The sequence below is a fragment of the Mycobacterium sp. E2327 genome, from assembly GCF_001672675.1.
In the GTDB taxonomy this organism is placed as follows: Bacteria; Actinomycetota; Actinomycetes; order Mycobacteriales; family Mycobacteriaceae; genus Mycobacterium.
In genome coordinates this window covers 1-57,423 of record NZ_LZKE01000106.1, presented here as the reverse complement: position 1 = coordinate 57,423, position 57,423 = coordinate 1, and the positions used below count along the sequence as shown (strand labels likewise).

Annotated in this window: 55 protein-coding genes, 1 tRNA gene, 3 rRNA genes and 1 pseudogene (1 of these 60 only partly in view); 44 read left to right on the top strand and 16 right to left on the bottom strand. The window is 66.6% G+C overall.

All coding sequences use genetic code 11. The features are described 5' to 3' along the window. Window positions 1-253 carry the 5' portion of a DoxX family protein gene (locus tag A5712_RS12235; protein WP_068104886.1) on the bottom strand. Its footprint begins 125 nt before the window's first position, so 253 of the gene's 378 nt are visible here — the first part of the coding sequence; its start codon is at window positions 251-253; the stop codon falls past the left edge of the window. A 119-nt stretch (window positions 254-372) separates the two neighbouring features. Between A5712_RS12235 and A5712_RS12230 the strand changes: the two genes are divergently transcribed. Further along, complete coding sequence (locus A5712_RS12230) at window positions 373-873, top strand: nitroreductase family deazaflavin-dependent oxidoreductase (protein WP_068104832.1); 501 nt, start codon at window positions 373-375, stop codon at window positions 871-873. Window positions 874-906: 33 nt separating this feature from the next. Here the strand turns inward: A5712_RS12230 and A5712_RS12225 are convergent, their stop codons facing one another. Then, window positions 907-1,098 (bottom strand): hypothetical protein, encoded by a 192-nt coding sequence (locus A5712_RS12225; RefSeq protein WP_068104830.1) that lies wholly within the window; start codon window positions 1,096-1,098, stop codon window positions 907-909. 189 nt (window positions 1,099-1,287) lie between these two features. Then, window positions 1,288-2,058, bottom strand: coding sequence for a cutinase family protein (locus A5712_RS12220; protein ID WP_068104828.1), 771 nt, complete (start codon window positions 2,056-2,058; stop codon window positions 1,288-1,290). A gap of 96 nt (window positions 2,059-2,154) precedes the next feature. Here A5712_RS12220 and A5712_RS32680 point away from each other — a divergent pair, with 96 nt between their 5' ends. The 11 genes from A5712_RS32680 (at window position 2,155) to A5712_RS12175 (ending at window position 11,130) form a co-directional block, all read left to right on the top strand. Continuing rightward, window positions 2,155-2,469 (top strand): DUF732 domain-containing protein, encoded by a 315-nt coding sequence (locus tag A5712_RS32680; protein WP_082973406.1) that lies wholly within the window; start codon window positions 2,155-2,157, stop codon window positions 2,467-2,469. 199 nt (window positions 2,470-2,668) lie between these two features. Continuing rightward, window positions 2,669-3,814, top strand: a complete 1,146-nt coding sequence (locus A5712_RS12215; RefSeq protein WP_068104825.1) for a site-specific integrase — start codon at window positions 2,669-2,671, stop codon at window positions 3,812-3,814. Between the two features lie 197 nt (window positions 3,815-4,011). Next, window positions 4,012-4,191 (top strand): helix-turn-helix domain-containing protein, encoded by a 180-nt coding sequence (locus A5712_RS30210; protein WP_082973405.1) that lies wholly within the window; start codon window positions 4,012-4,014, stop codon window positions 4,189-4,191. A 124-nt stretch (window positions 4,192-4,315) separates the two neighbouring features. Next, window positions 4,316-4,531: a hypothetical protein gene (locus A5712_RS12210; protein ID WP_068104823.1), complete on the top strand. Its 216-nt coding sequence runs from the start codon at window positions 4,316-4,318 to the stop codon at window positions 4,529-4,531. After that, on the top strand, window positions 4,531-6,144 hold the full coding sequence (locus A5712_RS12205) for an AAA family ATPase (protein ID WP_156766530.1): 1,614 nt from the start codon (window positions 4,531-4,533) through the stop codon (window positions 6,142-6,144). The genes A5712_RS12210 and A5712_RS12205 overlap by 1 nt, the downstream gene beginning before the upstream one ends. Before the next feature lie 406 nt (window positions 6,145-6,550). Continuing rightward, window positions 6,551-6,775 carry a hypothetical protein gene (locus A5712_RS12200; protein ID WP_068104818.1) on the top strand — a complete coding sequence of 75 codons (225 nt, stop codon included), beginning with the start codon at window positions 6,551-6,553 and terminating at the stop codon, window positions 6,773-6,775. Continuing rightward, complete coding sequence (locus tag A5712_RS12195) at window positions 6,772-7,326, top strand: hypothetical protein (protein WP_068104816.1); 555 nt, start codon at window positions 6,772-6,774, stop codon at window positions 7,324-7,326. The genes A5712_RS12200 and A5712_RS12195 overlap by 4 nt, the downstream gene beginning before the upstream one ends. Continuing rightward, window positions 7,326-8,003: a hypothetical protein gene (locus A5712_RS12190; protein WP_068104813.1), complete on the top strand. Its 678-nt coding sequence runs from the start codon at window positions 7,326-7,328 to the stop codon at window positions 8,001-8,003. The genes A5712_RS12195 and A5712_RS12190 overlap by 1 nt, the downstream gene beginning before the upstream one ends. Before the next feature lie 124 nt (window positions 8,004-8,127). Beyond that, entirely contained in the window at window positions 8,128-8,973 is an 846-nt protein-coding gene (locus A5712_RS12185) for a phage major capsid protein (RefSeq protein WP_068104880.1), read from the top strand. Between the two features lie 186 nt (window positions 8,974-9,159). Further along, on the top strand, window positions 9,160-9,768 hold the full coding sequence (locus A5712_RS12180; RefSeq protein ID WP_068104811.1) for a hypothetical protein: 609 nt from the start codon (window positions 9,160-9,162) through the stop codon (window positions 9,766-9,768). A 303-nt stretch (window positions 9,769-10,071) separates the two neighbouring features. Next, window positions 10,072-11,130: a cytochrome P450 gene (locus tag A5712_RS12175; RefSeq protein WP_068104807.1), complete on the top strand. Its 1,059-nt coding sequence runs from the start codon at window positions 10,072-10,074 to the stop codon at window positions 11,128-11,130. Between the two features lie 633 nt (window positions 11,131-11,763). On the opposite strand, the gene A5712_RS12170 is transcribed toward A5712_RS12175, so the two are convergent. From A5712_RS12170 to A5712_RS12155, 4 genes are all read right to left on the bottom strand, one after another. Continuing rightward, window positions 11,764-12,003 carry a hypothetical protein gene (locus A5712_RS12170; RefSeq protein WP_156766529.1) on the bottom strand — a complete coding sequence of 80 codons (240 nt, stop codon included), beginning with the start codon at window positions 12,001-12,003 and terminating at the stop codon, window positions 11,764-11,766. Then, window positions 12,003-12,302, bottom strand: coding sequence for a hypothetical protein (locus A5712_RS12165; RefSeq protein WP_068104802.1), 300 nt, complete (start codon window positions 12,300-12,302; stop codon window positions 12,003-12,005). Before A5712_RS12165 ends, A5712_RS12170 begins: the two co-directional genes overlap by 1 nt. A 118-nt stretch (window positions 12,303-12,420) precedes the next feature. Beyond that, window positions 12,421-12,493, bottom strand: a tRNA-Arg gene (locus tag A5712_RS12160). Window positions 12,494-12,567: 74 nt separating this feature from the next. Continuing rightward, complete coding sequence (locus A5712_RS12155) at window positions 12,568-13,536, bottom strand: GlxA family transcriptional regulator (RefSeq protein WP_068104800.1); 969 nt, start codon at window positions 13,534-13,536, stop codon at window positions 12,568-12,570. A 107-nt stretch (window positions 13,537-13,643) separates the two neighbouring features. On the opposite strand from A5712_RS12155, the gene A5712_RS12150 reads away from it, so the two are divergent. From A5712_RS12150 to A5712_RS12035, 24 genes are all read left to right on the top strand, one after another. Beyond that, complete coding sequence (locus tag A5712_RS12150; protein ID WP_068104798.1) at window positions 13,644-14,090, top strand: hypothetical protein; 447 nt, start codon at window positions 13,644-13,646, stop codon at window positions 14,088-14,090. 2 nt (window positions 14,091-14,092) lie between these two features. Further along, a complete protein-coding gene (locus A5712_RS12145) occupies window positions 14,093-15,229 on the top strand; it encodes a DSD1 family PLP-dependent enzyme (RefSeq protein ID WP_068104877.1) in 1,137 nt (378 codons plus the stop codon). Window positions 15,230-15,310: 81 nt separating this feature from the next. Beyond that, complete coding sequence (argS, locus tag A5712_RS12140; RefSeq protein WP_068104797.1) at window positions 15,311-16,963, top strand: arginine--tRNA ligase; 1,653 nt, start codon at window positions 15,311-15,313, stop codon at window positions 16,961-16,963. Further along, the gene (gene lysA / locus A5712_RS12135; RefSeq protein WP_068104796.1) at window positions 16,960-18,378 is read left to right on the top strand and encodes a diaminopimelate decarboxylase; all 1,419 of its coding nucleotides are present in this window, start codon (window positions 16,960-16,962) and stop codon (window positions 18,376-18,378) included. Before argS ends, lysA begins: the two co-directional genes overlap by 4 nt. A 3-nt stretch (window positions 18,379-18,381) precedes the next feature. Then, a complete protein-coding gene (locus A5712_RS12130; RefSeq protein WP_068104792.1) occupies window positions 18,382-19,707 on the top strand; it encodes a homoserine dehydrogenase in 1,326 nt (441 codons plus the stop codon). Next, a complete protein-coding gene (gene thrC, locus A5712_RS12125) occupies window positions 19,704-20,786 on the top strand; it encodes a threonine synthase (RefSeq protein ID WP_068104788.1) in 1,083 nt (360 codons plus the stop codon). Before A5712_RS12130 ends, thrC begins: the two co-directional genes overlap by 4 nt. Before the next feature lie 3 nt (window positions 20,787-20,789). Next, window positions 20,790-21,737, top strand: coding sequence for a homoserine kinase (gene thrB / locus A5712_RS12120; protein WP_156766528.1), 948 nt, complete (start codon window positions 20,790-20,792; stop codon window positions 21,735-21,737). A 260-nt stretch (window positions 21,738-21,997) separates the two neighbouring features. Further along, window positions 21,998-23,836: a transcription termination factor Rho gene (gene rho / locus A5712_RS12115; RefSeq protein ID WP_068104866.1), complete on the top strand. Its 1,839-nt coding sequence runs from the start codon at window positions 21,998-22,000 to the stop codon at window positions 23,834-23,836. Between the two features lie 12 nt (window positions 23,837-23,848). Next, window positions 23,849-25,429: a fatty-acid--CoA ligase FadD1 gene (gene fadD1, locus A5712_RS12110; protein WP_068104785.1), complete on the top strand. Its 1,581-nt coding sequence runs from the start codon at window positions 23,849-23,851 to the stop codon at window positions 25,427-25,429. A gap of 143 nt (window positions 25,430-25,572) precedes the next feature. Further along, the gene (gene rpmE, locus A5712_RS12105; protein WP_067148709.1) at window positions 25,573-25,815 is read left to right on the top strand and encodes a 50S ribosomal protein L31; all 243 of its coding nucleotides are present in this window, start codon (window positions 25,573-25,575) and stop codon (window positions 25,813-25,815) included. Window positions 25,816-25,908: 93 nt separating this feature from the next. Then, entirely contained in the window at window positions 25,909-26,982 is a 1,074-nt protein-coding gene (prfA, locus tag A5712_RS12100) for a peptide chain release factor 1 (RefSeq protein ID WP_068104780.1), read from the top strand. Continuing rightward, window positions 26,979-27,821, top strand: a complete 843-nt coding sequence (gene prmC, locus A5712_RS12095) for a peptide chain release factor N(5)-glutamine methyltransferase (RefSeq protein WP_068104779.1) — start codon at window positions 26,979-26,981, stop codon at window positions 27,819-27,821. The genes prfA and prmC overlap by 4 nt, the downstream gene beginning before the upstream one ends. Beyond that, window positions 27,818-28,471, top strand: a complete 654-nt coding sequence (locus A5712_RS12090) for an L-threonylcarbamoyladenylate synthase (protein ID WP_068104778.1) — start codon at window positions 27,818-27,820, stop codon at window positions 28,469-28,471. The genes prmC and A5712_RS12090 overlap by 4 nt, the downstream gene beginning before the upstream one ends. Window positions 28,472-28,517: 46 nt before the next feature. Further along, window positions 28,518-29,699 (top strand): glycosyltransferase family 4 protein, encoded by a 1,182-nt coding sequence (locus A5712_RS12085; RefSeq protein ID WP_197518001.1) that lies wholly within the window; start codon window positions 28,518-28,520, stop codon window positions 29,697-29,699. Window positions 29,700-29,947: 248 nt separating this feature from the next. Beyond that, window positions 29,948-30,415: an ATP synthase subunit I gene (locus A5712_RS12080; protein WP_068104772.1), complete on the top strand. Its 468-nt coding sequence runs from the start codon at window positions 29,948-29,950 to the stop codon at window positions 30,413-30,415. Then, the gene (gene atpB / locus A5712_RS12075; RefSeq protein ID WP_068104770.1) at window positions 30,408-31,163 is read left to right on the top strand and encodes a F0F1 ATP synthase subunit A; all 756 of its coding nucleotides are present in this window, start codon (window positions 30,408-30,410) and stop codon (window positions 31,161-31,163) included. Before A5712_RS12080 ends, atpB begins: the two co-directional genes overlap by 8 nt. 46 nt (window positions 31,164-31,209) lie before the next feature. Continuing rightward, window positions 31,210-31,455, top strand: a complete 246-nt coding sequence (locus tag A5712_RS12070; protein WP_066928722.1) for a F0F1 ATP synthase subunit C — start codon at window positions 31,210-31,212, stop codon at window positions 31,453-31,455. 9 nt (window positions 31,456-31,464) lie between these two features. Continuing rightward, the gene (locus tag A5712_RS12065; RefSeq protein WP_068104764.1) at window positions 31,465-31,983 is read left to right on the top strand and encodes a F0F1 ATP synthase subunit B; all 519 of its coding nucleotides are present in this window, start codon (window positions 31,465-31,467) and stop codon (window positions 31,981-31,983) included. 5 nt (window positions 31,984-31,988) lie between these two features. Further along, window positions 31,989-33,329 (top strand): F0F1 ATP synthase subunit B/delta, encoded by a 1,341-nt coding sequence (locus A5712_RS12060; RefSeq protein WP_068104763.1) that lies wholly within the window; start codon window positions 31,989-31,991, stop codon window positions 33,327-33,329. Between the two features lie 53 nt (window positions 33,330-33,382). Then, complete coding sequence (gene atpA / locus A5712_RS12055) at window positions 33,383-35,056, top strand: F0F1 ATP synthase subunit alpha (protein WP_068104762.1); 1,674 nt, start codon at window positions 33,383-33,385, stop codon at window positions 35,054-35,056. A 6-nt stretch (window positions 35,057-35,062) separates the two neighbouring features. Continuing rightward, window positions 35,063-35,980, top strand: a complete 918-nt coding sequence (locus A5712_RS12050) for a F0F1 ATP synthase subunit gamma (RefSeq protein ID WP_068104761.1) — start codon at window positions 35,063-35,065, stop codon at window positions 35,978-35,980. 19 nt (window positions 35,981-35,999) lie between these two features. Continuing rightward, window positions 36,000-37,457, top strand: a complete 1,458-nt coding sequence (gene atpD / locus A5712_RS12045; RefSeq protein ID WP_068104760.1) for a F0F1 ATP synthase subunit beta — start codon at window positions 36,000-36,002, stop codon at window positions 37,455-37,457. Window positions 37,458-37,483: 26 nt separating this feature from the next. Then, a complete protein-coding gene (locus A5712_RS12040; protein WP_068104759.1) occupies window positions 37,484-37,849 on the top strand; it encodes a F0F1 ATP synthase subunit epsilon in 366 nt (121 codons plus the stop codon). Window positions 37,850-37,855: 6 nt separating this feature from the next. Then, on the top strand, window positions 37,856-38,299 hold the full coding sequence (locus A5712_RS12035; RefSeq protein ID WP_068104757.1) for a DUF2550 domain-containing protein: 444 nt from the start codon (window positions 37,856-37,858) through the stop codon (window positions 38,297-38,299). 78 nt (window positions 38,300-38,377) lie between these two features. Here the strand turns inward: A5712_RS12035 and A5712_RS12030 are convergent, their stop codons facing one another. Beyond that, entirely contained in the window at window positions 38,378-38,959 is a 582-nt protein-coding gene (locus A5712_RS12030; RefSeq protein WP_068104756.1) for a cob(I)yrinic acid a,c-diamide adenosyltransferase, read from the bottom strand. A gap of 72 nt (window positions 38,960-39,031) precedes the next feature. On the opposite strand from A5712_RS12030, the gene murA reads away from it, so the two are divergent. From murA to rrf, 4 genes are all read left to right on the top strand, one after another. Continuing rightward, entirely contained in the window at window positions 39,032-40,285 is a 1,254-nt protein-coding gene (murA, locus tag A5712_RS12025; protein WP_068104755.1) for a UDP-N-acetylglucosamine 1-carboxyvinyltransferase, read from the top strand. Between the two features lie 379 nt (window positions 40,286-40,664). Beyond that, window positions 40,665-42,184: ribosomal RNA gene (locus tag A5712_RS12020) — 16S ribosomal RNA — on the top strand. A 286-nt stretch (window positions 42,185-42,470) separates the two neighbouring features. Beyond that, window positions 42,471-45,570: ribosomal RNA gene (locus A5712_RS12015) — 23S ribosomal RNA — on the top strand. Window positions 45,571-45,651: 81 nt separating this feature from the next. Beyond that, window positions 45,652-45,764, top strand: a 5S ribosomal RNA gene (rrf, locus tag A5712_RS12010). Together the 16S, 23S and 5S rRNA genes form the textbook arrangement of a ribosomal RNA operon. A gap of 46 nt (window positions 45,765-45,810) precedes the next feature. Here the strand turns inward: rrf and A5712_RS12005 are convergent. The 4 genes from A5712_RS12005 to A5712_RS11990 all read right to left on the bottom strand — a co-directional run bounded on the left by A5712_RS12005 (window position 45,811) and on the right by A5712_RS11990 (window position 49,726). Next, complete coding sequence (locus A5712_RS12005; RefSeq protein WP_068104754.1) at window positions 45,811-46,302, bottom strand: methylated-DNA--[protein]-cysteine S-methyltransferase; 492 nt, start codon at window positions 46,300-46,302, stop codon at window positions 45,811-45,813. Beyond that, window positions 46,299-47,786: a DNA-3-methyladenine glycosylase 2 family protein gene (locus A5712_RS12000; RefSeq protein WP_068104753.1), complete on the bottom strand. Its 1,488-nt coding sequence runs from the start codon at window positions 47,784-47,786 to the stop codon at window positions 46,299-46,301. Before A5712_RS12000 ends, A5712_RS12005 begins: the two co-directional genes overlap by 4 nt. 68 nt (window positions 47,787-47,854) lie before the next feature. Beyond that, a complete protein-coding gene (locus tag A5712_RS11995) occupies window positions 47,855-49,159 on the bottom strand; it encodes an amidohydrolase family protein (RefSeq protein WP_068104751.1) in 1,305 nt (434 codons plus the stop codon). Between the two features lie 12 nt (window positions 49,160-49,171). Next, a complete protein-coding gene (locus A5712_RS11990) occupies window positions 49,172-49,726 on the bottom strand; it encodes a pyridoxamine 5'-phosphate oxidase family protein (RefSeq protein WP_068104749.1) in 555 nt (184 codons plus the stop codon). A gap of 192 nt (window positions 49,727-49,918) precedes the next feature. On the opposite strand from A5712_RS11990, the gene A5712_RS11985 reads away from it, so the two are divergent. Continuing rightward, entirely contained in the window at window positions 49,919-50,572 is a 654-nt protein-coding gene (locus A5712_RS11985) for a TetR/AcrR family transcriptional regulator (protein ID WP_231982112.1), read from the top strand. Here A5712_RS11985 and A5712_RS11980 read toward each other — a convergent pair. Next, window positions 50,529-51,416, bottom strand: a complete 888-nt coding sequence (locus tag A5712_RS11980) for a LysR family transcriptional regulator (protein ID WP_068104865.1) — start codon at window positions 51,414-51,416, stop codon at window positions 50,529-50,531. The two genes, A5712_RS11985 and A5712_RS11980, sit on opposite strands and share 44 nt — an antisense overlap. A gap of 90 nt (window positions 51,417-51,506) precedes the next feature. Between A5712_RS11980 and A5712_RS11975 the strand changes: the two are divergent. Continuing rightward, window positions 51,507-52,709 (top strand): annotated as a pseudogene (locus A5712_RS11975) (MFS transporter); the annotation flags it as partial. Between the two features lie 131 nt (window positions 52,710-52,840). Here the strand turns inward: A5712_RS11975 and A5712_RS11970 are convergent. Together A5712_RS11970 and A5712_RS11965 are read right to left on the bottom strand one after the other, a co-directional pair. Continuing rightward, the gene (locus tag A5712_RS11970) at window positions 52,841-54,238 is read right to left on the bottom strand and encodes an OFA family MFS transporter (RefSeq protein ID WP_156766526.1); all 1,398 of its coding nucleotides are present in this window, start codon (window positions 54,236-54,238) and stop codon (window positions 52,841-52,843) included. Between the two features lie 152 nt (window positions 54,239-54,390). Then, a complete protein-coding gene (locus tag A5712_RS11965) occupies window positions 54,391-56,004 on the bottom strand; it encodes an adenylate/guanylate cyclase domain-containing protein (protein WP_068104743.1) in 1,614 nt (537 codons plus the stop codon). A gap of 45 nt (window positions 56,005-56,049) precedes the next feature. Here A5712_RS11965 and nucS point away from each other — a divergent pair, with 45 nt between their 5' ends. Then, complete coding sequence (gene nucS / locus A5712_RS11960) at window positions 56,050-56,721, top strand: endonuclease NucS (protein ID WP_068104741.1); 672 nt, start codon at window positions 56,050-56,052, stop codon at window positions 56,719-56,721. Beyond that, window positions 56,721-57,014: a hypothetical protein gene (locus A5712_RS30200; protein ID WP_082973403.1), complete on the top strand. Its 294-nt coding sequence runs from the start codon at window positions 56,721-56,723 to the stop codon at window positions 57,012-57,014. The genes nucS and A5712_RS30200 overlap by 1 nt, the downstream gene beginning before the upstream one ends. An 87-nt stretch (window positions 57,015-57,101) precedes the next feature. On the opposite strand, the gene A5712_RS11955 is transcribed toward A5712_RS30200, so the two are convergent. Continuing rightward, window positions 57,102-57,423: VOC family protein (locus A5712_RS11955; protein WP_068104740.1), on the bottom strand; the 322-nt coding region annotated here is incomplete at its 5' end.

Here is a 57,423-nt window from a genome sequence, read left to right as displayed (position 1 = left end):
TCACCACCGCGAGCCCGAGTGCGGCCAGCGGCACCAGGATCGGCGCGATGTGCACCAGAGCCGGCACGATCAGCCCGATCGCGCCGAGGATCTCGGCGACGCCGATGAGCCGGATCGTCGTCGGGCTGTAGTCCTCCGCCCAACCGAAGCCCGAGCCCACCAATTGGTCCTTGGTGCGAACGAGTTTCAGCAGCCCGCTGCCGGCGAACGTGACCGCCAGAACGATCGCGACGATCCACAGCGCCAGGTTCATCCAGACCTCCTCGGGGGAGCGCGATCTCGTGATCATCCAACGACAAGCGGCCCGCGGCAAGGGTGTCACTCATCGGCACCTACTAGAGCCGGCGATGCAATTGCGGCAAGAATGACTCCATGTCCGACCGGTCCTTCGACGCCACCAACCCGTTCCATCGAGCGATGCGCACGTTCGCGGCCACGAAGGTGGGGTCGGCGTTCATGCGCCCGACGGCACACCATCTGGACCGGCTCGTCAGCAAGCTGACCGGTGGCCGAAGCAGCTTCGCCGGGATCGTGACCGGGGTTCCCGCGGTCATTCTCACCACCACCGGCGCCAAGTCCGGTCAACCCCGCACCGTCGCGTTGTACGGAATCCCGCACCCCGACGGCGTCGGCCTCATCGCGTCCAACTGGGGCGGCGAGAAGCACCCGGCCTGGTACTACAACCTCAAGGCCAACCCGAAAGCCACGGTGTCGATCGGCCGCGAAACCTGGCCCGCCACCGCGCGGCTGGCCACGCCGGCCGAGCGCGACGAGATCTGGGCGAAAGGGCTCCGGATGTACCCCGGCTGGCGCAAGTACGAGGCGCGCGCCGGCGACCGCCACATCGAGGCGTTCGTCCTCAGCCGGGATTGACGACCGCCGGCAATTTCGGCCAGCGAATTCTTGTCAGGTCGAGGCGACCAGGCGCTGGATGTGGGGAAGAATCAACCGGCACTCGGCGGCGCTTAGCCGCAAAGTGCCGCGCTCGCCGTCTCTGGTGTCGAACGACAGGGTTAGCGAGCCGCGTTCGATCAGCGGTACTTCGCCAAGATGGCCCTGGTAGGCCGCGAACTTGGGTTCCTCGATCACGACGAGCATGCAGTGCGGTCCTCTCCGGTTGTTCCCCGACGCTCCCGGTGCGAGCCTTTGCTCAGTATCTAACCCTCTCTAACCCTCGCAGATCGCCTATGACGGCCTCCGGCTGGTTTGCCAGCGACGCGTTGATTACGCGCGAAGCAAATTCTGCGGTTGATCATTTTGGCGCTGTGATCGATCCGGGCGCGGTAATCAGTGATTGACGTTAACGCCGCCTGCAGATGGAGACCCGACGACGGTCGTCGGCGTGCCAGGACTCGCGGCCGCGGGCCCGCCGGCAGCTCCGCCAAGAAAACCGCCCGCGAAGGAAGCGCCCTGGTCAATCACTGCCGCGTTGGTCGCGTACGTGTCATGTGCGGCGAAATTCATCCCGTCAGCGCAGATCGGGTCCCCGGGAGCACAAATCTGGATCGTCTTGGCCTGGTAGAGCGGACCGATGACGACCGGCGGCTCGCCAAAGAAATTCATGGCCCGTTCGTTCGGCACCGAGAAGAGCACGACCGATGAGACGTGGTTGGCCACCTCCGGGTCCATCGGTTTCGGCACCGTCGTCGGATCGATCCCGGGCGGTACGGCAGCCGACGTGACGAAGCCCATCACGGCCGCGCCCTGCGAATAACCGCCCAGCACCATCTTGGTGTTGGGGCAGTCGTGCGCCATCGACACGACATGCGCGCCCGCGTCCCTGATGCCGGCCTCACCCGCGTTCGTCCAGTCGTGGGTGGCGGGGTAGTTGACCGCATATTCGTCGAGCGACTTTGCGCCCACGCGGGTGCGCAGGGAGTCGACAAATGCTTGCCCGGTCGGGCCGAGCCCGGCGGGGTCGTCGGTGCCGCGGGCGAACACCACCTGAACGTCCGGACACGGATCGGCGGAGGCGAAAGGGGCGAGCACGGGAGCGCTGATGCCCGACGCCGCAGCTACCGCAGCGACAAGCAAGCGAGGGAGCTGACGCGCGATCATGCCGCGGTGTGCCCACTCGTGCGAGATTTAAACCCTGACTTTCAGGAGCCCGTCTACCACGACCGGTCCCCCGAGCGCTGACTGAGCCGGGATACCATGCACGGTCATGAAGCGCACTGTCGCGCTGCTGGCAGCGGCCCTTTTCCTCATGTTGTTCCGACCGCTCACGCGGACGACAATGACACCGCGTTCCTGAATGCGCTCCACAATCAGGGGATCTCAAGCGCTAGGGGAGACCAGGGCCTGATCAATATGGGTCACAAGATGTGCGCCCTGCTGGCGCAGGGCCGCAGCACGGATTCGATCGTGGGCATGGTCCAGTCGCACGAGCGAAACGGTATGACCGACGACGACGTGAGGTTTTTGGTGCGAACTTCGGCCACGTCATACTGCCCCGAATATGCGCCGTAAGGGATTACCAGTTGAGGCGCCGCTGGTGCCCCCGGCAGGATTCGAAAATGCCGCTGCCTTGGTAGCTCATACCAGCTATCATCAGTAGAAATAATCTCTGACCTGCTGATCAGCTGATCGTAGTTGATGCGCTTTCGTTTGCACAACTATGCACGAATCAACACTCTAATCACAGACAGATAACAGAGCGGAGCAACTTGTGGCGGGCAAAAAGGGGCGACGTGGCTGGGGCTGGATACGCAAATCGGGCACGACCACCTGGCATGCCTCCTACAAGGGTCCCGACGTCCTGCGCCACAACGCGCCGCACACCTTCAGCGCCAAGATGGACGCCGAGGGCTGGCTGGCCAATGAGCGCAGGCTGATCGAGCTGGGCATCTGGACGCCGCCGGCGCAGCGGGAAGCGGAGAAGCTGGCCGGCTCGATCACGGTTGCCGACTACGCGAAGACATGGATCGAGCAACGTCCCCTGAAAGCGCGGACCAAGATCGGATACGAGGCGCTGCTCGAGCGCCGAGTCAAGAATTCGATGCTCGCGCAAGTGCCGCTGAAAAACTTGACACCGGATGCGGTGCGGTCGTGGTACGCGGCCATGGGCACGGAGAAACCCACCGCGCGCAGTCACAGCTACCAGTTCCTGCACGCGGTGTGCGCCACGGCAGTGATCGACGGCCTGCTGCCGTCGAATCCGTGCAATATCCCGCGCGTCATGAACCCGACGACCAAGAAGCAACCTGTGATCCTCGACCCCGATGAAATCGCCGCCCTCGCGGAGGCGATCCCATTGGCCCAATTTCGCGTCCTGGTTCTCATCGCAGCCTGGTGCGGACTGCGGTGGGGTGAAGTATCAGAACTGCGCCGCAAGGACGTCAGCGCCGACCACAGCGTCATTACGGTAGGGCGGGCGGTCACCCACCGCGAAGGCTGTCGGATCGATAGCCCGAAATCAGGCAAGGGCCGCGCGGTTGTCGTCCCGCCACACATGCGTGGCGACCTTGCCGACCATCTGGCGCAACACGTCGCCGAGGGTGCCGACGCACTGCTGTTCGTACCTGTCCGCGGCGGCTGCCACCTGAACGACAAAGCCTTTCGAGACAGTTACTTCATCCCGGCGCTCACGAAGATCGGCCGCGACGGCAAGAAGAAGCCGCGGCCGACCATCCACGACTTGCGTCACTTCGCAGGGACGCAGACAGCACGCGTCGGCAACCTCGTGGAGACGATGGCCCGGCTCGGCCACAGCACGGTCCGCGCCAGTCTGCTTTACCAACAGGCGGTGTCCGGACGTGACGCCGAGGTCGCTGAAGCGCTGTCGCAGCTTGTTGGCCCAAAAACCGAAAGCTGAGATGCGGCTGAGATATTCGCGTCGCCAGTAATCATTTCGGATGCCTCCGGCCGCTCTACGTGCGGTGATAGGCGGAAGCCAGTTAACACCTGTAGACCGCACTACGGTCGAAGACCGCCGAAAACCGTTGCTAGCTAGTCAGCTTTGAGCACAGAAGCATCGTAGTGCGCAGAATAGTAAATAAGATCTGTAGAACTATGAAACCTACTCAATTGGACATCCGCAGCGCCGCAGCCCTGCTCGGCGTCCACCCCTGCACGATTCGCCGTTATATAGCGGCTGGCATCCTACCTGCGCACCGGCTCGGTCCGCGGCTCATCCGGATATCGGCCGATGACGTCGAAAAGCTCACTCGACAGTCGGCAATCGGCGCGTAAACAGTTCCTCCACAACCACTCTCAGGGCGGGCCAGGTCCAACCCCACCTGGATTAGAAGGCTCAATCATGTCGACAATTGAAGATACGGAAAACCCCCCGGCGTTGCACCGAGGGGCTCACCACATGTCCGAAATCGCCACCGCACCACTGGGAACGACCTCGTTAGTAATCGATGATACGGCATTAGACGAACACGACGACGGCTACACCGCAGATGCGTCCTGGCAGAACAACTTCGAGCGGATGGCCCGGTGTGCCGCGCACAAGGGTCGTTTCTATGCGATCGCGGGCTCCAACGTCCGGCGCCGCGCCGACGAGATACGCGCGGGGTGGTCGTGATGGCCGACATTATGGCCGCCCTGGAAGGCAAGAAGACGAAGGCCGACGCCTTCGATGATTGGTTCGATGGTGGCGAAGCCAAGCCGCATCGAATCTCCGGTGGTGCAAGGGCATTCATTCCGACTGACGCTGACCAGCGCTATGCGCTGGGTGCCCTCGAGCGCCTGGCCGGCGAGGTCGCGATGGCACCCATAGGTGAGCGCAACGACAAATGGCTGAACCCGAATGCCTTGCGCGCCTACCGTGTTGCCGACGGCAACGGTTTGGACCGGCAGATCGTTACGGACACCATGATGGAAGCGGGCCGACGGTGCGGTCTACCCGACGCCGAGATCGACCGTACATTGCGGTCCGCGCGCAACGGCGCCGACAAATATGGTCCGGCGCGGCGTGATCCCGGCGAGGGGCAGCAGCAGCTTGGTAACACTACGTTCGACCCGGCTGGACAGCCGTCGGCAGATGAAGCGGCGGAGCAGCGCCAGCTGCGTATCGAATACCGCGCCGAGCAACTTCGGATCGACAGTGAGGCAAAGGCGCTGGTCGCCGCCGAGACTCGCCCGAAGGTCGAGTATCCGCCGGTGCGCTCATTGACCGAGCTACTGGCGCAGCCGTGTCCGCCGACACGATGGCGCATCGAGCAGGTCGCCCCGATCGCCGCGCGCATCATTCTGTCCGCCCAGTACAAGGCCGGCAAAACAACGCTGCGGGACAACATGGTTCGGTGCTTGGCCGACCGCGAGCCGTTCCTGGGGCAGTTCGCGATTAATGACCCGGCCAGTGCGCTCGTGCTGATCGACGACGAACTGTCCGAGCACATGGTGCAGGATTGGCTCGGGAGGCAGGGGATTCGGAACACCAACGCCGTCGCCGACGTGATCACGTTGCGCGGCAAGGTGTCAGCGTTCAACCTGTTCGATGACGACTGCCGCGAGACATGGGCGAAGCGGTTCCGCGACCTCGGCTGCGACTACCTGATCCTGGACTGCCTTCGCCCCATCCTCGACGCGTTCGGCCTGGATGAAAACCGCGACGCCGGACTGTTCCTGGTCCAGTTCGACGCGATGCTCGAGTCGGCTGGCATCCGTGACGCGCTGCTGGTGCATCACATGGGACACAGCGGTGAGCGGTCGCGCGGTGACTCCCGCCTGCTGGACTGGCCCGACGCGAACTGGCGACTACTGCGGGAGGATCCCGAAGACCCCGCATCGGACCGCTATTTCAGTGCGTTCGGCCGCGACGTCGCGGTCCCCGAGGGGCGCCTGAGCTTCGACCCAGCCACGCAACACCTGCGGTATGCACCCGGCTCGCGCGGCGATGCGCAGACCGAAGCCGCGCTGGCGGCGGTGATCGAGGTACTTGTCAATGACGCCCGATCGGGCGGGCCAGGTATGAGTGGCCGGGCGATCGAGGGAGCGCTGATGGGTGTCGACCACACCCAGAAGGCAGTCCGCAGCGCTGTCAAACTGGCCGAGGATCGAGGGCTGATCTCGACGGCGCAGGGGGCGAGAAACGCCACGCTTCGCCGCATTGCGCAACCCTGCTGTGTGTGCTTCCAACCGCTCGCCGCGGGCCAGGTTTTACGGCACGAAGCATGCGTCGAGGAGGCGGCGTGAACCCGTCAGTGCGTCAGTGCGTTGCAGTGCGTTGCCAGTGCGTTGACGCACTCAGCCAGCCAGTGCGTCAGTGCGTCAGTGCGTATATAGATAACGCACTCGCACCGCACGCGCTCGACCCCGAAACAACAGTTCAGTGTGTCAAGCAAAGACCGCAATGCTGCGGTCGCCTCACCGAGACTGGCTCGCCGTGCCGACGCCGCGGCCGCTGTCCGTTCCACCCTCGGCGGCCTCGGCTGACCATCGGCCGGCCGCGCGGTATCTCGAAGATCAACGCCCACAGAACCGAGTGCGTCCGAGGCCATCCGTTCGACGCCGCGAATACCTACCGATGGACCGACACCCGCGGGTATGCCCACCGCAGTTGTCGGGCGTGCAACCGGCTGCGTCGGGCTGGGCAGGCGTCATGACCGGCCAGATCGAACTGGCCGTCGAGTGGGTGGCGACCTACCTCAGCACCGGCCCCAAGACCGAGCGCCAGTGGCGCGAGGACGTCCCACGGCACATCGGCCGTCACTCGATCAACTGCGCCAAGAAGCGCCTCGGCGTCGTTCAATTCCGCCGCAACTGGCGTAACTGGCTGGCGCTGCCGACCGACCCATCCATCCCCACCGAAAAGGAGAACCGATGACTACCACCGACACCCCACCCATTCCTCTGAATCGGGTACGCGCGATCGGCCGCGACCTGCTGCACGCCGCGGCGGGATTCGGCGGCAGGGATGCCATCGACGTCTGGCAGACCGCCACGGCGGTCACCACGATCGCCCCGGACGCGCCGCAATGGCAGATCATCGCGGTCGCGGCCACGCTGGTGCGAAAACTGGCCGGGCGCACCAGCTTCGATGATGTGACTGATGACGAGGTCCAGGCCGCGCAATGGTTGCGTGAGCTCCGGAGCAGCGTCGGGTGTGGCCAGTTCGAGAGAACGATCACCTTTGAGCAGGCCAGGGTGATGACCGCGATTCTCGGCATGGCTGAGGTCGCGACGCCCGGCAGCGAATGCAGCAGGGTCGTCGATCAGGCGATGGCCTGGGAGGAGCGCTTCACGATCATCGACTGCTGGCAGGTCACGTACCTGGCGGTGCAGTTGATCCGAATGATCGCCGACTTCAGCGGCGATCCGCTGCGGCTGCTGTGCGTGGTGATCGACGAGCTCCGGCACCGGAAGGACGAGAACTGATGACCACGACCACCGAAACCCCCGACACCGCACCGGAAACCGGGACCGACGCCGCTGACACCGACGCGGCGGCCGAGGACTACGACACCATCCTGCAGGACCTCGAGGCCGACCGCGACCACTGGCGCAGCCGGGCGGAGATCGCCGAAGCCAACCTCGAGGCCGCGGTGCAGCGTGCGGACACGGCCGAGGCCGCGCTTGCGGCTGCCCAGACCAATCCTGGTGAGCCAGAACCTGATCCGGAGGTAGATGGCGAGGGCAAGCCCGCCAACGAAGCCCAGGAGGAGCCTGAGACACCCGAAACCGACGAACCACGCGGTCGCGATCGGCGGTACCGAGAGCGGTTGCGCGAGACCGAGGCCGAACGCGATGCGCTGGCCGAGACGCTGGCCAACACCCGGCGCGCGATTCTCGACCAGCACATCGCCAGTGCCGGATACAAGCCCGGCGCGTTCAGTGACCTCAATCCCGACGACGTTCTCAGCGACACCGGTCTGATCGATGGCGCAAAGGTGGCAGAGCGCATCGCGGCCCGCGTCAGCGATTTCGGTCTCAGCCCGCAGCCGCGCCGCCCGCAGCCCGACCCCATGGCCGGCGGTGGCGGTGGGTCTGCCGGGAAGTCGGGACGCGAAACCTGGGACGCCGCGTTCACCGGGGACGTCGCCCGAACCAGATAGAATGGCTGCAACCCTGCGGGTCGCGGGGGACACGGGCCAGGCGGTGCCGCCGTGAGACATCCATTCAATTCGTTGCATAGCAACGTGTCTCACGGCTGCTGCCGTGGAAAGGCAAGTGTTCAAAATGAGTGCTCCATTCAACACCACCGGATCGGCCAAGGCCTTCCACCTCGACGTCCAGGGCGTCGAACCCCAAGACGTCATCCCCGAGGCGCTGATCCTGCAGACCAGCACCAAGGCCGGCGACGTCGAGGGCGACGAACCCGCGGTCCGCGTCCCCCGCGTCACGCTGGACGGCGCGCCCGGCTTCGTCCCCGAGGGCGACGCGATCGACGAGTCCGACCCCGACGACAGCGAAACCGTCATCCACACCGGCAAGATCGCCGTGCTGACCAGCGTGTCGCGCGAGCAGTATGGCCAGGGGACAGCTTCGTCCCTGCTCAACGCCGCCGTTCGCCGGTCCATGGTCCGGAAAGCCAACAGCGCCTACTTGGCGCAGGCGGCGCCGGTCGGTCCAGCCGTCACCCCGCCCGCCGGGCTGCTGCACCAGTCCTTCCACGACGGCGGCATCCTGGACGAATCGCTCGACGCTCTGATCGACGCCGTGGCCTACATCGAAGACGACGGCGGTGTGGCCAGCCACATCATCGCCAGCCCGACCGCGTGGGCGGAGCTGCAGAAGTTCAAGACCGCGACCGACTCCAACCAGTCGCTCGTCGGCGCCGGAACCAGCAGCGCGACACGGCAAGTCCTGTCGCTACCGGTGGTCACCGACCGCGATGTGCCGGCCGGTCAGCTGGTCGTGGTCGACAAGAACGCGATCCTGGCAGTCTGGGGTCAGTTGCTCATCGCCACGAGCTCGGACTACCACTTCAACCGGGACAGCATCGCGATCCGCGCGACGTGGCGGTTCGGCCAGCAGATCGCGCACCCCAACCGGGTGGTCGTCCTGGGTATCGGCGGTTCGTAAACCCCGATGCTCGGTCACCGAGGAACAGGTCGCGGCGCGGGCAATGCCAGTCTCTACAACGGCATTCGCCCGCTGCCGCGCCGCGAAGAACTGTTGGGGCCGCAGGGAGCTTTACTCCTTTCATCCCCGCGGCCCCAACACTCGACCACCACGATCGCCGTCGTCGCCCACAACAGTCGATCATCGATGGCGCAGACGCTGGTCGGCACCGTCCGCGCCGACCACCTGGCCATGGACGACGGCCGACTCGGCTGCGAGGGCAATCACCGACGCGCCTGGAACTGGCTGCGCGACAACGCCACCAACAGCAGCGGCTGGTCAGTCGTGCTCGAGGATGACGCCCAACCCACCGAGGGATTCCGGGATCAGCTCGACGCGGCGCTGGCCGTCGCCCCGAGCCCGGTCGTGTCGCTGTACCTCGGTCGCGAGCGGCCGCCATACGCACAGGAGCGCATCGCCCGCGCTGTCGTGCGAGCCGGTGACTCGGCGTCGTGGATCGTCGCGCCGCGGATGTGGTTCGCGGTCGGCGTCGCGGTGCTCAGCGATCTGGTTCCCGATCTCACGCAGTACCTCGAGTGCGACCCGCGCAAGAGCAGGCCGATCGACGAGGCGATCGGGCGCTGGGCAATGAAGCACCGGCGACCCGTCGCCTACACCTGGCCATCACTCGTCGACCACGCCGACGTCGTGCCGGTCATCGGGCAGCGCGCCGACCGGCAAAGCCGTGACCGTGGCCGCCGAGCATGGCTGGTCGGTGGACGCCAGCGATGGACTACGGACACGGTGACGATCTGATGCGCAGCAACGACATTCGATGCCCTGGGCCGCTACCCCTCCCCGGCGCCCCAGCGGCCCACGGTAGTCATTGGTGCCCTGATCCTGCTCGGGTCTGGGGTTTTTCGAAGCGCACGCGCGTAGAGGCTTGAAACGGAAGGAAATACGCATGTTCGGGCCCTGGATCAGAACCCTTATCCCGTGCGGTTGGTGCGGCCTGCGCGTCCCACAGACGACTTCCGGCCGCGGCCGGCGCTGGTGCTCCGATGCTTGCCGGATGCGCTCCTATCGAGCCCACCAGCGAACACGCCGGGGCCGTGCGCAGTGAAGGCGTGGCCGTACGAGCTAGTCTTCACCGACCGCGCCGCCGCCTGGCAGCAGGTCCGCAGGGCCGGACGCTCCGTTCTCCTCGACGCGCACCCGAATTCGCCCACGCAGGGGGAGAAGTTATTGGTGCTCTCGACGGCCGCCGACGTGGCCGCTGCGCTACGGAATCACGACCTGAGGGCCTTCACGGGATGGAGATACGAGGAGCCTGTTGCTTTTCTCGACTCCGCCCGCCGGGTACTGCGCCGCGCGATCACCGCGGGCGCGCCCGCCTGGGTCGAGCAATTCCGCGGCCCAACCGCCGCGTTGATCGACGCCGCCGCCGAGTCGGCCGGCTGCGACGCGATGGAAGTCGCCTGGCCGCTGGCCGGCCACCTGTTCTCGGCGATGAACGATGTGCAGCTTGCGAACTGTCCGGGCGGCGAGCTGCCACTACCCGACCTGATCCGCAGGGCCCGCGCCAACCCCGGCGATGACCTGGTCTCGAGAATCCTGAACGAAGCACCGCAACTCAGCGACAGAGAACTCAGATTGCTGGTCCTGGCCGCATGGCTGGGGGCCCAAGTCGGTATCCCGCAGATTCTCGGCTTCACGCTGTTGCATCTGGCGCGCAACCCGTGGCTGCAGCGGCAGCTGCGCGAAAACCCCGACGAGCGGATCGACCACTTGATTGAGGAAATCGTGCGCTTGGAGCCGACGGCACCGGCACCCCGCCAATACGCAGCGCGTGACACCGAGATCAACGGCCTCGCCGTCCCCAAGGGCACGCAGGTGAGCATCTGCCTGGCCGCCGCCGACCGCGAAGGCGAGGGGCGCAACCACGTGAGCCACCAGTGGTCTAAGTCGCGCAAGCACTTTGGGTTCTCCGGTGGCCGCTGGCTATGCCCTGGGATTCACGTTGCGCGCGGCGCGCTGCGGGTGGCCATCGAGGAATGGCTCCGGACGGTGCCCGAGTTCACCGTCGCGCCCGGCTTCACCCCGCGCCTCTGGGGGGCGGGCGTGGCGTTCGGGAGCTTTGCCCTGCGCGAGTTGCCGCTGCGGTGGAAGGCGGTCTAATCCTGGCCGGCCCCTGATCCACAACGAGATCATCTACAACAACGGCTTTTGGCACACGGCACCAAGCGGATTTTCTTGGAGGAACCCCACAAATCAGGGTATCGGTTTCGTCAGCAAGCTCTAAGAAATCACTCAAACTCTCGAAAAAAACGCGCCTAATGCCAGTGGTTGTCGTATGTGCGTTGATACCCTCAGTCCAACGCGTAACAGGCCCCGGGTCCAACACCCGGGGGCCCTGGACCTGAGGCCTGCGCCTACCTCCACAGTAGACGGCCAAGCTATCAGGTGATCGGGTGCCCCGTACACCGAATGGTGAAACCGGGACACTTCCGTGATCAGGGCAACTCCTTTCCTGCGGCGCGTGGGGCTGCGTTTTTTCGGGCCCCGAACAGAGAGAAAGGACAGGCTCATGCCTGGTCTCGGAACGATCGCCCACACGGGCGACGTTTGCCCTGTAAGCGGTGTTTGGGAGTCGATGGACTACCCCAGCACCACCGCGCCGATCGCGATCGGCAACCGCATGCCCCCGCATAACGGCAAGGCGTGTGGCTGGCAGCTGATCCAGTTCGCCTAGGGCACTTCAACAGAGGGTGGCACCGTCGAAAGGCGGTGCCACCTTTCTGTTTGCGGAACTTAGTTCGTGGCCGACCGCAGCGCCTGAAGCCGCCGCTCGACGAAGAACGAGGCGGTCAACGCGTCGATGCAGCCCTGGCCCGTCGCGATGGTGTACTCGAGCAGCTGCTCGTCGCCGGTCGCGGCGGCTTTTTCGGCGGCCTCGTCGCAGCGCAGCATCAGCGCCTCGAGGCGTTCGGCCTCACTGCGGCTGAAGCCGCCCTGCTCCATGTGGTCTTGGATGGTCCCCCGTGCCGACATCAATTTCCCCGACCTAATGGGCCGGCCAGCTCGTTGGCGAGGAACGCGGCCACCGCCGCAAGGTCGCGCAGCGCCTGTGCGTCGTCGGTCTGGACGGTGACGTCGGCCAGAGGCCGGGCGTGCCCGTCGATCGCGATGTGGACCTCATCGGCGACGGTGCCGCCGTCGAAGATGGAGCGGATGATCTCGCCCATCACCTTCCCGGTGACCACCGTGACGATCGCGCCGGCCCAGCCGGACGCCGGAACGTCGGCCGGGTCGGGCGAATCCTCGCGAATTACAGTCAAGTTGGTGTTCATGCGTGACCTCTCCTTCCTCAGTGGTGGGCAAACCAAGGAAGCGGAACCGAATCACAGCCAGATAACACCCGAGTGTTAGGCTGATCGGAAAAACGCATCTGATCAGCGGGAACGTGGGTGCCCCCGGCAGGATTCGAACCTGCGGCCTTCTGCTCCGGAGGCAGACGCTCTATCCCCTGAGCTACGGGGGCGCAAAACGGGATGCTGCGCCATCGGGCCCAGCCAGAGTAACGCATCGACGTGACGGTGGTGACCCCGCCGGGGCTCAAGAGGCCCTCGCCTGGGCACTCGGGCGCAGCGCCCCGGGTGATCGGCCGGTGTGCTTCTTCACCAGTCGGTGCAGAGTCGCCGGATCCGCCAACCCCACCGCGGCCGCGATCTCCTCGAGCGGCATCCGGGTGGCGCGCAGCAGATGCAGCGAGCGTTCGAGGCGAACCCGCTGCACCAGCTGCAACGGGCTGAGGCCCACGGCGTTTCGCGTCCGGCGCGCCAGCGTTCGGGTGCTCAGGCCGCACAACCGGGCCAGCGAGTCGAGCGTGTGCGATTCGTCCAACCGCGACCGCACGAACCGCTCCAGCGTCGCGACCGCTTCGTCACGCGCCGCCAGGTGCGAGGGGATAAGGAAGCTCGCCTGCGACGTGCGCTGGTCGGCCACAAGGCGATTCGCGAGTTCGTCGGTCAGCGCCGCGCCGCCGAAATGGCGCATCAGCGCGAGCATCAGGTCGATGTGCGCGAAGGCGCTGCCGGCCGTCCAGATCGGCCCGTCGCGAACCACCATTTCATCGATGACCACGTTGGCCGCCGGCGCGACCCGGGCCAGATCGGCCCCGAGCCACCACGTCGTGACGCAGCGCCGTTGATCGAGCAGCCCGGCGCCGGCAAGGACGAACACAGCAGTGCATGACGCCGCGATCTCGGCACCGCCGCCGGCCGACCGCCCCAACCACTCGGCGGCGACGGCCACGTCCGTGCCGCTGAGCCGGGCGGCGATCTCCTCAGGCTGGGCTGCACCCAACCCCGGCACGACGACAACGTCCCGCGCGCCGGTGTCCGCCAGGGGTTGCGCGGCGACGGCCAGGCCACCGCGCAGGGCAACGTGGCTTTCCGGCGAGACGAACCGCAGATCGAACGCGGTTTTGCCGAGGATGCGGTTGGCCGCCGAGACCACGTCGACCGTCACGCCCACGGCGCTCGCGCTCGCGCCGTCGAGCACCAGGACGTCAAAACCGATCATGTGGCGAATTATGCAAGAAAGCTGTCCGTCCCGCCACTGGCGTCCGGGGCGGCGCTAGGGGAGATTACGAAGGCAAGAACTGACGAAAGGACCATGTCATGCCGTTAATGCGCGTAACACTCACGCCCGGCGCGTTCGACGATGCGGGCAAGGAGCGCCTGGTCACGGGCCTCACCGAGGCGGCGTGCCGGGCCGAGTCGGTGCCCGACCAGCCTCAGCACCGGATGCGGGCGCTGGTCCTGCTGGACGAGCTCTCGCCCGGACGCTTCTACTCCGCCGGTGTTCCCGCCGACGCCGCGGTCGCCGGCGTGTTCATCGACTGGCAGGTCAGCACCGGGGTGCTCGACGGTGCCCGCAAGGCGCGCTTCGCCGCCGAGCTTCAGGAGGTGGCCGCATCGGCGGCGCACAGCAACGGCGACAGGATGGTCGTCACGTCGTGCGTCATCCATGAAGTGCCCGAAGGGCAGTGGGCGCAGAACGGCGCGATCCGCCGGCTCCCCGACATCGCGCCAATTGCGGGATTCGAGCATCTGACCGCCGTCGCGTCCGGATGACGATGCGCCCGGCAGAAGCGTTGGCGCAAGCCCTGATTGGCGAGGCCAACTCCCGCTTCCGCTTGCCCACGCCGGCGCTGATTCTGGACGAGGCGGCGCTGGACGCCAACATCCGCCGGATGGCCGAGCGGACGCGCGACCGGGTGGCGCTGCGCCCGCACGCCAAGACGCACAAGTGCGCCTGGATCGCCGCAAAGCAAGTCGCTGCCGGGGCGGTGGGGATCTGCTGCGCCAAAATCGGTGAAGCCGAAGCGCTTTCGGCCGCCGGCGTGCGCGGCATCCTCCTGACCTCCCCGGTCGCCGACCCGGCGATGCCGCAGCGGCTGTGCGACGTGGCGGCGCTCGCCCCTGGTTTCGCCTGCGTGGTGGATCATCCCGATCCGGTGACCGCGCTGAGCGCGCAAGCGTCTCGCCGCGGCATTCGCGTCAACGTCCTGATCGACGTCGACGTGGGGCTCGGGCGCACCGGCGTCTCCGGGCCCGGCCAAGCAGTGGCGCTCGCGGAGCACATTCACCGGTGCGAGGGGCTGACGCTGTCTGGCGTTCAAGGCTACGGCGGGCACTGGCAGCACATCTCTGGCTTCCAAAAGCGTTGCGAAGCAGTCCGTGTCGGCATGGAGCGCCTCGCACGCGTGGTCGACGCGCTGCGAAACGCCGGTTACCCGGTCGGCATCGTCACCGGCGGCGGCACCGGAACCGTCGCGGCCGATCTGGACCTGGGCGTCCTCAACGAATTGCAGCCCGGCTCGTACGTCTTCATGGACGCCCAATACGCCGACGCATTGGGCGTCGACGACGACGGAGCCTTCGAAACCAGCCTCTGGGTTGCGAGCCAAGTCGTGAGCGTCAACGCCGACGCGATCGTCACCGTCGACGCGGGCCTCAAGGCCTTCGCGACGGACGGCCCCATGCCGCGCCCGACCGGCGCGCGGTTCGGCGGCTCGACCTATGGGTTCTTCGGCGACGAACACGGCGCACTCACCCGGCCCGCCGGCGCACCCGTCAGCCTCGGGGAGCGCGTGGAGTTCACCACCCCGCACTGCGACCCGACCGTCGATCGGTATGACGCCTACCACATCGTCCACGGCGACCGGCTCGTCGACATCGTGCCCATCGAGGCCGCCCGCGCCAGCCGATAGCCACCCGCGCCGGCTAACGGCCCCCCTGCCGCCTGCAATAGATTCGGGGCAGGGGGACCCTAGCCAATAGGATGGACGCTCGTGACCCCCGCCGACCTGGCCGAGCTGCTCAAAGTCACCGCCGCCGCGGTGCTTGCCGAGCGCGGGCTGGATGCTGCCGCAATGCCGGCGACGGTCACCGTGGAACGGCCGCGTAACCCCGATCACGGCGACTACGCCAGCAACCTGGCGCTGCAGCTGGGCAAGAAGGTCGGCGCCAACCCACGCGAGCTGGCCGGATGGCTGGCCGAGGCGCTGGCGAAAGCCGACGGCATCGCGGCGGCCGAGGTGGCCGGGCCGGGCTTCATCAACATGCGCCTCGAGGCGTCGGCGCAGGCCGTGGTCGTCACCAACGTCATCGATGCCGGCGACGAGTTCGGGTACTCGGACGACCTGGCCGGACAGAAGATCAACCTGGAGTTCGTCTCGGCCAACCCGACCGGGCCCATCCACATCGGCGGCACCCGCTGGGCCGCGGTCGGCGACGCCCTCGGCCGCCTGCTCACCACTCAGGGCGCCGACGTGGTGCGCGAGTACTACTTCAACGACCACGGCGCCCAGATCGACCGGTTCGCCAACTCGCTGATCGCGGCCGCCAAGGGCGAACCGGTGCCCGCCGACGGCTACGCGGGCAGCTACATCAACGACATCGCCGCGCAGGTCCTGCAGAAGGCACCCGACGCACTGAGCCTGCCCGAGGCCGAAATGCGCGAGACCTTCCGCGAAATCGGCGTCGACCTGATGTTCACCCACATCAAGGAGTCGCTGCACGAGTTCGGCACCGACTTCGACGTCTACACCCACGAAGACTCGATGCACACCAGCGGCCGGGTCGAGCAGGCCATCGCCCGGCTGCGCGGCACTGGCAACGTCTACGAGAAGGACGGCGCAACTTGGTTGCGCACCAGCGCCTTCGGTGACGACAAGGACCGCGTCGTGATCAAGAGCGACGGCAAGCCGGCCTACATCGCCGGTGACATCGCCTACTACCTGGACAAGCGGCAACGCGGCTTCGACCTGTGCATCTACATGCTCGGCGCCGACCACCACGGCTACATCGCGCGGCTCAAGGCCGTGGCCGCCGCGTTCGGCGAAGACCCGGCCACCGTCGAGGTGCTGATCGGGCAAATGGTGAACCTGGTCCGCGACGGCCAGCCGGTCCGGATGAGCAAGCGGGCCGGAACCGTGCTCACGCTGGACGACCTGGTCGAGGCGATCGGCGTCGACGCCGCGCGCTATAGCCTGATCCGCTCGTCGGTGGACACCCCGATCGACATCGACCTGGCGCTGTGGTCGTCGGCGTCGAACGAAAACCCGGTCTACTACGTGCAATACGCGCACGCGCGGCTGTCGGCGCTGGCCCGCAACGCTTCTGAACTCGGCCTCATCCCCGACACCGGCCACCTCGAACTGCTCAGCCACGACAAGGAGGGCACGCTGCTGCGCTCCATCGGCGAATTCCCCCGAGTGGTGAAAACCGCCGCCGCGCTACGGGAACCGCACCGGATCTGCCGCTACCTGGAGGACCTCGCCGGCGACTACCACCGGTTCTACGATTCCTGCCGCGTCCTGCCGCAGGGCGACGAGCAGCCCACCGACCTGCACACCGCGCGGCTGGCGCTATGCCAGGCCGCCCGCCAGGTCATCGCCAACGGCCTGACGATTCTCGGGGTCACCGCACCGGAGCGAATGTGAACGTCCACCCCGCCGGTCCCCGGCATGCCGACGAGACGCGGCACGCGGAAAGCCCGACGCGGCCGCAGTCCCCCGAGGAGCTGCTGCGGCTGGCGCCGAACGTGTGGCCGCGCAACACCACTCGCGACGACACGGGCGCGGCGGTCATCGGAGGAGTGCCGGTGACCCAGCTCGCGCAGGAGTACGGGACCCCGCTATTCGTCGTCGACGAGGACGACTTCCGCTCGCGCTGCCACGATCTGGCGGCGGCGTTCGGCGGCGGACACAACGTGCACTACGCCGCCAAGGCGTTCCTGTGCACCGAAATAGCCCGCTGGATCAACGACGAGGGCCTCTCGCTGGACGTGTGCACCGGCGGGGAGCTGGCCGTCGCGCTGCACGCGGACTTCCCGCCGGAGCGGATCACCTTCCACGGCAACAACAAATCCGTCGCGGAGCTGACCGCCGCGGTCAAAGCCGGTGTGGGACATGTCGTCCTGGACTCGATGATCGAAATCGAGCGCCTCGACGCCATCGCCGGCGAGGCGGGCATCGTCCAGGACGTGCTGGTGCGCCTCACGGTCGGGGTCGAGGCGCACACCCACGAGTTCATCTCCACCGCGCACGAGGACCAGAAGTTCGGCCTGTCGGTGGCCAGCGGTGCGGCGATGGCGGCGGTGCGCCGGGTGTTCGAAACCGACCACCTGCGGCTCGTCGGCTTGCACAGCCACATCGGCTCCCAGATCTTCGACGTCGCCGGCTTCGAGCTCGCCGCGCACCGCGTCATCGGCCTGCTGCACGAGATCGTGGACGAGTTCGGCGTCGAGAAGACGGCCCAGCTGTCGACGGTCGATCTCGGTGGCGGCTTTGGCATCTCGTACCTGGCTCCCGACGATCCGCCGCCGGTGGGCGAGCTGGCCGCCAAGCTGGGCGACATTGTGCGCAGCGAGTCGGCGGCCGTCGGGCTGCCCACCCCCAGGCTGGTGGTCGAGCCGGGGCGCGCCATCGTCGGCCCGGGCACCATCACGCTCTACGAGGTCGGCACCGTCAAGGACGTCGACGTGAGCACCACGGCGCACCGGCGCTACGTCAGCGTCGACGGCGGCATGAGCGACAACATCCGAACCGCGCTCTACGACGCGCAGTACGACGCCCGGCTGGTGTCGCGAGTCAGCGATGCGCCGGCGGAGCTGGCCCGCATCGTCGGAAAGCACTGCGAGACCGGCGATATCGTCGTCCGCGACACCTGGGTCCCCGGGGATCTGCAGCCGGGCGACCTGCTCGGGGTGGCCGCCACCGGCGCCTACTGCTATTCGCTGTCGAGCCGCTACAACATGATCGGCCGGCCCGCGGTGGTGGCCGTGCGCGGCGGGCACGCCCGCCTGGTGCTGCGCCGGGAGACGGTCGACGATCTTTTGAGTCTGGAGGTGAGGTGACCCGTGCCCGGTGACGAAAAGCCCGTCGGCGTAGCGGTACTCGGGTTGGGCAACGTCGGCAGCGAAGTCGTCCGCATCATCGAGGACAGCTCCGCGGACCTCGCGGCCCGTGTCGGCGCCCCGCTGGTGCTGCGCGGCATCGGGGTGCGTCGCGTCGCCGCCGACCGCGGCGTCCCGATCGGACTGCTGACCGACAACATCGAAGAGCTGGTTTCCCGTGACGACGTCGACATCGTCGTCGAGTTGATGGGGCCCGTCGAGCCCGCCCGCAAGGCGATCCTGTCCGCGCTCGAGCACGGCAAGTCCGTCGTCACGGCCAACAAGGCGCTGCTGTCCATCTCCACCGGGGAGCTGGCGCAGGCGGCCGAAAACGCCCACGTCGACCTGTATTTCGAGGCGGCGGTCGCGGGCGCGATCCCCGTCATCCGCCCGCTGACCCAATCGCTGGCCGGCGACACCGTGCTGCGGGTGGCCGGCATCGTCAACGGCACCACGAACTACATCCTGTCCGAGATGGACAGCACCGGCGCCGACTACGACAGCGCCCTGGCCGACGCCAGCGCGCTGGGCTACGCCGAGGCCGACCCCACCGCCGACGTCGAGGGCTACGACGCCGCGGCCAAGGCCGCGATCCTCGCGTCCATCGCCTTCCACACCCGGGTGCACGCCGACGACGTCTACCGCGAGGGCATCACCAAGATCACCCCGGCCGACTTCGCGTCCGCGCGGTCGCTGGGCTGCACCATCAAACTGCTGTCCATCTGCGAGCGCGTCACGGGAGACGACGGCCAGCAACGGGTTTCGGCCCGCGTCTACCCGGCACTGGTGCCGCTGTCGCACCCGCTGGCCACGGTCAGCGGGGCGTTCAACGCGGTGGTGGTCGAGGCCGCGGCCTCGGGACGGCTGATGTTCTACGGGCAGGGGGCCGGCGGCGCGCCCACCGCGTCGGCGGTCACCGGCGACCTGGTGATGGCCGCCCGCAACCGCGTGCTGGGCAGCCGCGGGCCCAAGGAGTCCCGGTACGCCCAACTTCCCATCGCGCCGATGGGCCTCATCTCGACTCGCTACTACGTCAGCATGAACGTCGCCGACGAGCCCGGCGTATTGGCGTCGGTGGCAACGGAATTCGCCAAGCGCGAGGTGAGCATCGCCGAGGTGCGCCAGGAAGGCATGGTCGACGAGGGCGGGCGGCGGGTGGGCGCCCGCGTGGTGGTGGTCACCCACACCGCCACCGACGCCGCGCTCTCCGAAACCGTCGCTGCCCTCGCCGATTTGGACGTCGTGCAGAGCGTGACCAGCGTGCTGCGACTGGAAGGAAACGGCCTGTGAGCATCCCCCGTACGGCCACCCACCAACCGTGGCCGGGAGTGATCGCGGCGTACCGCGACCGGTTGCCGGTCGGCGACGACTGGACCCCGGTCACCCTCCTCGAGGGTGGCACCCCCCTGATCGCGGCGGCCCGGCTCTCGGAAAAGACCGGCTGCACGGTCCATCTCAAGGTCGAAGGCCTCAATCCGACCGGCTCCTTCAAAGACCGGGGCATGACGATGGCCGTCACCGACGCCCTGGCCCGCGGCCAGCAGGCCGTGCTGTGCGCGTCGACCGGCAACACCTCGGCCTCCGCGGCGGCGTACGCCGCGCGCGCCGGCATCACCTGCGCGGTGCTGATACCGCAGGGCAAGATCGCCATGGGCAAGCTGGCGCAGGCGGTCATGCACGGCGCCAAGATCATCCAGATCGACGGCAACTTCGACGACTGCCTGGAACTGGCCCGCAAGATGGCCGCGGACTTCCCGACGATCTCATTGGTGAACTCGGTGAACCCCGTTCGCATCGAGGGCCAGAAGACGGCGGCGTTCGAGATCGTCGACGCGCTGGGCGCCGCGCCGGACGTGCACGCGCTTCCGGTCGGCAACGCGGGCAACATCACCGCGTACTGGAAGGGCTACACCGAGTATCACCGCGAGGGCGTGATCGACAGCCTGCCGCGCATGCTGGGCGCCCAGGCCGCCGGCGCCGCGCCCCTGGTGCTCGGCGAGCCGGTCAGCCACCCGGAGACCATCGCCACCGCGATCCGCATCGGCGCCCCGGCGTCGTGGACGGCCGCCGTCAACGCGCAGCAGCAATCCAACGGCCGCTTCCTGGCCGTCACGGACGAGGAGATCCTGGCGGCCTACCACCTCGTGGCCGCCTCCGAGGGCGTCTTCGTCGAGCCCGCGTCCGCCGCCAGCATCGCGGGGCTGCTCAAGGCCGTCGACGACGGTTGGGTGGCGCGCGGCTCGACCGTCGTGTGCACGGTGACCGGCAACGGCCTCAAGGATCCCGACACGGCGCTGAAGGACATGCCGACCGTGTCCCCGTTGCCGGTCGATCCCGTCCTCGTCGTCGAACAGCTGGGTCTCGCGTAAGAAATGACCGCCCGAATGCTGCCCGCCGGGCTGGTGGCGAGCTCTGTGGTGTCGGCGTCCAGCGCCAACCTCGGCCCCGGCTTCGACAGCGTCGGCCTGGCGCTGGACCTGCGCGACGAGATCGTCGTGGAGACAACCGATTCCGGCCTGGAGGTGGTGGTCGAGGGGGAGGGCGCCGACCAGGTGCCGCTGGACGCCGATCATCTTGTCGTGCGCGCCGTCCGGCGCGGGCTGGACGCCGCGGGCGTCGGCGCGCCCGGCCTCGTGGTGCGCTGCCGCAACGCCATCCCGCACTCCCGCGGCCTGGGCTCGTCGGCCGCCGCCGTCGTCGGGGGCCTGGCGGCGGTGAACGGGCTTGTGGCGCAGACCAATTCGACCCCGCTGAGCGTCGACGAATTGATCCAGCTGTGCTCGGAGTTCGAGGGTCACCCGGACAACGCTGCGGCCGCGGTGCTGGGCGGCGCGGTGGTCTCCTGGACCGACGACACCGGTGAGCGGCCCCGGTACTCGGCGGTGTCGCTGCGGCTGCACCCGGACATCCACCTGTTCTGCGCGATTCCCGAGGAACGCTCGCTGACCGCCGAGACCCGGGTGCTGCTGCCCACCCGGGTCAGCCACGACGAGGCCAGCTTCAACGTCAGCCGGGCCGCGCTGCTGGTGGTCGCGCTGACCGAGCGCCCCGACCTGCTGATGCCGGCCACCGAAGACCTGCTCCATCAGCCCCAGCGCGCCCCCGCGATGCCGGGCTCGGCGGAATATTTGCGGCTGCTGCGACGTCATAGGGTGGCAGCGACGCTTTCTGGGGCTGGTCCCTCGCTGATCGCACTGAGCACAGAGCCGGAGTTACCCCGGGAAGCGCTGGAGTACGGGGCCGCACACGGATTTGCCGTCACCAAGATGACCGCGGGCGAAGGAGTTCGCTGGAGCCCGGGCGTCACCGTCGCCGGTTAATCCACGGCGTGGCCGGAGGGTTTGCTTGCTTCCGACAGTGATGCAGGTTATCCTCGGAGCCGTCCAGCAATCGCAGCATCTGCATCTGCAACTGCCTTGCCGCTAGGACAACACCAATTCTTCTCGTGAACGAGGTTCGCCGTCTTCTCCGCCGATCCGGGCGATCACCGTTGCAGAGTCGATGATTGGGCGCACTCGGCGAATTGGCTGAATGCAACGAACCCCCGTATGACCTGATCAGCGGGGAAGAAAGGAACTCCGTGACAGATACGGACCTATTCACGGCTGGCGAAAACACCGATAGCAACCACGCTTCGGACGCCGTGACCACAGACACACCCGACGTCAAAACCAACGCCTCGGCCGGCTCCCTGTCCACCATGGTGCTGCCCGAGCTGCGCGCGCTGGCCAACCAGGCCGGCGTCAAGGGGACGTCCGGAATGCGCAAGAACGAACTCATCGCCGCGATAAAGGAAATCAGGGGACAGGCCAACGGCACTTCGGCCCCCGCCGCCCCCGATACCGCCCCGGCGGACAGCGGCAAATCCGACCAACCCGACACGACCGCCACCGAGGCGCCGGCCGAAACGCCGGCCGCCCAAGGGGAACAGAACGGTTCCACCGGCGAGGCGCCGCGCCGCGAACGACGCGGTGCCAGCCGCGAAGCGGGATCACCGTCCGAGGACGCGGATACCCAAAAGGGCGGCGCCAACCGCGAAGCCGACAAGCGTCAGGACCGCCAGCAGGACACCAAGACCGACGAGCGCGGCGGCGACCAGGGCGGCGATCAACAGGGCCAGGGCGGCCAGCAGAATCGCGGCGGGTCGAACCAGCAGGACGACGACGGCGAGGGCCGTCAGGGCCGGCGGGGACGCCGGTTCCGCGACCGCGACCGCAGGCGCCGCGGCGAACGGTCCGGCGACGGGGCCGACACCGAACTCCGCGAGGACGATGTCGTCCAGCCCGTCGCCGGAATCCTTGACGTGCTCGACAATTACGCGTTCGTGCGCACCTCCGGCTACCTGGCCGGCCCGCACGACGTCTACGTCTCGATGAACATGGTGCGCAAGAACGGCCTGCGCCGCGGCGACGCGGTGACCGGCGCGGTTCGGGTGCCCCGCGACGGCGAGCAGCCCAACCAGCGGCAGAAGTTCAACCCGCTGGTGCGCCTGGACAGCGTCAACGGCGGCTCGGTTGAAGAGGCCAAGAAGCGGCCCGATTTCTCCAAGCTGACGCCGTTGTACCCCAACCAGCGGCTGCGCCTGGAAACCACGCCGGACCGGCTGACCACGCGGGTCATCGACCTGATCATGCCGATCGGCAAGGGCCAGCGGGCGCTGATCGTGTCGCCGCCCAAGGCGGGTAAGACGACGATCCTGCAGGACATCGCCAACGCGATCACCAAGAACAACCCGGAATGCCACCTCATGGTCGTCCTCGTCGACGAGCGGCCCGAGGAGGTCACCGACATGACGCGCTCGGTCAAGGGCGAGGTCATCGCCTCGACGTTCGACCGGCCGCCGTCGGACCACACCTCGGTCGCCGAGCTGGCCATCGAACGCGCCAAGCGGCTCGTCGAGCAGGGCAAGGACGTGGTGGTGCTGCTGGACTCCATCACCCGCCTGGGCCGCGCCTACAACAACGCGTCGCCCGCCTCCGGCCGGATCCTGTCCGGTGGTGTCGACTCCACCGCGCTGTATCCGCCGAAGCGCTTCCTCGGCGCCGCGCGCAACATCGAGGAAGGCGGGTCGCTGACCATCATCGCCACCGCGATGGTCGAGACCGGGTCCACCGGTGACACGGTCATCTTCGAGGAGTTCAAGGGCACCGGTAACGCCGAGCTCAAGCTGGACCGCAAGATCTCCGAACGCCGGGTCTTCCCCGCGGTCGACGTGAACCCCTCCGGCACCCGCAAGGACGAGCTGCTGCTCTCGCCCGACGAGTTCGCGATCGTGCACAAGCTGCGCCGCGTGCTATCGGGTCTGGACCCCCACCAGGCCATCGACCTGCTGATGTCCCAGCTGCGCAAGACCAAGAACAATTACGAGTTCCTGGTGCAGGTGTCCAAGACGACCCCCGGGTCGATGGACAACGACTAACTCAGCAGTGCCGTGGCGGAGACGCTGCAGCAACTGCTTCGAGAGCGCCTGGACCAAGACACGCCGGCGCTGAAGTACGGCGAGCGCATCTGGACCTGGCGCGAGCACCTGGCCGACGCCACCACCACCGCGGCCGCCGTCATCGGGGTCGCCGACCCGGACCGTCCGCTGCACGTGGGTGCGCTGCTGGGTAACACCCCCGACATGCTCACCGCCATGGCGTCCGCGGCGCTCGGCGGCTACGTGCTGTGCGGCATCAACGACACCCGCCGCGGCGCCGCGCTGGCCCGCGACATCGCCCGCGCCGACTGCCAGATCCTGCTCACCGACCCGGCGCACCGGGGGCTGCTGGACGGCCTCGACCTGCCCGGTGTCCGGGTCTTCGACGTGTCCGCCGAGCCATGGCGCGCGCTGCTGGGCGGCGCCGGACCGCTGACGCCGCACCGCGAGGTCGCGCCGACCGACACCTTCATGATGCTGTTCACCTCCGGCACCAGCGGCGACCCGAAGGCCGTGCGGGTCACCCACCTCGTCGTGCTGTTCGCCGGGGCAACGCTGGTCGAGCGGTTCGAGCTCGACGCCTCCGACGTCTGCTACCTGTCGATGCCGCTGTTCCACGCCAACGCCCTGTATGCCGGGTGGAGCGTGGCGGTGACCACCGGCGCGGCCATGGCCCCCGCGACGTTCTCGGCATCCGGGCTGCTGGGAGACCTGCGCCGGTATGGGGCCACCTTCATGAACTACGTCGGCAAGCCGCTGGCCTTCGTGCTGGCCACGCCGGGGCGACCCGACGACCACGACAACCCGCTGCGGGTCGCGGTCGGCAACGAGGCGAGCGACCGGGACATCGCCGAGTTCAGCAGGCGATTCGACTGCACGGTGTGGGACGGCTTCGGCTCCACCGAGGGCGCGATCGTCATCACCCGCGAGGACGGCTGCCCGCCCGGGTCGCTGGGCCGCGGCTTCCCCGGCGTCGCCGTCTACAACCCCGACACCTTGGCCGAGTGCCCGCCCGCCACCTTCCGCGACGGCGCCCTGACCAACCCCGACGAGGCGATCGGGGAGCTGGTCAACACCACCGGCGCCGGGCTGTTCGCCGGCTACTACAACGACTCCGAGGCCACCGGCGCGCGGCTGCGACACGGCATGTTCTGGTCCGGCGACCTCGCCTACAAAGACGCCGACGGCTGGCTCTACTTCGCCGGGCGCAGCGGCGACTGGTTGCGCGTCGACGGGGAAAACATGACCACGGCGCCCATCGAGCGGATCTTGGAGCGGTTGGCACCGGTCAGCCACGCCGCGGTGTACGCGGTGCCCGACGACCACTCGGGTGACCAGGTGATGGCGGCCATCGTGCTCGCCGACGGCGCGGAGCTGACGCCCGAGGAATTCGGCCGGTTCCTGGCCGATCAGCCCGACCTGTCGCCCAAGGCGTGGCCCCGCTACGTCTGGCTCGCCGACCGGTTGCCGACCACGGCGACCAACAAGATCCTCAAACGCGAGCTCAGCGCGCTGGGCCCGGCACCCCGCGGCGGCGTGGTGTGGACCCGCGACGCAAAAAGCCGCGTCTACCGCGACACGTCGCGGCCCTGAGCAGCCGGGAATGCGGGCGACCAGCTCGCTGTTTGGGGAGATGTAGGTTGACCTGGCATAATCGAGGGTCGACTAACCCAGGACCAGATCAGGTTCTTGGAGTTCGCGCCCGGTCCGGGCGGCAAACGATCGAAGAGGACATCATGAAAGCTGACATTCATCCGGCGTACGGCGAGACCACCGTGCACTGTGGGTGTGGGAACACGTTCACCACGCGCAGCACCAAGCCCGGCGGCAACATCGTCGTCGAGGTCTGCTCACAGTGCCACCCGTTCTATACCGGCAAGCAAAAGATCCTCGACAGCGGCGGCCGCGTCGCCCGCTTCGAGAAGCGCTACGGCAAGCGCAAGGCCGCGGCCGACTCGGCCGAGTCGACCGACAAATAGCTGGCTTACCGACGCCCGAACTGTGCGAGTCTGCACAGGCCGGGCGTCGGTTTGTGTTCGGGGTACTCGGTCGCGGTTAGGAAGGAGGCCAGCGTGACGAAGCCGGTGCAGACCATCGACGTGCTGCTCGCCGAACACGCCGAGCTCGAAAAGCGGCTGGCCGACCCCGAGTTGCACAGCAACCCGGACGAGGCGCGCAAAGCGGGACGCCGATTCGCCCGACTGGCGCCGATCGTCGGCACTTACCGCAAGCTGGAGGCGGCGCGCGGCGACCTCGAGGCCGCGCGCGAGCTGGCCGTCGACGACGAGTCGTTCGCCGACGAGGTGACCGAGCTGGAGTCCCGGGTGGCCGAACTGGACAGCCAGCTCACCGACATGCTGGCGCCCCGCGACCCGCATGACGCCGACGACATCGTGCTCGAGGTCAAATCCGGTGAGGGCGGCGAGGAATCGGCGCTGTTCGCCGCCGACCTGGCCCGGATGTACATCCGCTACGCCGAGCGGCACGGCTGGACGGTCACGGTGCTGGACGAAACCACCTCGGATCTGGGTGGCTACAAGGACGCGACGCTGGCCATCGCGAGCAAGGGCGACGCGGCCGACGGCGTGTGGTCGCGGATGAAGTTCGAGGGCGGGGTGCACCGGGTGCAACGGGTTCCGGTGACGGAATCCCAAGGGCGCGTGCACACGTCGGCCGCGGGCGTGCTGGTCTATCCCGAGCCCGAGGAAGTCGGCGAGGTGCAGATCGACGAGTCCGACTTGCGCATCGACGTCTACCGCTCGTCCGGCAAGGGCGGGCAGGGCGTCAACACCACCGACTCCGCGGTGCGGATCACGCACCTGCCCACCGGAATCGTGGTCACCTGTCAAAACGAACGGTCGCAGCTGCAGAACAAGGCCCGCGCCATGCAGGTGCTGGCGGCCCGGCTGCAGGCCCTCGCCGAGGAAAAGGCGCTGGCCGACGCGTCGGCCGATCGGGCCAGCCAGGTCCGCACCGTGGACCGCAGCGAACGGATCCGCACCTACAACTTCCCGGAGAACCGGATCACCGATCATCGAATCGGTTTCAAGGCACACAATCTCGACCAGGTGCTCGACGGTGACCTCGACGCGTTGTTCGACGCGCTGAGCGCGGCCGACAAGCAATCGAGGCTGCAACAGGCATGACGGCCCTGCGTACCGCGATCGACTCGGCGACGGCGCAACTGGCCGAAGCCGGAATCGATTCCGCTCGCTACGACGCCGAGGAGTTGGCCGCCCACCTGACCGGCACCGAACGCGGACGGCTGACCCTGCTCGAGTCGCCGGGCGACGAGTTCTTCGGCCGCTACCGCGAGATCGTGGCCGCGCGCTCGCAGCGCGTGCCGTTGCAGCATCTCACCGGGACGGCGGCGTTCGGGCCGGTGACGCTGCACGTCGGCCCCGGCGTGTTCATCCCGCGCCCGGAGACCGAGTCCATGCTGGAATGGGCCACCACGCAACCGCTTCCGGCGCGGCCCGTGATCGTCGACCTGTGCACCGGCTCCGGCGCCCTGGCCGTGGCGCTGGCCCGCCACCGCCCCGCCGCGCGGGTGATCGGCATCGACGACTCCGAGGCGGCCCTCACGTACGCGCGCCGCAACGCGGCGGGCACCGCCGTGGAACTCGTGCGCGCCGACGTGACCGCCCCCGGGCTGCTCTCCGAGCTGGACGGGCTCGTCGACCTGGTGGTGTGCAACCCGCCCTACGTTCCCGATGACCACGCGGTGGAAGCCGAAGTGGCCCAACATGATCCGCCGCACGCGGTGTTTGGCGGCCCGGACGGGATGGCGGTCATCGCCGCCGTCGTCCGACTCGCCGCACGCGGGCTGCGCCCGGGCGGCCTGTTTGCCGTCGAGCACGACGACACCACGTCGGCGCGAACAGTCGAATTGATCGGGGCCACAGGGCTTTTCGAGGATATCGAGGCCCGCCGGGATCTGGCCGGGCGGCCGAGGTTCGTGACGGCGCGAAGGGGGCCCCGTTGACCACCGTGTTCGACTGCGGCGATCCCGACCAGCGTTCGGTCGGAATCGCGTCGGCGGCGGGTGCGGTCAAGAACGGCCGGCTCGTCGTGTTGCCGACCGACACCGTGTACGGGATCGGCGCCGACGCCTTCGACAGCACCGCGGTGGCCGCGCTGCTCGCGGCCAAGGGCCGGGGCCGGGACATGCCGGTGGGCGTGCTCGTCGGCTCCTGGCACACCATCGAGGGCCTGGTCTACACGATGCCCGACGGGGCGCGCGACCTGATCCGCGCCTTCTGGCCGGGCGCGCTGAGCCTGGTGGTGACGCAGGCGCCATCGTTGCATTGGGACCTCGGCGATGCCCGCGGCACCGTGATGCTGCGGATGCCGCTGCACCCGGTCGCCATCGAGTTGCTGCGCGAGGTGGGGCCGATGGCGGTGTCCAGCGCCAACGTCTCCGGCCGCCCGCCCGCGGTCGACGCCGGCGAGGCTCGCGACCAGCTCGGCGATGTGGTGGACGTCTACCTCGACGCGGGGCGCTCGCACCAGCAGGCTGCCTCCACGATCGTCGACCTGACGGGGGACACCCCGCGCATCCTGCGGGCGGGCCCGGTCAGCGCCGAGCGGATCGCCGAAGTCCTCGGCATGGACCCCGCCGAACTGATCGCCTAACGCGAGCGCCATCAATCTCGTCTCACCCCGGTGCAGTACGGTTTCGTTGGTGTCCAGCCTTGCCGGTGGTCTGCTCGCCCTGTCCGATCGCGGCACCGGCGTCCCGCTGCGCGAGCTGGCGGTGGTGGGGCTGACCGCCGCGATCGTCACGTACTTCGCGACGGGGCCGGTGCGCGTCCTGGCCACCCGGCTGGGCGCGGTCGCCTATCCGCGGGAACGCGACGTGCACGTGACCCCCACCCCGCGCATGGGCGGGCTGGCGATGTTCCTCGGCGTGATCTCGGCCGTCTTCCTGGCCTGGCAGCTGCCGGCGCTCACCCGCGGCTTCGTCTACTCCACCGGCATGCCCGCCGTCCTGGTGGCCGCCGCGGTGATCGTCGGCATCGGCCTGATCGACGACCGCTGGGGCCTGGACGCCCTGACCAAGTTCGCCGGCCAGATCACCGCGGCCAGCGTGCTGGTCACCATGGGCGTCGCTTGGAGCGTGCTGTACATCCCGATCGGCGGCGTCGGCACGATCGTGCTGGACCAGGCGTCGTCGATCCTGCTCACCCTGGCGCTGACGGTCTCGGTCGTCAACGCGATGAACTTCGTCGACGGGCTCGACGGGCTGGCCGCCGGGCTGGGGCTCATCATGGCGATGGCGATCTGCCTGTTCTCGGTCGGCCTGCTGCGCGACCACGGCGGCGATGTGCTGTTCTATCCGCCCGCGGTCATCTCGGTGGTGCTGGCGGGCGCCTGCCTGGGCTTCCTGCCGCACAACTTCCACCGGGCCAGGATCTTCATGGGCGATTCCGGCTCGATGCTGATCGGCCTGATGATCTCCGCCGCCGCGACGACCGCGGCGGGCCCCGTTTCGCAGAACGCCTACGGCGCCCGTGACGTGTTTGCTCTGCTGTCACCGTTCTTGCTGGTGGCGGCGGTGATTTTCGTGCCGATGCTCGACCTGTTGCTGGCGATCGTGCGTCGCACCCGCGCGGGCCGCAGCGCATTCAGCCCGGACAAGATGCACCTGCATCACCGGTTGCTGCAGATTGGCCATTCGCATCGCCGGGTGGTGCTGCTCATCTATTTATGGGTAGGCATTGTCGCGTTCGGCGCCGCCAGCACAATCTTTTTCAACCCGCGCGACACCGGCGCGGTGATGCTGGGGGCGATCGTGGTCGCCGGAGTGGCGACGGCGATCCCGCTCCTGCGCCGCCGCGACGACTACTCGGACTTGGACTAGACGAGGGCTACGACACCCAGTAGTAGTGGTGCTCGTCGTATGGTACGGTGCAGGTAGAACCCCAAAAAGAGACCTTGAGGGTTGCCGGCCAGCCGGCCCTTCGGACGCTTGTCCGAGCGCGCCGACTCACGACCGACATAGGGAGCTACCCCTTGGGTGATTCCAGCGTGACGTGCGATACGCTCGGCGGGCCACCGATCGGTCGGTCGAGGGTTCCCCGCTTTACTACCTGGGATTGAGGTGCTGCAGTGACGACACCAGCGCAGGACGCGCCGTTGGTGTTCCCCTCTGTTGCTTTCCGTCCGGTTCGGCTGTTGGCGATCAGCGTCGCGGTCACCGCGCTCGCGATGCTCGCCGCGGGATTGTCGGGTCGCCTCATGCTCGGCGTGTTCTTCGGTGTGGGGTTGCTACTGGGTTTGCTCAACGCATTGTTGGTCCGGCGTTCGGTCGCGTCGATCACCGCGAAAGAGCATCCACTGAAAAGCTCGATGGCACTCAATTCGGCGACCCGACTGGCGATTATCACCGTCATCGCGTTGGTGATTGCCTACGTTTTCCGGCCCAACGGCTTGGGCGCGATGTTCGGCCTGGCGCTCTTCCAGGTGCTCCTGGTCGTGTCGACCGCCGTGCCGGTCTACAAGAAGCTGCGCACGGGGGAGCCGGCCGCATCCCTGGGCCCGGACGGCCCGGACGGAAGGAGCACCAGCGATGACTGAGACGATCCTGGCCGGTTCCCAGATCGAGGTCGGCGAGCACACCACCGCGACGTGGCTGGGCCTGACCGTCAACACCGACACCGTGCTGTCGACCGCGATAGCCGGCGTGATCGTGATCGCCCTGGCGTTCTTCCTGCGCGCCAAGATCACCTCGAGCGGCGTTCCCAGTGGGGTGCAACTGTTTTGGGAGGCGCTCACCATCCAGATGCGCAACCAGATCGAGAGCGCCATCGGGATGCGGATCGCGCCGTTCGTGCTGCCGCTGGCCGTCACCATCTTCATCTTCATCCTGATCTCCAACTGGCTGTCGGTGCTGCCGCTGCAGTACACGGACAAGTCCGGCCACACCACCGAATTGCTCAAGTCGGCCGCGGCGGACATCAATTACGTTCTGGCGCTGGCCCTTTTCGTGTTCGTCTGCTACCACATCGCCGGCATCTGGCGCCGGGGCATCGTCGGTCACCCGCTCAAGGTGGTGAAGGGACACGTGGCGTTCCTGGCGCCGATCAACCTGGTCGAAGAATTGGCGAAGCCGATCTCGTTGTCGCTCCGACTCTTTGGGAACATCTTCGCGGGCGGCATCCTGGTGGCGCTGATCGCGCTCTTCCCGCCCTACATCATGTGGTTGCCCAACGCGATCTGGAAGTCGTTCGACCTGTTCGTCGGGGCGATCCAGGCCTTCATCTTCTCGATCCTGACGATCTTGTACTTCAGCCAGGCCATGGAGCTGGAGGATCACCATGACTAGCCCAGCCAGATAAGCCAACAGATAGAGCTGGATAAAGGAGGAAAGAATGGACCCCACTATCGCTGCCGGTGCCCTCATCGGCGGGGGGATCATCATGGGCGGCGGCGCGATCGGAGCCGGTATCGGTGACGGTATCGCCGGTAACGCGTTGGTTTCGGGTATCGCCCGGCAACCCGAGGCGCAGGGCCGGCTGTTCACGCCGTTCTTCATCACCGTCGGTCTGGTTGAGGCGGCCTACTTCATCAACCTGGCGTTCATGGCGTTGTTCGTATTCGCCACGCCCGTCACGTAGTTCGCTGTGATGGGTGACCCGAACCCCATGGTGCTCGCCGCCGGCCAGGTGGTTGCCGAGGGAGGCAAGGGGGGCAGCAACTTCCTTGTCCCCAACGGCACGTTCTTCTTCGTGCTCGCCATCTTCCTCATCGTGCTCGGCGTCATCGGCACCTTCGTGGTGCCGCCGATCCTCAAGGTGCTGCGCGAACGCGACGCCATGGTTGCCAAGACCGTTGCCGACAACAAGAAGTCGGCGGAGCAGTTCGAAGCCGCCCAGGCCGATTACGAAGAAGCCATGAAGGAGGCCCGCGTGCAGGCGTCGGCCTTCCGCGACAACGCCCGCGCCGAAGGCCGCAAGGTCATCGAGGATGCGCGGGCCCGCGCCGAGCAAGAGGTGATGGCGACGGTGCAGCTGGCCTCCGAGCAACTCAAACGGGAACGGGACGCCGTGGAGTTGGATCTGCGCGCCAACGTCGGAACCATGTCGGCGACCCTGGCCAGCCGGATCCTCGGCGTCGACGTCACCACCTCCGCCGCGACAAGGTAAGGCTGATGTCGACTTTTTTCGGACAGTTGCTCGGGTTCGCGCTCATCGTCGCGCTGGTGTGGCGGTACGCCGTGCCGCCGGTGCGCAGGATGATGGCCGCCCGGCAGGATTTGGTGCGCCAGCAGTTGGCCGATTCGGCCGCGGCAGCCGAACGGCTGACCGAGTCGACCACCGCCCACAGCAAGGCGGTTGAGGCGGCCAAGGAAGAGGCCGAGCGGGTGGTCGAGGAGGCCCGCGCGGACGCGGAACGCATCACGGAGCAGTTGCAGGCGCAGGCCGGGGTCGAGGCCGAACGCATCGCGGCGCAGGGTGCGCGCCAGGCCGAGCTGCTGCGGGCGCAGCTGACCCGTCAGCTTCGCCTCGAGCTCGGGTACGAATCCGTGCGCCAGGCAGGGGAGTTGGTGCGCAGTTTCGTCGCCGACCCCGACCAGCAGTCGGCGACCGTCGACCGGTTCCTGGACGATCTCGAAGCCATGGCCCCCGCCCCCGCGGAGGTGGCGTACCCGCTGATGACGAAGATGCGCTCCGCCAGCCGCGAGGCGCTGGGCAACCTGTCGGATCGCTTCGGCACCATCGCCAAAAACCTTGACAACAATGCGCTTTCCAAGCTTTCCGCCGAGCTGGTGTCGGTGGCCAAGATGCTGGACCGCGAAATCGTCGTCACCCGGTACCTCACCGACCCCGCCGAAGACGCGGCGCCCCGGGTCCGGCTGATCGAGCGCCTGGTGTCCGGCAAGGTCAGCGACGCCACGCTCGACGTGCTGCGGGCGGCCGTTTCCGAGCGTTGGTCGGCCAACTCCGATCTGATCGACGCCATCGAGCACATCTCGCGACAGGCGCTGCTGGAGGTCGCCGAACGCGAGGACCGCGTCAGCGACGTCGAAGAGCAGCTGTTCCGGTTCGCGCGCATCCTCGACGCGCAGCCGCGACTGTCCATCCTGTTGGGCGACTACGCGTCTCCCGCCGAAGGACGAGTTGAGTTGCTGCGCAAGGTGCTTGCCAGCGCCAGCGGCAGGGTCAACCCGGTCGCGCGGGCGCTGCTGAGCCAGACGGTCGAGCTGCTGAGGGGCGAACCGGCCGAGGAGGCCATGAAGTTCTTGGCGCAGGTCGCGGTGGCGCGCCGGGGCGAAATAGTCGCGCAGGTCGGCGCGGCGGCCGAGCTCACCGACGCCCAACGCACCCGTGTCACCGAGGTCCTCAGCCGCATCTACGACCACCCGGTGTCGGTGCAGCTGCAGATCGATCCCGAATTGCTGGGCGGCCTGTTGATCGCCGTGGCCGACGAGGTGATCGACGGGACGCTCTCGTCTCGGCTGGCCGCGGCGAAGGCCCAGTTGCCCGACTGACCACACCATCACAACAGCATGCGAACGAAGATCAAGTAGGAAGACGAAAAGCCATGGCAGACTTGACAATCTCGGCTGACGACATCCAAAGCGCCATCGAGGAATACGTAGGCTCTTTCACCGCCGACACCGCGCGCGAAGAGGTCGGTACCGTCGTCGACGCCGGTGACGGCATCGCGCACGTCGAAGGTTTGCCCTCCGTGATGACCCAGGAGCTGCTCGAGTTCCCGGGCGGGGTCCTCGGCGTCGCGCTCAACCTGGACGAGCACAGCATCGGTGCGGTCATCCTGGGTGACTTCGAGAAAATCGAAGAGGGACAACAGGTCAAGCGCACCGGCGAGGTGTTGTCGGTGCCGGTCGGCGACGCGTTCCTGGGCCGAGTCGTCAACCCGCTGGGCCAGCCGATCGACGGGCGCGGCGACATCGACACCGACATCCGGCGCGCCCTGGAGATCCAGGCTCCGTCGGTGGTGCAGCGCCAGGGCGTGAAAGAGCCTCTGCAGACCGGGATCAAGGCCATCGACGCGATGACCCCGATCGGCCGCGGCCAGCGCCAGCTGATCATCGGCGACCGCAAGACCGGCAAGACCGCGGTCTGCATCGACACCATCCTCAACCAGCGCCAGAACTGGGAGTCGGGCGACGAGCGCAAGCAGGTGCGCTGCGTGTACGTGGCCATCGGGCAGAAGGGCACCACGATCGCGGCCGTCCGCCGCGCGCTCGAAGAGGGCGGCGCGATGGACTACACCACCATCGTCGCGGCTCCCGCATCGGACTCCGCCGGCTTCAAATGGCTTGCGCCCTACACGGGTTCGGCGATCGCCCAGCACTGGATGTACGACGGCAAGCACGTGCTGATCGTCTTCGACGACCTGAGCAAGCAGGCCGAGGCGTACCGCGCGATCTCGCTGCTGCTGCGCCGCCCGCCGGGCCGCGAGGCCTACCCGGGCGACGTCTTCTACCTGCACTCGCGGTTGCTGGAGCGCTGCGCCAAGCTGTCCGACGACCTCGGTGGCGGTTCGCTGACGGGCCTGCCGATCATCGAGACCAAGGCCAACGACATCTCGGCCTACATCCCCACCAACGTCATCTCGATCACCGACGGGCAGTGCTTCTTAGAGTCCGACCTGTTCAACCAGGGTGTCCGGCCCGCGATCAACGTCGGTGTCTCGGTGTCCCGCGTTGGTGGCGCGGCGCAGATCAAGGCCATGAAAGAGGTGGCCGGCTCGCTGCGTCTGGACCTGTCGCAGTACCGCGAACTGGAGTCCTTCGCCGCGTTTGCGTCCGACCTGGACGCCACGTCCAAGGCGCAGCTGGAGCGCGGCGAGCGGTTGGTCGAGCTGCTCAAGCAGCGGCAGTACCAGCCCATGCCGGTCGAGGAGCAGGTGGTCTCGATCTTCCTGGGCACCGGCGGCCACCTGGACTCGGTGCCCGTCGAGGACGTCAGGCGGTTCGAAACCGAGTTGCTGGACCACATGCGGGCATCCGAGGAGAAGTTCCTGGCCGGCATCCGGGACAGCCAGAAGCTCTCGGAAGAGGGCGAGAACGAGCTGACCGAGATCATCAAGAAGTTCAAGAAGGGCTTCGCGGCCTCCGACGGCGGATCGGTGGTGCCTGATGAGCACGTCGAGGCGCTAGACGAGGAAGACCTCGAAAAGGAGTCGGTGCAAGTCAAGAAGGAAAAGCCGAAGAAGGAATCCAAGGACTCCAAGAAGGACAAGAAGTAGCTAACAATGGCGGCCACACTTCGCGAATTGCGCGGCCGGATCCGATCGGCCGGGTCGATCAAAAAGATCACCAAGGCACAGGAGATGATCGCGACCTCGCGCATCGGTAAGGCGCAGGCGCGGCTGGAATCCGCGCGCCCCTACGCATTCCAGATCACCGCGACGCTGACCACCCTGTCCGCCGAAGCGGCGCTGGACCATCCCCTGCTGGTGGAGCGGGAAAACCCGACACGGGCCGGCGTCCTGGTGGTGTCCTCCGACCGTGGCCTGTGCGGCGCGTACAACTCCAGCGTCTTTCGTCGCTCCGAGGAGTTGTTCTCCCTGCTGCGGGAGGAGGGAAAGACGCCGGTTCTGTACACGGTGGGCCGCAAGGCGCAGAACTACTTCAAATTCCGCAACTGGGACATCACCGAGTCGTGGGCGGGTTTCTCCGAGCAACCCCAGTACGAAAACGCCGCGGAGATCGCCACCACCCTGGTCGACACCTTCATGAAGGGCACCGGTGACGACGAGGATCAGCTGTCCGACGACGACCGGGGCGTTGACGAACTGCACATCGTCTACTCGGAGTTCAAGTCGATGATGTCGCAAACGGCGGTGGCGCACCGCATCGCACCACTGGTGGTGGAGTACGTCGAGGAAGAAGAGGAACTGCACACCCTCTACTCCTTCGAGCCGGACGCGACGACGCTGTTCGAGGCGCTGCTGCCGCGGTACCTTACCACCCGCGTGTACGCGGCGCTGCTGGAAGCGGCGGCGTCGGAGCTGGCGTCACGCCAACGTGCGATGAAGTCGGCCACCGACAACGCCGACGACCTCATCAAAGAACTGACGCTGATGGCGAACCGCGAGCGGCAGGCCCAGATCACCCAGGAGATCAGCGAAATCGTCGGCGGCGCAAACGCGCTCGCGGACGCTAAGTAGCACACGAGGAAGAAGAGACATGACTGCTACTGACGAGAAGACCAAAGACTCGAAAGACACCGACACCAGCGGCCGCGTCGTGCGCGTCACCGGTCCGGTCGTCGACGTCGAGTTCCCGCGCGGCTCCGTGCCCGACCTGTTCAACGCGCTGCACGCCGACATCACCTTCGAGGAGCTCAAGAAGACGCTCACGCTCGAGGTCGCACAGCACCTGGGCGACAACCTAGTTCGCACGATCTCCCTGCAGCCCACCGATGGCCTGGTGCGCGGCGTGGAGGTCACCGACACCGGCAACTCGATTTCGGTGCCGGTGGGTGAGGGCGTCAAGGGCCACGTCTTCAACGCCCTGGGCGACTGCCTGGACAAGCCGGGCTACGGCGAGGAATTCGACCACTGGTCGATCCACCGCAAGCCGCCGGCCTTCGAGGAGCTCGAGCCGCGCACCGAGATGCTCGAGACCGGCCTGAAGGTCGTGGACCTGCTGACCCCGTACGTGCGCGGCGGCAAGATCGCCCTGTTCGGTGGTGCCGGCGTCGGCAAGACGGTGCTCATCCAGGAGATGATCAACCGCATCGCCCGAAACTTCGGTGGTACTTCGGTTTTCGCCGGGGTGGGTGAGCGCACCCGCGAGGGCAACGACCTGTGGGTCGAGCTCAAGGAAGCCGACGTGCTCAAGGACACCGCGCTGGTGTTCGGTCAGATGGACGAGCCGCCCGGCACCCGTATGCGCGTGGCGCTGTCCGCGCTGACGATGGCGGAGTGGTTCCGCGACGAGGCGGGCCAGGACGTGCTGCTGTTCATCGACAACATCTTCCGGTTCACCCAGGCGGGTTCCGAGGTGTCGACGCTGCTCGGCCGCATGCCGTCGGCGGTGGGCTACCAGCCCACGCTGGCCGACGAGATGGGCGAGCTGCAGGAGCGGATCACCTCGACGCGTGGGCGCTCGATCACGTCGATGCAGGCGGTTTACGTGCCCGCGGACGACTACACCGACCCGGCGCCCGCGACGACGTTCGCGCACCTGGACGCCACCACCGAGCTGTCGCGTTCGGTGTTCTCCAAGGGCATCTTCCCCGCGGTGGACCCGCTGGCGTCGAGCTCGACCATCCTCGACCCCGGCGTCGTCGGCGACGAGCACTACCGGGTGGCGCAGGAAGTCATCCGAATCCTGCAGCGCTACAAGGACCTTCAGGACATCATCGCCATCCTCGGCATCGACGAGCTGTCCGAAGAGGACAAGCAGCTGGTCAACCGGGCGCGGCGCATCGAGCGGTTCCTGTCGCAGAACATGATGGCGGCCGAGCAGTTCACCGGTCAGCCGGGTTCCACGGTGCCGGTGAAGGAGACCATCGAGGCGTTCGACAAGCTGACCAAGGGCGACTTCGACCACATCCCCGAGCAGGCCTTCTTCCTGATCGGTGGCCTCGACGACCTGGCCAAGAAAGCCGAAAGCTTCGGCGCCAAGCTCGATTCCTGAGGGCATGAGTCGAAAGGCACAGTGGTATGGCCGAATTGAACGTTGAGATAGTCGCCGTCGACCGGAAGATCTGGTCGGGTGAGGCAACGTTCCTGTTCACCCGCACCACCGTCGGCGAGATCGGGATCCTGCCCCGGCATATCCCGCTGGTGGCGCAGTTGGTTGACGACGCCATGGTTCGTGTCGAACGCGAAGGCGAGGACGACCTGCGGATCGCGGTGGACGGCGGGTTCCTGTCGGTCACCGAGGAGACCGTCACAGTGCTTGCCGAATCCGCGGAGTTCGAGTCGGAGATCGACGAGAGTTCGGCCCGGGAGGACGCCGAGTCCGACGATCCCCGCATTGCCGCCAGGGGGCGCGCCAGACTGCGCGCCGTCGGCGCGATCGACTAATTGCCGATGAGCGCGCCCATGATCGGCATGGTCGTGCTCGTCGTGTTGTTAGGCGCCGCCGTCCTCGCGCTGAGCTATCGGCTGTTGAAGCTGCGCCAGGGCGGAACCGCGGGAATCATGCGGGACATCCCCGCCGTCGGCGGTCACGGTTGGCGGCACGGGGTGATCCGGTACCGCGGTGGCGAGGCCGCGTTCTATCGGCTGTCCAGTTTGCGGTTGTGGCCGGACCGCCGCCTCAGCCGGCGCGGCGTGGAGATTGTCGCCCGGCGTGCCCCGCGCGGCGACGAGTTCGACATCATGACCGACGAGATCGTCGTGCTGGAGCTGCGTGACACGACGCAGGACCGCCGGTCGGGTTACGAGCTCGCGCTCGACAAGGGCGCGCTGACCGCGTTCCTGTCCTGGCTGGAGTCGCGGCCCTCACCGCGCGCCCGCCGCCGCAGCGTTTAGCGGCCGAGCGACGTCGAAACTGCGGTGAGAGCGCGGTTTTCGCGCGAATTGCAGGTCTGCAAGCAGACTCGATGCCGCCTACGGGTTCCGCGCGCCGCCGCCGGGCCGCCACAGCACGTCCCCGCCGGGGTTGGCCGCCCGGGCCAGGATGAAGAGCAGGTCCGACAGCCGATTCAGGTATTTGGCCGGCAGCACGCTGACCCCGTCCGGGTGGGAATCGAGCGCGGACCACGCCGAGCGCTCGGCCCGGCGGACCACGGTGCGGGCGACGTGCAGCAGCGCCGACAACGGCGAACCGCCGGGCAGCACAAAGGAATTCAGCGCCGGCAGGGGCTCGTTATATTTGTCACACCACGCCTCGAGCCGATCGATGTAGGACTGGGCGACCCGCAGCGGGGGATGTTCTGGGTTCTCGACCACGGGGGTGGACAGATCGGCGCCGGCGTCGAACAGGTCGTTCTGGATCTGGCGCAGGACGCCGGCGGTTTCCTCGTCGGGTTGGCCGAGGGCGATCGCGACGCCGATCGCGGAGTTGGCCTCGTCGCAGTCCGCGTACGCGACCAGGCGCGGGTCGTTTTTGGAGACCCGTGAGAAATCGCTCAACCCCGTCGTTCCGTCGTCGCCGGTTCGGGTATAGATGCGGGTCAGGTGTATCGCCATGAGCCAAACGGTACTCGGCGGGCCGCCCCCGGCTGACTGACAAGCCGATACCGCTTCACTAGACTGACGCGGGTGGCTGAGCGATTCGTGGTGACCGGCGGCACCCGGTTGTCAGGCGAAGTCGCTGTGGGGGGCGCCAAGAACAGCGTGCTCAAGCTGATGGCGGCGACCCTGCTGGCCGAGGGCACCAGCACCATCACCAACTGCCCGGACATCCTCGACGTCCCGCTGATGGCGGAGGTGTTGCGCGGCCTGGGCGCCACCGTCGAACTCGACGGCGACGTCGCCCGCATCACCTCGCCCGACGAACCCAAGTACGACGCCGACTTCGCCGCGGTGCGACAGTTCCGCGCCTCCGTTTGCGTGCTCGGGCCACTTGTCGGCCGGTGCAAGCGCGCCAGGGTCGCGCTCCCCGGCGGCGACGCGATCGGGTCCCGGCCGCTGGACATGCATCAGGCCGGCCTGCGACAGCTGGGCGCGCAGTGCAACATCGAGCACGGGTGCGTGGTTGCTCAGGCAGAAACGTTGCGCGGCGCGGAAATTCAGTTGGAGTTCCCCTCCGTCGGCGCCACCGAGAACATTCTGATGGCCGCCGTCGTGGCGGAGGGCGTCACCACGATCCACAACGCGGCGCGCGAACCCGACGTGGTGGACCTGTGCACGATGCTCAACCAGATGGGCGCGCAGATCGAAGGCGCCGGTTCGCCGACCATGACGATCACCGGCGTCCCGCGACTGCACCCCACCGAGCACCGCGTGATCGGGGACCGCATCGTCGCCGCCACGTGGGGCATCGCCGCCGCGATGACCCGCGGCGACATCGAGGTCACCGGTGTCGACCCGGCCCACCTGCAGGTGGTGCTGCACAAGCTGCACGACGCGGGCGCGACCGTCACCCAGACCGACAACAGCTTCCGGGTCGCCCAGTACGAGCGCCCAAAGGCCGTCAACGTGGCGACGTTGCCGTTCCCTGGGTTTCCGACCGACCTGCAGCCCATGGCCATCGCGCTGGCGTCGATCGCCGACGGCACCTCGATGATCACCGAGAACGTGTTCGAGGCGCGGTTCCGGTTCGTCGAGGAGATGATCCGGCTGGGCGCCGACGCCCGCACCGACGGGCACCACGCCGTCGTGCGTGGCCTGCCGCAACTGTCCAGCGCCCCGGTCTGGTGTTCGGACATCCGGGCCGGCGCCGGCCTGGTGCTGGCGGGGCTGGTCGCCGACGGCGATACCGAGGTTCACGACGTCTTTCACATCGATCGCGGCTACCCGTTGTTCGTGGAAAACCTCGCGATTTTGGGAGCGGAGATCGAGCGGGTAGAGTAGTCAAAGTCAGTGCCCCACAAGGGCGGTCACCTCACGAAGATGGCCGAAACCGGGGCTTGACTCCCTCGCCGGATCGGTACTAGCCTGGCACGGCTGCCCCCGCAGCGGTCACCACAATGAGATGGCCAAAACTGGGGCTTGACGCCTCCGCCAGACCGGTATTAAGCTGGCAGGGTTGCCCGGAAGCGGGCGAAAACAAGCGTGAGTGTTGTTTGAGAACTCAATAGTGTGTTTGGTCTTTTTATTTTGTTGTTGTTTTTGACCATACTTGCACCCCCCGTGTGTGGGTATGGTCGTTTTTTGATGCCAGTAATATTGGTGTCTTTTGTTAGGTCAGATTTTCTCTGATTGTAAATTCACCTCGTTATCGAGGGGTTTTTGTTTGGAGAGTTTGATCCTGGCTCAGGACGAACGCTGGCGGCGTGCTTAACACATGCAAGTCGAACGGAAAGGCCCCTTCGGGGGTACTCGAGTGGCGAACGGGTGAGTAACACGTGGGTAATCTGCCCTGCACTTCGGGATAAGCCTGGGAAACTGGGTCTAATACCGGATAGGACCCCGAGGCGCATGCCTTGGGGTGGAAAGCTTTTGCGGTGTGGGATGGGCCCGCGGCCTATCAGCTTGTTGGTGGGGTGACGGCCTACCAAGGCGACGACGGGTAGCCGGCCTGAGAGGGTGTCCGGCCACACTGGGACTGAGATACGGCCCAGACTCCTACGGGAGGCAGCAGTGGGGAATATTGCACAATGGGCGCAAGCCTGATGCAGCGACGCCGCGTGGGGGATGACGGCCTTCGGGTTGTAAACCTCTTTCAGCAGGGACGAAGCGCAAGTGACGGTACCTGCAGAAGAAGCACCGGCCAACTACGTGCCAGCAGCCGCGGTAATACGTAGGGTGCGAGCGTTGTCCGGAATTACTGGGCGTAAAGAGCTCGTAGGTGGTTTGTCGCGTTGTTCGTGAAATCTCACGGCTTAACTGTGAGCGTGCGGGCGATACGGGCAGACTGGAGTACTGCAGGGGAGACTGGAATTCCTGGTGTAGCGGTGGAATGCGCAGATATCAGGAGGAACACCGGTGGCGAAGGCGGGTCTCTGGGCAGTAACTGACGCTGAGGAGCGAAAGCGTGGGGAGCGAACAGGATTAGATACCCTGGTAGTCCACGCCGTAAACGGTGGGTACTAGGTGTGGGTTTCCTTCCTTGGGATCCGTGCCGTAGCTAACGCATTAAGTACCCCGCCTGGGGAGTACGGCCGCAAGGCTAAAACTCAAAGGAATTGACGGGGGCCCGCACAAGCGGCGGAGCATGTGGATTAATTCGATGCAACGCGAAGAACCTTACCTGGGTTTGACATGCACAGGACGCCGGCAGAGATGTCGGTTCCCTTGTGGCCTGTGTGCAGGTGGTGCATGGCTGTCGTCAGCTCGTGTCGTGAGATGTTGGGTTAAGTCCCGCAACGAGCGCAACCCTTGTCTCATGTTGCCAGCGCGTAATGGCGGGGACTCGTGAGAGACTGCCGGGGTCAACTCGGAGGAAGGTGGGGATGACGTCAAGTCATCATGCCCCTTATGTCCAGGGCTTCACACATGCTACAATGGCCGGTACAAAGGGCTGCGATGCCGCAAGGTTAAGCGAATCCTTTTAAAGCCGGTCTCAGTTCGGATCGGGGTCTGCAACTCGACCCCGTGAAGTCGGAGTCGCTAGTAATCGCAGATCAGCAACGCTGCGGTGAATACGTTCCCGGGCCTTGTACACACCGCCCGTCACGTCATGAAAGTCGGTAACACCCGAAGCCAGTGGCCTAACCCTTTGGGAGGGAGCTGTCGAAGGTGGGATCGGCGATTGGGACGAAGTCGTAACAAGGTAGCCGTACCGGAAGGTGCGGCTGGATCACCTCCTTTCTAAGGAGCACCACGAAAAGCACCCCAATTGGTGGGGTGCAAGCCGTGAGGGGTTCTCGCCTGTAGTGGGCGGGGCCGGGTGCGCAACAGCAAATGATTGCCAGACACACTATTGGGCCCTGAGGCAACACTCGGATCGATTGAGTGCTTGTCCCCCCATCTTGGTGGTGGGGTGTGGTGTTTGAGAACTGGATAGTGGTTGCGAGCATCTAAACGAATGCGTTGCCTCCGAAATGGGGTGTGGCGGATTCGTTGAAATGTGTAATTTTTCTTTGGTTTTTGTGTTTTGTAAGTGCTTAAGGGCGCATGGTGGATGCCTTGGCATCGAGAGCCGATGAAGGACGTGGGAGGCTGCGATATGCCTCGGGGAGCTGTCAACCGAGCGTTGATCCGAGGATTTCCGAATGGGGAAACCCAGCACGAGTGATGTCGTGTTACCCGCATCTGAATATATAGGGTGCGGGAGGGAACGCGGGGAAGTGAAACATCTCAGTACCCGTAGGAGAAGAAAACAATTGTGATTCCGTCAGTAGTGGCGAGCGAACGCGGAACATGGCTAAACCGCACGCATGTGTAACCGGGTAGGGGTTGTGTGTGCGGGGTTGTGGGATTGATACGTCTCAGCTCTACCTGGCTGGGAGGTAGTCAGAAAGTGTCGTAGTTAGCGGAAGTGGCCTGGGATGGTCCGCCATAGACGGTGAGAGCCCGGTACGCGAAAACTCGGCACCTACCTTGTATCAACTCCCGAGTAGCAGCGGGCCCGTGGAATCTGCTGTGAATCTGCCGGGACCACCCGGTAAGCCTAAATACTTCTCGATGACCGATAGCGGATTAGTACCGTGAGGGAATGGTGAAAAGTACCCCGGGAGGGGAGTGAAAGAGTACCTGAAACCGTGTGCCTACAATCCGTCAGAGCCTCCTCGTGGGGTGATGGCGTGCCTTTTGAAGAATGAGCCTGCGAGTCAGGGACACGTCGCGAGGTTAACCCGTGTGGGGTAGCCGCAGCGAAAGCGAGTCTGAATAGGGCGCATCCCCTTTGGGGTGTAGTGGCGTGTTCTGGACCCGAAGCGGAGTGATCTACCCATGGCCAGGGTGAAGCGCGGGTAAGACCGCGTGGAGGCCCGAACCCACTTAGGTTGAAGACTGAGGGGATGAGTTGTGGGTAGGGGTGAAAGGCCAATCAAACTCCGTGATAGCTGGTTCTCCCCGAAATGCATTTAGGTGCAGCGTTGCGTGTTTCACCACGGAGGTAGAGCTACTGGATGGCCGATGGGCCCTACTAGGTTACTGACGTCAGCCAAACTCCGAATGCCGTGGTGTATAGCGTGGCAGTGAGACGGCGGGGGATAAGCTCCGTACGTCGAAAGGGAAACAGCCCAGATCGCCGGCTAAGGCCCCAAAGCGTGTGCTAAGTGGGAAAGGATGTGCAGTCGCAGAGACAACCAGGAGGTTGGCTTAGAAGCAGCCACCCTTGAAAGAGTGCGTAATAGCTCACTGGTCAAGTGATTGTGCGCCGATAATGTAGCGGGGCTCAAGCACACCGCCGAAGCCGCGACAACCGCAAGGTTGGGTAGGGGAGCGTCCCCCATTCAGCGAAGCCGCCGGGTGACCGGTGGTGGAGGGTGGGGGAGTGAGAATGCAGGCATGAGTAGCGATAAGGCAAGTGAGAACCTTGCCCGCCGTAAGACCAAGGGTTCCTGGGCCAGGCCAGTCCGCCCAGGGTGAGTCGGGACCTAAGGCGAGGCCGACAGGCGTAGTCGATGGACAACGGGTTGATATTCCCGTACCCGTGTGTGGGCGCCCGTGATGAATCAATTCTGCTAACCACCCAAAAGGTGGTCTATCAATCCCTTCGGGGTGCGAAGATCGCCGGCTGCGTGGGACCCGGATTGGTAGTAGTCAAGCAATGGGGTGACGCAGGAAGGTAGCCGTACCAGTCAGTGGTAATACTGGGGCAAACCTGTAGGGAGAGCGATAGGCAAATCCGTCGCTCATATTCCTGAGAGGTGATGCATAGCCGATTGAGGCGAATTCGGTGATCCTCTGCTGCCAAGAAAAGCCTCTAGCGAGCACACACACGGCCCGTACCCCAAACCGACACAGGTGGTCAGGTAGAGCATACCGAGGCGTACGAGATAACTATGGTTAAGGAACTCGGCAAAATGCCCCCGTAACTTCGGGAGAAGGGGGGCCGGAACACCGTGAACAGCCTTGCGCTGGGAGCGGGATCCGGTCGCAGAAACCAGCGAGAAGCGACTGTTTACTAAAAACACAGGTCCGTGCGAAGTCGCAAGACGATGTATACGGACTGACGCCTGCCCGGTGCTGGAAGGTTAAGAGGACCCGTTAACCCGCAAGGGTGAAGCGGAGAATTTAAGCCCCAGTAAACGGCGGTGGTAACTATAACCATCCTAAGGTAGCGAAATTCCTTGTCGGGTAAGTTCCGACCTGCACGAATGGCGTAACGACTTCTCGACTGTCTCAACCATAGACTCGGCGAAATTGCACTACGAGTAAAGATGCTCGTTACGCGCGGCAGGACGAAAAGACCCCGGGACCTTCACTACAACTTGGTATTGGTGTTCGGTACGGTTTGTGTAGGATAGGTGGGAGACTGTGAAACCCCAACGCCAGTTGGGGCGGAGTCGTTGTTGAAATACCACTCTGATCGTATTGGACACCTAACGTCGAACCCTTATCGGGTTCACGGACAGTGCCTGGCGGGTAGTTTAACTGGGGCGGTTGCCTCCTAAAATGTAACGGAGGCGCCCAAAGGTTCCCTCAACCTGGACGGCAATCAGGTGTTGAGTGTAAATGCACAAGGGAGCTTGACTGCGAGACCTACACGTCAAGCAGGGACGAAAGTCGGGATTAGTGATCCGGCACCCCCGAGTGGAAGGGGTGTCGCTCAACGGATAAAAGGTACCCCGGGGATAACAGGCTGATCTTCCCCAAGAGTCCATATCGACGGGATGGTTTGGCACCTCGATGTCGGCTCGTCGCATCCTGGGGCTGGAGCAGGTCCCAAGGGTTGGGCTGTTCGCCCATTAAAGCGGCACGCGAGCTGGGTTTAGAACGTCGTGAGACAGTTCGGTCTCTATCCGCCGCGCGCGTCAGAAACTTGAGGAAACCTGTCCCTAGTACGAGAGGACCGGGACGGACGAACCTCTAGTGCACCAGTTGTCCCACCAGGGGCACCGCTGGATAGCTACGTTCGGACAGGATAACCGCTGAAAGCATCTAAGCGGGAAACCTTCTCCAAGATCAGGTTTCTCACCCTTTTAGAGGGATAAGGCCCCCCGCAGAACACGGGTTCGATAGGCCAGACCTAGAAGCTCAGCAATGAGTGTAGGGAACTGGCACTAACCGGCCGAAAACTTACCAAACACAAACTCGCAACCACATTCCAGCGCCTGACAGAAATGTCGTGGCGCACCACACCCCCCACCAATACATTTAAATAGAGTTACGGCGGCCACAGCGACAGGGAAACGCCCGGTCCCATCCCGAACCCGGAAGCTAAGCCTGTCAGCGCCAATGATACTGCCCACTCGGGTGGAAAAGTAGGACACCGCCGAACATATACAAAAACACCCCCGGCAACGGGGGTGTTTTTGCATTCGCCATTAATCGAATAGCGTCAAATTCTCGCTGCGCTTTTCCAGTTCGAGTAGGGTGCGCTTTCGGTCGAGTCCGCCACCGAACCCCGTCAGGCTTCCGTTGGCGCCGATCACCCGGTGACAAGGGACGACGATGGCGATCGGATTGTGGCCGTTGGCCCAGCCGACTGCGCGCGCGGATCCCGGGGCGCCGATCTGGTCGGCGATTTCCCCGTACGAACGGGTCTCGCCGTACGGGATCGTCAGCAGCGCCTGCCATACCCGCCGCTGGAATTCGGTGCCACCCAGCTCGAGCTCGATGTCGAATTCGGTGCGCTCGCCGGCGAAGTACGCGATGACTTGTTCGACGGCGTCGTCGAAGGCCCGCGGGTCGGGCGACCAGTCGGCGCGGTCGGGTTCGTAGGTCTGGTCGACCATTCGCAGATTCGTCAGAACCGATCCGTGCCCGGCCAGGGTCAGGAATCCGATCGGGCTGTCGATGGTGCGGTAGCGGATCATGCGACCTCCAGTGGTGGCCAATGGTTTACCGGATGCTCGAGGGTGGTCCAGAGATGCTGGGTGGCGTAGGAGCGCCAGGGCCGCCAACGCGCGCTGCGCTCGACGAGCCTTCGCTGATCCGCGGGTAACCCGAGTTCCTCTGCGGCCAAGCGGAGTCCGAGGTCGCTGGCGGGAAAGGCGTCCGGGTCGCCGAGGGCGCGCATCGCGATCACCTCCGCGGTCCAGGGACCGACGCCCGGCAGTGCCAGCAGCTGGGCGCGGGCGCTGTCCCAATCGCTGCCCGCGTCCAGGACGATGCTTCCGTCGGCGAGCCCCGCGACCAGCGCGGCGAGCGTCCGTTGCCGGGCCGCGGGGACCGCCAGGTGGATCGGATCGATCTCCGCCAGCTGTTCGACCGACGGGAAGGTACGCGTCAGTGCGCCCGCGGGGTCCTTGATGGGGCTCCCGTAGGCCGCGACCAACCTGCCCGCGTGGGTTCTCGCCGCCTTGGTCGAGACCTGTTGGCCGAGCACGGCGCGCACGGCGAGCTCGGCCTCGTCGACAGTCCGCGGGATCCGTTGCCCCGGGGCCTTTTTCACCACCGGCGCCAGCTCGGGGTCGGCGGCCAGCGCGTCCACCACGGCCTCGGGGTCGGCGTCGAGGTCCAGCAACCGCCGGCAGCGGGCGATCGCGGTGGTGAGGTCGCGGAAGTCGTCGAGCGTCAGTTGGCAGCGCACGTGGTCGACGGCCGGCGTCAGCGTCACGACGGCGCCGCCGCGGGGCAGTCGAAGGCTGCGCCGGTAGGCGCCGTCGCGGACCTCCTCACAGCCGGGCACCATGCCGGCCGCGAGGTGACCGAACACGCCCTCGTAGGCGAACGGTGTGCGCACCGGTAGCCGGAGGCACAGCGCCCCAGGCGAATTGGTGTCCGATGTCGACCGCGCCGCGGCGCGTTTGCGCAACGCCGTCGGTGTGACCTCGAACACCAGACGCACGGTGTCGTTGAACTGGCGGATGCTGGAAAACCCGGCGGCGAAGGCGACATCGCCGAACGGTAGGTCCGTGGTCTCGATGAGTACCCGGGCGGTCTGCGCCCGTTGCGCCCGGGCCAGCGCCAGTGGCCCGGCGCCGACCTCGGCCTGCAGGAGGCGCTCCAGCTGACGGGTCGTGTAACCGAGGCGGCCCGCGAGTCCGCCCACGCCTTCCCGGTCCACCGTGCCGTCCGCGATCAGCCGCATAGTGCGCGCGACGACGTCTCTGCGCACGTTCCATTCGGGTGATCCGGGCGACGCGTCGGGACGGCATCGCTTGCAGGCGCGGAATCCGGCTTTCTGCGCTGCCGCCGCGGTCGGATAGAACCGCACGTTGCGCGCGAAGGGTGGCCGCACCGGGCAGCTGGGCCGGCAATAGATCCGCGTCGTCAACACCGCCGTGACGAACCAGCCGTCGAAGCGGGCGTCCTTGGACTGGACGGCTCGGTAGCAGCGCTCGAAATCTTCGTGCACGGTTCCACAGTTACACCCGCCCACCGACAAAACTGGCGGAAAAGCGACATGATCGTGGGCGGGCGGGCTTATCGCGTGGGGACCAGCCGTTCCCCGGATTCCAGGAGGCGGCTCCGCACATCTTCGAGGTCTGCCTCGATCAGGGAATGGTCGCGTTTGCGCCAACGGCCCGCAATCATCACGGCTTCGATGTTGACGATGCCGGCGTGGAGCGCGGCGGCGATCGGGTCACGAGCTGGCCAGAGGTTGAGCGGTCGCGTGTCAATGACGATCAGGTCCGCTTGCATGCCCGGTTCGATTCTGCCGATCCGGTCGTCCAGCCCCAGGGCGCGCGCGCCTTCGACGGTCGCCCATGCCAACGCCTGCTTACTGGTGACTGACGATGACGGGGCTATCGCACCGGTCAGCTGCCGGTGGCGCTCGTGGTCGAGACCGCGCTGATGGGCCAACGCGATGCGCGCGCCGGCCAGAATCTCCCCGGACACGGCGGTGTCGGTGTCGGTGCCCAATGACGGTGCCGCGCAATGTCTCAACAGGTGTCCGGTAATTGGGACGCCATGGCCGTGCCCGAGCTCGCTTTCCGGTGTGACGGTGAAGGTGACGCCGGCAGCGATCAATCGGCTGAACCAGTCGTCGGTGAGACCGGCGCCGTGGACAATGTTGGTGCGCGGCCCGAACAGCCCCGCGGCGCGGACCGCTTCCCATCCGGCCCCTGGCTGGCCGCCGCTTTGGTGCATCGAGGCGACGAGGCCGCGTTCGGCGGCGGCACGTAAATCGGCCACGGCCACATCGGGCGCCGAGTATTGCGGTCCCGCGATCGCCATCCCGACGGTGAGCGAGCCGCGCGCGGGGCCGGGCCGGTCGAGAAGCCGGTCGACCTCGGCCAGCGGATGGGTGACGTCGGGGTCTCGCCGAGGCGCTCCGTGCAGAAACACGGCGCGGATGCCGGACCGTTCCAGACCTTCGATTGCCGCGTCCGTGTGCTCAGGCGTCGGGTTGTTGTGGCACCAGTCACCCAGCGTCGTTGTGCCGCAATTGATTTGATTGAGAGCGCCAGCGAGATTGCCGATGTAGACGTCATCGGGCGTGAACTGGTCCGCGACGCCGCCGTGCGTGTGCCGCAGGTAGTCCAGCAGTGTCCAGTCGGCGCCCGCCAAACGCAACGCGCTCTGCCACGTGTGCAAATGCGCGTTGACGAGCCCGGGCATGATCACGCGACCGGGAAGGTCGACCGTTTCGGCGTCAGTATCGTCGACGCGCTCGCCGCAATTGGTGACCTGATCGCCCTCGACGGCGATGTCGATGCGCTCGGCGTCGGGGCGCGTCGGCGACATGGTGATCACCCGCGCTCCGCGCAGCACGGTGCGGTTCATGAGTGGGCTGACTCAGGCCGGGTCGGGCGCGTCCCACGGGACCGTGCCGGAAAGCCAGTGAGTAATGGGCTCTTCCTGGTCGTGGCGGTGGAGGTGTCGCGGCGGTTGACCGAATGTCGCGTAGGGGCGGCACCGAATGACGACCCGGTTTTCTTCGCGGCGCATGGCGTCGACGACCGGACGGGCTTCTAACGGGAGCGGCTGGCCCGACATCCTGGCACCAACTTCCATCATCACGTCGCACACCAGGTCGGGATCGTCGTCGATCACCGCGTCGGCGTACACCTGCAAATAGGCGAAGGGCCAACGTTCGTCGAGGACACACAGGCTGACCTTGCCGTCTCGCGCGATGACCCGGGCCTTGCCGCGCCCGGCCATCGTCGATACCAGCAACTCGTCCCCATCGGTGGGGACGTAGTAGACGACCGACATTCCGGGCCCGTCGTTCTTCCGGCGGTAGCCGAACACGCATGTTCGATGAGTCCGCACGAACTCGCGGCGCTCGGACGGGAGCAGGTCCCGGTCGGTGGGAACGGTGAAGGGTTCCGTGGCAAGCGGTAGCAGCATGGCGACGTGTCTTCCGGTCTGGCGTGAAGGTGAATCGGGGGGCTCCCGATATATTATGGATACAACGTATCCATTATTGCGTGACCGGTCAAGAGTCGCAATACTGGGCGCGTGACCCGAGGCAGCCCACCGACTCAGGACGACAGCTCCGGTCGCCGTTCCCGCGGGCGCCCGCGGCTCCCGCTCGACCGCATCGTCGGCACGGCCCTCCAGATCGTGGACGAGGAGGGCGTGGAGGCTCTCTCGATGCGGACCCTCGCACAGCGGCTGGAGTCCGGCACGGCCACGCTGTATCGCCATTTCGCCAGCCGGGGCGAGGTGGTTTCGTACGTGGTCGATCGCGTTTTCGGCGAGATCGACTGCAGCACTGAGGACCTCGCCACCATGGGTTGGCAGCAGGCCTGCGAGTCGTTCGCACGAGCCACGTTTGAGGTGTTGCGCAGCCACCCCAACGTGGCTCCGCTGCTGGTCGACCAGCTCCCGCTCGGGCCCAACGCGCTGGCGCAGCGGGAAGCGTTACTGGCGGTCCTGCTCGATAACGGCTTCACCCCGCGTCACGCGGCCCGCTCCTATGCGACGGTGGCCCGATATGTGCTGGGCTTCGCCATTCAGCTCAGCGGCCGTGGGCTCGATGACCGGCACGCGTCCACGCTTTTCCGCGCGTTGGATCCGCAGTTGTTCCCCGCCACCCGCGCGGTGGCCGACTACCTCCCTGTGCCGATCGACGAAGAGTTTGCAGTCGGCCTCGAGCTCATCATCAGTGGTCTGGCGAAATACGCAGCAGTGCAGGGCGATACAGCAGCTAAGTCGCGGCCCCGTGATGGGCGCCCGCGGCGGACGCGATGAAGTCCCGCGCCGGGCGCGACAGCGGCCGGCCGGAACTCCAGATCATCCCGACGTCGCGGTAGGCGTCGGCGTCGGCCAACGGCAGCACACTCATCCCGGGCGCGTGCTCGGTGCCGTCGATGGGCACCAGGCTGATGCCCAGTCCCGCGGCGACCAGTCCCGCGGTTGTGGTCAGGTTGGCCGATTGCAGGACGATCCGCGGCTGGAATTGCGCTGCGGCGCATAGCTCGTCGAGCAGCCGCCGCATGCCGTACCCGGGATGCATGGCCACGAAGGGTTCGTCGGCCAGGTCGGTCATGCACACCACCGCGGCGGCCGCGAGCCGGTGCCCGGGCGGGACGGCGACGCCGAGCCGCTGACGAAACAGGCTGCGCCAGGCGAACGTCGGCCCTCGCGGCCGCGGCGAAACCACCCCGACGTCCACCGACCCGGATTGCACGAGATCGCCGATCGCTTCGGCCGCACCCTCCTCGAGGGTGAATGCCACGCGCGGTGACGCCGCGGTGAACGCCGCGATCAAGCGCGGCACCACCGTCGAGCCGAACGAACTCAAGAACCCCAGCCGGATCTCGCTGACCGCCGGGTTCGTCAGGTCTTCGATCGCCCGTCGGGCCGAATCGAGCTCAAGCTGTGCCCGGCGCGCGTGCTCGTAGAAAATGCGGCCGTAGGTGTTCAGCGTGAGACGCCTGCCGCGGCGCTCGAACAGCGCGACGCCCAGCCGGCGTTCCAGGCGGGCCAGCATCCGGGTGAGCGTCGGCTGCGCGATGTGCAGCTGTTCGGCCGCGGACGTGACATGCTGCAGCTCCGCGAGTGTGACGAACCACTCGTAGTCGCCTTCAACCAACGCGGTCACCTCTACTTATGCGATTAATGCATCATAACTCAGCAAACAATTCATTTCCTTTCTCGAGCCCCGGCGCGGAGCATCATTGCCATGCCTCACGCGACCTCGCGTCCTACCGCCCACCGAGTCGGAAGCAGGGGATACCGGCGGGTGACCGCGGCGCTCTACGGCGCCGGCCTGGCCAGTTTCGCCGCGATGTACTGCACCCAGGCCCTGCTGCCGGCCTTTTCGACCTATTACCGGATCAGCCCCGCCACCGCCGCGTTGACGGTCGCGCTGACCACGGGAGTGCTGGCGCTGTCGATCATCCCCGCGAGCGTGCTTTCCGAGCGCTACGGGCGCATCCCCGTGATGCTGACGTCGGGGGTCGCCTCCAGCGCGATCGGGTTGCTGTTGCCGTTCAGCCCGTCGCTCGGCGTGCTGCTCGCGGGCCGCGCGCTGCACGGCGCCGCGCTCGCCGGGATACCGGCGGTCGCAATGGCTTTCCTCGCCGAGGAGGTGCACGCGTCGTCGCTCGGTTCGGCGATGGGACGGTACATCGCCGGGACCACGGTCGGTGGCCTGACCGGGCGGATCGTCCCTTCGCTGGTCGTCGATGTCAGCAATTGGCGGGTGGCGCTGTTGGTGTGCTCGCTGACGACGCTGGCCGGCACGGCCGTCTTCGCCGTCCTGGTGCCCCGGTCGCAGTTTTTCACCCCGAAGGCCACAGATGCGCGCGCCACTGCACGCAACCTCGCCGCACATCTGCGAAACCCGGTGTTGCTGAAGCTTTTCGCGTTGGGCTTCACGCTGATGGGCGGCTTCGTCACGGTGTACAACTACCTGGGCTACCGGTTGGCCGCCCCGCCGTTCGGACTGGCGCCGTCGCTGGTCGGACTGTTGTTCGTGCTGTACCTGGCCGGCACCGGGACGTCGGTGGTGGCCGGGCGGCTGGCCGACCGCCGCGGACGCGCGCTGGTGCTGGGCGGCGCCCTGCCGATCACGGTGACCGGCCTGGCGCTGACCGTGCCGCACTCGGTGGTCGCCGTGGTCGTCGGGCTCGGCATGTTCACCGGCGGATTCTTCGCCGCGCACACCGTGGCCAGCGGGTGGGTGGGCGCGGCGGCACGCCGGGATCGCGCCGAGGCGTCGGCGCTCTACCTGTTCAGCTACTACCTGGGCGGATCGGTCGCCGGCGCTTTCGGCGGGCTGGTGTACGGCGCCGGCGGCTGGCCGGCGACGGTCGGGTTCGTCGGCGCCCTCATCCTCGGCGCCGTGGCGCTCGCGATGCTGTTGGTGAGGGAGACGGGCTTCCGCTCAGGCGCCGAACAATTGACCGATCTTCGAAAAGAGTTGCCACACTCCATAAGTGAACGGGACCGCGACCCACACCCAGGCCAGTGCGATGAGGGCGGGACCGATGCGATGGTCGGGGATCGGCTTTGTCATGCGTGTGCCTCCGGCTGAAGATCCGAAATGGTCTCGGGCGTCGCGGCGTCGCCGGGCGGGGCGGGCACGTGATGCTTGGCGGCCACCGGCCTGATCAGCTCGTTGCAGACCAGCCCGACGACCAGGAGGGCGATCATCACGCCGAACGACACGATGTAGAGGTCGGGTCCGTGTTTCCCGGCCGCCTTCTGCGAGTCGGCGATGGCGTTCACGATCAGCGGGCCCAGCACGCCCGCGACAGACCAGGCCGTCAGCAGCCTGCCGTGGATGGCGCCGACCTCGTGGGTGCCGAACAGGTCACGCAGGTACGCCGGAACGGTCGAAAACCCCGCGCCGTAGAACGACAGGATCAGCACGGTGCACAGCAGGAAGGTGAGCTTGCTGGAATTGGTCGTCAGCGCCAACGTGAGATAAAGCAGGGCGCCGCCGCCGAGGTATAGCCGGTACATGTTCTTGCGGCCCAGCGCATCCGACAGCGACGACCAGCCGATCCGGCCGAGCATGTTGGCCAGCGACAGCAGCGCGACGAACCCGGCGGCCGCGGAGGCCAACGCCGCCGCGCGGGGCGCCCTCGGAAAGAAGTCCTGGTAAATCGGCGAGGCCTTCTCCAGGATGCCGATGCCGGCGGTCACGTTGAAACAGAGCACCACCCACAACAGCCAGAACTGAGGCGTCTTGATCGCATTGGCCGCCGACACACCGGCCGTCGTGATCAGCGATCCGGCTTTGTGCGGCTTGGGTTTCCAGCCCCGCGGCGTCCAATCCGGCGCCGGCACCCGGATCAGCAGGCACCCCATCGCCATGAACACCGCATAGGTACAGCCCATCACCAGGAAGGTCCTGGCCACGCCGGTTGTGCTGGTGCGGCCGAACGCGTCGAGCAGGCTGTTCGTCCACGGGGACGCGATCAGGGCCCCACCGCCAAAGCCCATGATCGCCAAGCCGGTCGCCATGCCGGGGCGATCGGGAAACCACTTGATGAGCGTGGACACCGGCGAGATGTAGCCGATACCGAGGCCGACCCCTCCGACGACCCCGTATCCCACCACGACGAGCCAGTATTGGTGAACCGAAACTCCGCATCCGGCGATCAGCAACCCGCTGCAAAAGCACACGGTGGCAACCACCATGGCCCAGCGCGGTCCGTAGTGGTCCACCCGCGTGCCGAACGCCGCCGCCGAAAGGCCCAGCATCACAATAGCGACGGTGAACGGCATCGCGCTGGCGGTTCCGGAGACGTGCAGCGATTTCTCCAGCGGGATCTTGAAGACGCTCCAGGCGTAGGCCGAGCCGATGGCCAGGTGGATGGACAGCGCGGCGGGCGGAACCAGCCAGCGGTTCCATCGGGGCCCGGCGACGATTCTCGAACGATCAAGCAACGCAACGGTTGTCAAGGTGCACCCTTCTGACGCGGGCACGGAGCTCCGTCCCGTCGTCACTATTGGCGCGGTTTCAAGCGGCGGTCAAGGCGCGATTTCTATTGTCCGATAACGGATTTCTATCGATACTGCTGACGGGCGTTGACCACAGGCGTTGTCACCCGGATTTACTGCGCGTCGGCGAGGAAGGCCAGCCGGGTTGGGCGCTCGTGCCCCCGAAGGGTCACCGCCTCACCCAAAGACCAACGCGCTCTTTCCTCTTCGCTCGCGCACTCGAGCGTGTCGGCCGTCGCGAGCAATCCGCCGGGACGGGACTTGGCCAGCTCGCACAGCCGTGCGGCCTCGTTGACCGGCTCGCCGATCACGGTGTATTCGAACCGTTCCTTGGCGCCCACGTTGCCGGCGACGACCTGGCCCGCCGCCACGCCGATGCCCGCCTCCAGCTCGCACATTTCGTGGGCGAGCCGTTTCGCGATGCACCGCGCCGCGGCGAGCGCCTCGTCCTCGGGCGAGTCGAGATGGTTCGGGGCTCCGAAGATGGCAAGCGACGCATCGCCTTCGAACTTGTTGACCAGGCCGCGATGGCGGTCCACTTCGTCGACGACGATCGCGAAAAATCGGTTGAGCACTTCGACGACTTCGGTGGGGGGCTGGGTGGTCACCAGTTGGGTGGAGCCGACGATGTCGATGAAGACGACGGCGACGTGTCGTTCCTCACCGCCCAGTTTCGGTCGCTCGCGCTCGGCCGCCAGGGCGACCTCGCGGCCGACGTGCCGGCCGAAGAGGTCGCGCACGCGTTCGCGTTCACGCAGGCCGTCGACCATCGCGTTGAACCCGCGTTGCAGCTCGCCGAGCTCGGTCCCGTCGAAGACCACCAGGTTGCCGCGCAGGTTGCCCTGCTCGACGCGGCGCAGCGCCGCGCGCACCACCCGCACCGGGGTCGCCGTCAGCCAGGCCAGGATCCACATCAGGGCGCAACCGAAGACGAGCGTGGCGACCGACACGATCAGCACGCCCACCGCGAACTCGGTCTCGGTCAGGTTGCGCAGCAGGATCTGGAACATCGCCAGCAGGCCGATGCCGATGACGGGCACGCCGGAACCCAGGAACCAGACCACCATCGTGCGGCCCATGATGCCCGCCGAAAACCGCCGTGGCGGTGGTCCCGCCTCGAGCGCCTGGGCGGCAATCGGGCGAAGCGCGAACTCGGCGAGCAGGTAACTGGCGGTGGCCACCAGGACGCCGCAGAAGCTGACGACGAGGAGGAACCGCGGGATGAACAATGTGTTGACCAGACCGTAGAGCGTCGTATACACCACCGTCCCGATGCCCCACAGGACGAGGTCGTACATGGCGAGTCGCCACGGGGCCAGGAAGGTGTTGCGCTCGTCCTCGGCGGTCGGCCCGCGCTCCTCGATCGCCCAACGCAACGAGAGCACGGTCCGGCGGGTGATCCAATACGTGCCCACCGCCAGGGCCACGGCGATGTAGGCCGGGGAGACCCCGAACGTGAGCCAGGCCGGGGCGTCGTGAAAGATGCTCGGCGCGGGAATGGCGACTATCACCAACAGCAGTGCCACGCCGATGCCGATCAGGTTCGCCCCCAGAACCAGCACCGTCATGATGACCTGGATGCGGACGCGGCGCCGCCGCTGGCTTTCGGCCACCCGCCCGAGGATCAATGAGCCATACGCGGGCGTATCCGGCAGGCGGCCGCTCTGGCGGGTGATCCGCTCGAGCACCCGGCCGATACGTTGGGCCACGCTCATTTTGGCCGACATCGTGGCGCCAGCCTAATTTGTCGCCCACGCTCTAAGGTGAGTCGGGTGCGCCTTGTCATCGCTCAATGCACCGTCGACTACGTCGGCCGGCTCACCGCACACCTGCCGTCGGCGCGACGGTTGCTGCTGTTCAAGGCCGACGGCTCGGTGAGCGTGCACGCCGACGACCGCGCCTACAAGCCGTTGAACTGGATGAGCCCGCCGTGCTGGTTGACCGAGGAGAACGGCGATCAGGCGCCGGTGTGGGTGGTCGAGAACAAGGCCGGCGAGCAGCTGCGCATCACGGTGGAGGACATCGAGCACGACTCGAGTCATGACCTGGGCGTCGACCCGGGATTGGTCAAGGACGGCGTCGAGGCTCACCTGCAGGCGTTGCTCGCCGAGCATGTGCAACTGCTTGGGGAGGGTTACACGTTGGTCCGCCGCGAGTACATGACCGCGATCGGCCCCGTCGATCTACTGTGTCGCGACGAACGGGGCGGCTCGGTCGCGGTGGAAATCAAGCGGCGCGGCGAGATCGACGGCGTGGAACAGCTCACCCGCTACCTCGAGTTGCTCAACCGCGACAGCGTTCTGGCGCCGGTCAAAGGCGTCTTCGCCGCTCAGCAGATCAAGCCGCAGGCGCGCACCCTCGCGACCGATCGCGGAATACGTTGCATCACACTCGATTACGACAAGATGCGCGGCATGGACAGTGACGAGTACCGGCTGTTCTGATGTGTCCGCGCCGCAAACCACCACGTGGCCACCGGCCGAACCCGCCACCGGTGCCGAGCCGCGTGGAAATCGGCCCGGACGGTCACGAGTACGAGGTGCGTCCGATCGCGGCGGCCCGCGCCCTCAAGACCTACCGGTGTCCGGGTTGTGACCACGAAATACGTTCCGGCACATCGCATCTGGTGGTGTGGCCGACCGATTCACCACACGCTGGGGTAGAGGATCGGCGGCACTGGCACACGCCGTGCTGGACCAACCGCGCTACCCGCGGGCCGACCCGAAAGTGGTCCTGAAGCTCCGGGATGAATCGCGAGTGTGCGGCTGGCCGCACACTCGGCACCGAACGCGCGGCCGGCCGCACACTCGGCGCAAGCCGTGCTTTAAGAGGCCGGCTCCACCAACTCGATCAGGACGCCGCCGGCGTCCTTGGGGTGGATGAAGTTGATCCGCGAGTTTGCTGTGCCGCGCCGCGCCGCGTCGTAGACCAGGCGGACGCCCTGCTCGCGCAGCTGCTCGCAGATGGTGTCCAGATCGCTGACCCGAACGGCCATCTGTTGGATGCCCGGGCCGCGCTTCTCCATGAACTTCGCGATCGTCGACGAGTCGTCGAGCGGGGCCATCAACTGCAGCTGCGCGGTGGTGCCGGGGACGGCCAGCATCGCCTCGCGGATGCCCTGGTCATCGTTGACTTCCTCATGCACG

Bases quoted from the DNA above. Each gene is read 5' to 3' on its own strand.
- A5712_RS12030 (WP_068104756.1), bottom strand. From the start codon at position 38,959: ATGGCGATACACCTGACCCGCATCTATACCCGAACCGGCGACGACGGA.
- atpB (WP_068104770.1), top strand. From the start codon at position 30,408: ATGACTGAGACGATCCTGGCCGGTTCCCAGATCGAGGTCGGCGAGCAC.
- atpD (WP_068104760.1), top strand. From the start codon at position 36,000: ATGACTGCTACTGACGAGAAGACCAAAGACTCGAAAGACACCGACACC.
- A5712_RS30200 (WP_082973403.1), top strand. From the start codon at position 56,721: ATGTGTCCGCGCCGCAAACCACCACGTGGCCACCGGCCGAACCCGCCA.
- A5712_RS12185 (WP_068104880.1), top strand. From the start codon at position 8,128: ATGAGTGCTCCATTCAACACCACCGGATCGGCCAAGGCCTTCCACCTC.
- A5712_RS11990 (WP_068104749.1), bottom strand. From the start codon at position 49,726: ATGCTGCTACCGCTTGCCACGGAACCCTTCACCGTTCCCACCGACCGG.
- atpA (WP_068104762.1), top strand. From the start codon at position 33,383: ATGGCAGACTTGACAATCTCGGCTGACGACATCCAAAGCGCCATCGAG.
- A5712_RS12150 (WP_068104798.1), top strand. From the start codon at position 13,644: ATGCGCGTAACACTCACGCCCGGCGCGTTCGACGATGCGGGCAAGGAG.
- A5712_RS12060 (WP_068104763.1), top strand. From the start codon at position 31,989: ATGTCGACTTTTTTCGGACAGTTGCTCGGGTTCGCGCTCATCGTCGCG.
- A5712_RS12065 (WP_068104764.1), top strand. From the start codon at position 31,465: ATGGGTGACCCGAACCCCATGGTGCTCGCCGCCGGCCAGGTGGTTGCC.
- A5712_RS12205 (WP_156766530.1), top strand. From the start codon at position 4,531: ATGGCCGACATTATGGCCGCCCTGGAAGGCAAGAAGACGAAGGCCGAC.
- A5712_RS12070 (WP_066928722.1), top strand. From the start codon at position 31,210: ATGGACCCCACTATCGCTGCCGGTGCCCTCATCGGCGGGGGGATCATC.
- A5712_RS12040 (WP_068104759.1), top strand. From the start codon at position 37,484: ATGGCCGAATTGAACGTTGAGATAGTCGCCGTCGACCGGAAGATCTGG.
- A5712_RS32680 (WP_082973406.1), top strand. From the start codon at position 2,155: ATGCACGGTCATGAAGCGCACTGTCGCGCTGCTGGCAGCGGCCCTTTT.
- rpmE (WP_067148709.1), top strand. From the start codon at position 25,573: ATGAAAGCTGACATTCATCCGGCGTACGGCGAGACCACCGTGCACTGT.
- A5712_RS12005 (WP_068104754.1), bottom strand. From the start codon at position 46,302: ATGATCCGCTACCGCACCATCGACAGCCCGATCGGATTCCTGACCCTG.
- A5712_RS11965 (WP_068104743.1), bottom strand. From the start codon at position 56,004: ATGTCGGCCAAAATGAGCGTGGCCCAACGTATCGGCCGGGTGCTCGAG.
- A5712_RS12230 (WP_068104832.1), top strand. From the start codon at position 373: ATGTCCGACCGGTCCTTCGACGCCACCAACCCGTTCCATCGAGCGATG.
- A5712_RS12035 (WP_068104757.1), top strand. From the start codon at position 37,856: ATGAGCGCGCCCATGATCGGCATGGTCGTGCTCGTCGTGTTGTTAGGC.
- A5712_RS12155 (WP_068104800.1), bottom strand. From the start codon at position 13,536: ATGATCGGTTTTGACGTCCTGGTGCTCGACGGCGCGAGCGCGAGCGCC.
- A5712_RS12190 (WP_068104813.1), top strand. From the start codon at position 7,326: ATGACCACGACCACCGAAACCCCCGACACCGCACCGGAAACCGGGACC.
- A5712_RS12170 (WP_156766529.1), bottom strand. From the start codon at position 12,003: ATGTCGGCACGGGGGACCATCCAAGACCACATGGAGCAGGGCGGCTTC.
- A5712_RS12225 (WP_068104830.1), bottom strand. From the start codon at position 1,098: ATGCTCGTCGTGATCGAGGAACCCAAGTTCGCGGCCTACCAGGGCCAT.
- A5712_RS30210 (WP_082973405.1), top strand. From the start codon at position 4,012: ATGAAACCTACTCAATTGGACATCCGCAGCGCCGCAGCCCTGCTCGGC.
- prmC (WP_068104779.1), top strand. From the start codon at position 26,979: ATGACGGCCCTGCGTACCGCGATCGACTCGGCGACGGCGCAACTGGCC.
- thrB (WP_156766528.1), top strand. From the start codon at position 20,790: ATGACCGCCCGAATGCTGCCCGCCGGGCTGGTGGCGAGCTCTGTGGTG.
- A5712_RS12200 (WP_068104818.1), top strand. From the start codon at position 6,551: ATGACCGGCCAGATCGAACTGGCCGTCGAGTGGGTGGCGACCTACCTC.
- A5712_RS12220 (WP_068104828.1), bottom strand. From the start codon at position 2,058: ATGATCGCGCGTCAGCTCCCTCGCTTGCTTGTCGCTGCGGTAGCTGCG.
- A5712_RS11995 (WP_068104751.1), bottom strand. From the start codon at position 49,159: ATGAACCGCACCGTGCTGCGCGGAGCGCGGGTGATCACCATGTCGCCG.
- A5712_RS12165 (WP_068104802.1), bottom strand. From the start codon at position 12,302: ATGAACACCAACTTGACTGTAATTCGCGAGGATTCGCCCGACCCGGCC.
- A5712_RS12195 (WP_068104816.1), top strand. From the start codon at position 6,772: ATGACTACCACCGACACCCCACCCATTCCTCTGAATCGGGTACGCGCG.
- A5712_RS12050 (WP_068104761.1), top strand. From the start codon at position 35,063: ATGGCGGCCACACTTCGCGAATTGCGCGGCCGGATCCGATCGGCCGGG.
- A5712_RS12180 (WP_068104811.1), top strand. From the start codon at position 9,160: ATGGCGCAGACGCTGGTCGGCACCGTCCGCGCCGACCACCTGGCCATG.
- A5712_RS12145 (WP_068104877.1), top strand. From the start codon at position 14,093: ATGCGCCCGGCAGAAGCGTTGGCGCAAGCCCTGATTGGCGAGGCCAAC.
- A5712_RS12210 (WP_068104823.1), top strand. From the start codon at position 4,316: ATGTCCGAAATCGCCACCGCACCACTGGGAACGACCTCGTTAGTAATC.